At 59.2% G+C, this 56,195-nt stretch carries 52 protein-coding genes (1 of these 52 running past the window's edge); 29 read left to right on the forward strand and 23 right to left on the reverse strand.

Annotation, left to right across the window (positions count from 1 at the left end):
• Positions 1–132 precede the first annotated feature (132 nt).
• Positions 133–615, reverse strand: a complete 483-nt coding sequence (locus ABIB60_RS17290; protein WP_315999766.1) for a hypothetical protein — start codon at positions 613–615, stop codon at positions 133–135.
• 33 nt (positions 616–648) lie between these two features.
• Positions 649–1,341, reverse strand: coding sequence for an NUDIX hydrolase (locus tag ABIB60_RS17295; protein WP_315999767.1), 693 nt, complete (start codon positions 1,339–1,341; stop codon positions 649–651).
• Positions 1,342–1,596: 255 nt separating this feature from the next.
• On the opposite strand from ABIB60_RS17295, the gene ABIB60_RS17300 reads away from it, so the two are divergent.
• Positions 1,597–2,091 carry a metallophosphoesterase family protein gene (locus ABIB60_RS17300; protein WP_354581689.1) on the forward strand — a complete coding sequence of 165 codons (495 nt, stop codon included), beginning with the start codon at positions 1,597–1,599 and terminating at the stop codon, positions 2,089–2,091.
• A 149-nt stretch (positions 2,092–2,240) separates the two neighbouring features.
• Here ABIB60_RS17300 and ABIB60_RS17305 read toward each other — a convergent pair whose 3' ends face one another.
• Positions 2,241–2,411 (reverse strand): hypothetical protein, encoded by a 171-nt coding sequence (locus ABIB60_RS17305; RefSeq protein ID WP_354581691.1) that lies wholly within the window; start codon positions 2,409–2,411, stop codon positions 2,241–2,243.
• Positions 2,412–2,510: 99 nt separating this feature from the next.
• Between ABIB60_RS17305 and ABIB60_RS17310 the strand changes: the two genes are divergently transcribed.
• From ABIB60_RS17310 to ABIB60_RS17320, 3 genes are all read left to right on the forward strand, one after another.
• Positions 2,511–3,536 (forward strand): threonine aldolase family protein, encoded by a 1,026-nt coding sequence (locus ABIB60_RS17310; RefSeq protein WP_354581693.1) that lies wholly within the window; start codon positions 2,511–2,513, stop codon positions 3,534–3,536.
• A gap of 99 nt (positions 3,537–3,635) precedes the next feature.
• Positions 3,636–4,295, forward strand: coding sequence for a metallophosphoesterase (locus ABIB60_RS17315; protein ID WP_354581694.1), 660 nt, complete (start codon positions 3,636–3,638; stop codon positions 4,293–4,295).
• Positions 4,296–4,323: 28 nt separating this feature from the next.
• Positions 4,324–4,953 carry a DNA-3-methyladenine glycosylase family protein gene (locus ABIB60_RS17320; RefSeq protein WP_354581695.1) on the forward strand — a complete coding sequence of 210 codons (630 nt, stop codon included), beginning with the start codon at positions 4,324–4,326 and terminating at the stop codon, positions 4,951–4,953.
• Between the two features lie 37 nt (positions 4,954–4,990).
• Here the strand turns inward: ABIB60_RS17320 and ABIB60_RS17325 are convergent, their stop codons facing one another.
• Positions 4,991–5,197: a hypothetical protein gene (locus ABIB60_RS17325; RefSeq protein WP_354581697.1), complete on the reverse strand. Its 207-nt coding sequence runs from the start codon at positions 5,195–5,197 to the stop codon at positions 4,991–4,993.
• A 61-nt stretch (positions 5,198–5,258) separates the two neighbouring features.
• Complete coding sequence (locus tag ABIB60_RS17330; RefSeq protein ID WP_354581699.1) at positions 5,259–6,182, reverse strand: DUF58 domain-containing protein; 924 nt, start codon at positions 6,180–6,182, stop codon at positions 5,259–5,261.
• A gap of 338 nt (positions 6,183–6,520) precedes the next feature.
• Here ABIB60_RS17330 and ABIB60_RS17335 point away from each other — a divergent pair, with 338 nt between their 5' ends.
• The 3 genes from ABIB60_RS17335 (at position 6,521) to ABIB60_RS17345 (ending at position 8,692) form a co-directional block, all read left to right on the forward strand.
• A complete protein-coding gene (locus tag ABIB60_RS17335) occupies positions 6,521–6,865 on the forward strand; it encodes a DUF3276 family protein (protein ID WP_315999776.1) in 345 nt (114 codons plus the stop codon).
• Between the two features lie 383 nt (positions 6,866–7,248).
• Positions 7,249–8,346, forward strand: coding sequence for a redox-regulated ATPase YchF (ychF, locus tag ABIB60_RS17340; RefSeq protein WP_354581700.1), 1,098 nt, complete (start codon positions 7,249–7,251; stop codon positions 8,344–8,346).
• Positions 8,347–8,482: 136 nt separating this feature from the next.
• Positions 8,483–8,692, forward strand: a complete 210-nt coding sequence (locus ABIB60_RS17345) for an alkylphosphonate utilization protein (protein ID WP_354581701.1) — start codon at positions 8,483–8,485, stop codon at positions 8,690–8,692.
• 672 nt (positions 8,693–9,364) lie between these two features.
• Here the strand turns inward: ABIB60_RS17345 and ABIB60_RS17350 are convergent.
• Positions 9,365–10,810, reverse strand: a complete 1,446-nt coding sequence (locus ABIB60_RS17350; protein ID WP_354581702.1) for a M48 family metalloprotease — start codon at positions 10,808–10,810, stop codon at positions 9,365–9,367.
• A 109-nt stretch (positions 10,811–10,919) separates the two neighbouring features.
• Positions 10,920–12,227 carry a cation:proton antiporter gene (locus tag ABIB60_RS17355; RefSeq protein ID WP_354581704.1) on the reverse strand — a complete coding sequence of 436 codons (1,308 nt, stop codon included), beginning with the start codon at positions 12,225–12,227 and terminating at the stop codon, positions 10,920–10,922.
• A gap of 205 nt (positions 12,228–12,432) precedes the next feature.
• Between ABIB60_RS17355 and ABIB60_RS17360 the strand changes: the two genes are divergently transcribed.
• Complete coding sequence (locus ABIB60_RS17360; RefSeq protein ID WP_354581705.1) at positions 12,433–13,383, forward strand: hypothetical protein; 951 nt, start codon at positions 12,433–12,435, stop codon at positions 13,381–13,383.
• 69 nt (positions 13,384–13,452) lie between these two features.
• Here the strand turns inward: ABIB60_RS17360 and ABIB60_RS17365 are convergent, their stop codons facing one another.
• The gene (locus ABIB60_RS17365) at positions 13,453–14,802 is read right to left on the reverse strand and encodes a type IX secretion system plug protein (protein ID WP_354581707.1); all 1,350 of its coding nucleotides are present in this window, start codon (positions 14,800–14,802) and stop codon (positions 13,453–13,455) included.
• Positions 14,803–15,099: 297 nt separating this feature from the next.
• Between ABIB60_RS17365 and ABIB60_RS17370 the strand changes: the two genes are divergently transcribed.
• Positions 15,100–15,762 (forward strand): hypothetical protein, encoded by a 663-nt coding sequence (locus tag ABIB60_RS17370; protein ID WP_354581708.1) that lies wholly within the window; start codon positions 15,100–15,102, stop codon positions 15,760–15,762.
• A 207-nt stretch (positions 15,763–15,969) separates the two neighbouring features.
• Here ABIB60_RS17370 and abc-f read toward each other — a convergent pair whose 3' ends face one another.
• Positions 15,970–17,880 carry a ribosomal protection-like ABC-F family protein gene (abc-f, locus tag ABIB60_RS17375; RefSeq protein ID WP_354581710.1) on the reverse strand — a complete coding sequence of 637 codons (1,911 nt, stop codon included), beginning with the start codon at positions 17,878–17,880 and terminating at the stop codon, positions 15,970–15,972.
• Between the two features lie 79 nt (positions 17,881–17,959).
• Between abc-f and ABIB60_RS17380 the strand changes: the two genes are divergently transcribed.
• From ABIB60_RS17380 to ABIB60_RS17395, 4 genes are all read left to right on the forward strand, one after another.
• Entirely contained in the window at positions 17,960–18,370 is a 411-nt protein-coding gene (locus ABIB60_RS17380; protein ID WP_354581712.1) for a hypothetical protein, read from the forward strand.
• A 417-nt stretch (positions 18,371–18,787) separates the two neighbouring features.
• Complete coding sequence (locus tag ABIB60_RS17385; protein WP_354581713.1) at positions 18,788–21,265, forward strand: erythromycin esterase family protein; 2,478 nt, start codon at positions 18,788–18,790, stop codon at positions 21,263–21,265.
• 413 nt (positions 21,266–21,678) lie between these two features.
• Entirely contained in the window at positions 21,679–22,221 is a 543-nt protein-coding gene (locus ABIB60_RS17390; RefSeq protein ID WP_354581715.1) for a hypothetical protein, read from the forward strand.
• Positions 22,222–22,321: 100 nt separating this feature from the next.
• A complete protein-coding gene (locus ABIB60_RS17395) occupies positions 22,322–22,555 on the forward strand; it encodes a hypothetical protein (RefSeq protein ID WP_354581717.1) in 234 nt (77 codons plus the stop codon).
• Positions 22,556–22,698: 143 nt separating this feature from the next.
• Here ABIB60_RS17395 and ABIB60_RS17400 read toward each other — a convergent pair whose 3' ends face one another.
• Positions 22,699–24,336 (reverse strand): amidase, encoded by a 1,638-nt coding sequence (locus ABIB60_RS17400; protein ID WP_354581718.1) that lies wholly within the window; start codon positions 24,334–24,336, stop codon positions 22,699–22,701.
• Positions 24,337–24,565: 229 nt separating this feature from the next.
• Here ABIB60_RS17400 and ABIB60_RS17405 point away from each other — a divergent pair, with 229 nt between their 5' ends.
• Entirely contained in the window at positions 24,566–24,979 is a 414-nt protein-coding gene (locus ABIB60_RS17405) for a hypothetical protein (RefSeq protein ID WP_354581719.1), read from the forward strand.
• 83 nt (positions 24,980–25,062) lie between these two features.
• Positions 25,063–26,070, forward strand: coding sequence for a gluconolaconase (locus ABIB60_RS17410; protein WP_354581721.1), 1,008 nt, complete (start codon positions 25,063–25,065; stop codon positions 26,068–26,070).
• Positions 26,071–26,158: 88 nt separating this feature from the next.
• Here the strand turns inward: ABIB60_RS17410 and ABIB60_RS17415 are convergent, their stop codons facing one another.
• Positions 26,159–28,309, reverse strand: coding sequence for a hypothetical protein (locus tag ABIB60_RS17415; protein WP_354581723.1), 2,151 nt, complete (start codon positions 28,307–28,309; stop codon positions 26,159–26,161).
• A 406-nt stretch (positions 28,310–28,715) separates the two neighbouring features.
• On the opposite strand from ABIB60_RS17415, the gene ABIB60_RS17420 reads away from it, so the two are divergent.
• The 3 genes from ABIB60_RS17420 to ABIB60_RS17430 all read left to right on the forward strand — a co-directional run bounded on the left by ABIB60_RS17420 (position 28,716) and on the right by ABIB60_RS17430 (position 30,494).
• Positions 28,716–29,315 (forward strand): 2'-5' RNA ligase family protein, encoded by a 600-nt coding sequence (locus ABIB60_RS17420; protein ID WP_354581724.1) that lies wholly within the window; start codon positions 28,716–28,718, stop codon positions 29,313–29,315.
• 108 nt (positions 29,316–29,423) lie between these two features.
• A complete protein-coding gene (locus ABIB60_RS17425) occupies positions 29,424–29,885 on the forward strand; it encodes a hypothetical protein (protein ID WP_315999794.1) in 462 nt (153 codons plus the stop codon).
• Positions 29,886–30,026: 141 nt separating this feature from the next.
• Positions 30,027–30,494 carry a hypothetical protein gene (locus ABIB60_RS17430; protein WP_354581726.1) on the forward strand — a complete coding sequence of 156 codons (468 nt, stop codon included), beginning with the start codon at positions 30,027–30,029 and terminating at the stop codon, positions 30,492–30,494.
• Between the two features lie 79 nt (positions 30,495–30,573).
• On the opposite strand, the gene ABIB60_RS17435 is transcribed toward ABIB60_RS17430, so the two are convergent.
• The 3 genes from ABIB60_RS17435 to ABIB60_RS17445 all read right to left on the reverse strand — a co-directional run bounded on the left by ABIB60_RS17435 (position 30,574) and on the right by ABIB60_RS17445 (position 32,268).
• The gene (locus ABIB60_RS17435) at positions 30,574–31,335 is read right to left on the reverse strand and encodes an SDR family NAD(P)-dependent oxidoreductase (protein WP_354581727.1); all 762 of its coding nucleotides are present in this window, start codon (positions 31,333–31,335) and stop codon (positions 30,574–30,576) included.
• A gap of 70 nt (positions 31,336–31,405) precedes the next feature.
• Positions 31,406–31,822 carry a helix-turn-helix domain-containing protein gene (locus ABIB60_RS17440; protein ID WP_354581729.1) on the reverse strand — a complete coding sequence of 139 codons (417 nt, stop codon included), beginning with the start codon at positions 31,820–31,822 and terminating at the stop codon, positions 31,406–31,408.
• A gap of 17 nt (positions 31,823–31,839) precedes the next feature.
• The gene (locus ABIB60_RS17445) at positions 31,840–32,268 is read right to left on the reverse strand and encodes a hypothetical protein (RefSeq protein ID WP_354581730.1); all 429 of its coding nucleotides are present in this window, start codon (positions 32,266–32,268) and stop codon (positions 31,840–31,842) included.
• Positions 32,269–32,427: 159 nt separating this feature from the next.
• On the opposite strand from ABIB60_RS17445, the gene ABIB60_RS17450 reads away from it, so the two are divergent.
• From ABIB60_RS17450 to ABIB60_RS17460, 3 genes are all read left to right on the forward strand, one after another.
• On the forward strand, positions 32,428–33,330 hold the full coding sequence (locus ABIB60_RS17450) for a helix-turn-helix domain-containing protein (protein ID WP_354581732.1): 903 nt from the start codon (positions 32,428–32,430) through the stop codon (positions 33,328–33,330).
• 385 nt (positions 33,331–33,715) lie between these two features.
• Positions 33,716–34,564 carry an SDR family oxidoreductase gene (locus tag ABIB60_RS17455; protein ID WP_354581733.1) on the forward strand — a complete coding sequence of 283 codons (849 nt, stop codon included), beginning with the start codon at positions 33,716–33,718 and terminating at the stop codon, positions 34,562–34,564.
• Between the two features lie 198 nt (positions 34,565–34,762).
• Positions 34,763–35,821, forward strand: a complete 1,059-nt coding sequence (locus ABIB60_RS17460) for an N-acetylmuramoyl-L-alanine amidase family protein (protein ID WP_354581734.1) — start codon at positions 34,763–34,765, stop codon at positions 35,819–35,821.
• A gap of 127 nt (positions 35,822–35,948) precedes the next feature.
• Here ABIB60_RS17460 and ABIB60_RS17465 read toward each other — a convergent pair whose 3' ends face one another.
• Together ABIB60_RS17465 and ABIB60_RS17470 are read right to left on the reverse strand one after the other, a co-directional pair.
• Positions 35,949–37,259: a cryptochrome/photolyase family protein gene (locus tag ABIB60_RS17465; RefSeq protein WP_354581736.1), complete on the reverse strand. Its 1,311-nt coding sequence runs from the start codon at positions 37,257–37,259 to the stop codon at positions 35,949–35,951.
• Between the two features lie 242 nt (positions 37,260–37,501).
• Positions 37,502–37,831, reverse strand: a complete 330-nt coding sequence (locus ABIB60_RS17470; RefSeq protein ID WP_354581737.1) for a hypothetical protein — start codon at positions 37,829–37,831, stop codon at positions 37,502–37,504.
• A 122-nt stretch (positions 37,832–37,953) separates the two neighbouring features.
• On the opposite strand from ABIB60_RS17470, the gene ABIB60_RS17475 reads away from it, so the two are divergent.
• Complete coding sequence (locus ABIB60_RS17475; RefSeq protein ID WP_354581739.1) at positions 37,954–39,261, forward strand: cystathionine gamma-synthase family protein; 1,308 nt, start codon at positions 37,954–37,956, stop codon at positions 39,259–39,261.
• Between the two features lie 107 nt (positions 39,262–39,368).
• Positions 39,369–40,169 (forward strand): toxin-antitoxin system YwqK family antitoxin, encoded by an 801-nt coding sequence (locus ABIB60_RS17480; protein WP_354581740.1) that lies wholly within the window; start codon positions 39,369–39,371, stop codon positions 40,167–40,169.
• Positions 40,170–40,266: 97 nt separating this feature from the next.
• Here the strand turns inward: ABIB60_RS17480 and ABIB60_RS17485 are convergent, their stop codons facing one another.
• From ABIB60_RS17485 to ABIB60_RS17515, 7 genes are all read right to left on the reverse strand, one after another.
• Positions 40,267–41,238, reverse strand: a complete 972-nt coding sequence (locus ABIB60_RS17485) for a deoxyhypusine synthase family protein (RefSeq protein ID WP_315999807.1) — start codon at positions 41,236–41,238, stop codon at positions 40,267–40,269.
• Positions 41,239–41,387: 149 nt separating this feature from the next.
• A complete protein-coding gene (locus ABIB60_RS17490) occupies positions 41,388–41,885 on the reverse strand; it encodes an STM3941 family protein (protein WP_354581741.1) in 498 nt (165 codons plus the stop codon).
• A gap of 147 nt (positions 41,886–42,032) precedes the next feature.
• Positions 42,033–42,569 carry an ATP-dependent protease subunit HslV gene (gene hslV / locus ABIB60_RS17495; RefSeq protein ID WP_354581743.1) on the reverse strand — a complete coding sequence of 179 codons (537 nt, stop codon included), beginning with the start codon at positions 42,567–42,569 and terminating at the stop codon, positions 42,033–42,035.
• 268 nt (positions 42,570–42,837) lie between these two features.
• Positions 42,838–45,171 (reverse strand): S9 family peptidase, encoded by a 2,334-nt coding sequence (locus ABIB60_RS17500; protein ID WP_354581744.1) that lies wholly within the window; start codon positions 45,169–45,171, stop codon positions 42,838–42,840.
• 353 nt (positions 45,172–45,524) lie between these two features.
• Positions 45,525–48,077, reverse strand: coding sequence for a TonB-dependent receptor (locus ABIB60_RS17505; protein WP_354581746.1), 2,553 nt, complete (start codon positions 48,075–48,077; stop codon positions 45,525–45,527).
• A 203-nt stretch (positions 48,078–48,280) separates the two neighbouring features.
• A complete protein-coding gene (locus ABIB60_RS17510) occupies positions 48,281–50,053 on the reverse strand; it encodes a pyruvate dehydrogenase complex dihydrolipoamide acetyltransferase (RefSeq protein ID WP_354581747.1) in 1,773 nt (590 codons plus the stop codon).
• A gap of 107 nt (positions 50,054–50,160) precedes the next feature.
• On the reverse strand, positions 50,161–50,784 hold the full coding sequence (locus tag ABIB60_RS17515; protein WP_354581749.1) for a histidine phosphatase family protein: 624 nt from the start codon (positions 50,782–50,784) through the stop codon (positions 50,161–50,163).
• Between the two features lie 206 nt (positions 50,785–50,990).
• Between ABIB60_RS17515 and ABIB60_RS17520 the strand changes: the two genes are divergently transcribed.
• The 6 genes from ABIB60_RS17520 to ABIB60_RS17545 all read left to right on the forward strand — a co-directional run.
• Positions 50,991–51,422, forward strand: coding sequence for a hotdog fold thioesterase (locus ABIB60_RS17520; RefSeq protein ID WP_315999813.1), 432 nt, complete (start codon positions 50,991–50,993; stop codon positions 51,420–51,422).
• On the forward strand, positions 51,419–52,642 hold the full coding sequence (locus ABIB60_RS17525) for a chorismate-binding protein (protein ID WP_354581751.1): 1,224 nt from the start codon (positions 51,419–51,421) through the stop codon (positions 52,640–52,642). The genes ABIB60_RS17520 and ABIB60_RS17525 overlap by 4 nt, the downstream gene beginning before the upstream one ends.
• A gap of 42 nt (positions 52,643–52,684) precedes the next feature.
• On the forward strand, positions 52,685–53,086 hold the full coding sequence (locus tag ABIB60_RS17530; protein WP_354581752.1) for a VOC family protein: 402 nt from the start codon (positions 52,685–52,687) through the stop codon (positions 53,084–53,086).
• An 11-nt stretch (positions 53,087–53,097) separates the two neighbouring features.
• Positions 53,098–55,014: a 2-succinyl-5-enolpyruvyl-6-hydroxy-3-cyclohexene-1-carboxylic-acid synthase gene (gene menD / locus ABIB60_RS17535; RefSeq protein ID WP_354581754.1), complete on the forward strand. Its 1,917-nt coding sequence runs from the start codon at positions 53,098–53,100 to the stop codon at positions 55,012–55,014.
• A gap of 11 nt (positions 55,015–55,025) precedes the next feature.
• Positions 55,026–55,850: a 1,4-dihydroxy-2-naphthoyl-CoA synthase gene (menB, locus tag ABIB60_RS17540; protein ID WP_354581756.1), complete on the forward strand. Its 825-nt coding sequence runs from the start codon at positions 55,026–55,028 to the stop codon at positions 55,848–55,850.
• A gap of 301 nt (positions 55,851–56,151) precedes the next feature.
• Positions 56,152–56,195, forward strand: partial view of an alpha/beta fold hydrolase gene (locus ABIB60_RS17545; RefSeq protein ID WP_354581758.1) — the beginning only. The gene runs 754 nt beyond the window's last position; the window shows 44 of its 798 coding nt (coding positions 1–44); it begins with the start codon at positions 56,152–56,154; its stop codon lies off the right edge, out of view.

The raw sequence follows: 56,195 nt of genomic DNA on the forward strand, positions 1-56,195 counted from the left end.
TTTTGTGGCCCTCCCCCCGCCGGCCCCCCCTGTTGTTTTAGAAAAAACACCCCCCCCCCCCACCCCCCGGGGGGCGGCTGTTTTTTTTGGGGCGGCGCCCCCGCGTCTGCTTTGGTAAAGTCTCTGATATTATTATTTGCGGGCTACTACTCGCATCCCGATGATTTCCCGGTTGTTGCTGGGGTTGGCCACGGGCAGCACCATGTAGCCGGGTGCCGTAAGGCTTAGATTGGCGTTCCGGAGCAGTTCGTCCTCATCTGAGCCTACTACTACCAGGTCGCGCACTTTACGGGTGCGGGCATTGAAAGTGGCCACCACGGTTACCCCCTTGCGCTCAAACGTGTTAATCCAGTCCTCACCCCGAGTTGCCTTCATTTGCTCAGCGGTGGGTTCCAGACCTATTTTCTGCTCCTTCGTTTCCTGGGGCGGCCCCAGTGCCCGCCGTACCTGGTCAATGTTGCGGCCTACCAGCACGGGCACATCTACGGCAGCCGTGCGGGCGGCCTCCGAGCTACCCGTAGCCGGCATCCCAGACTCTGATACCGACTGTGAGCCGCTACACGCGGCCAGGCCCGCTGACAATATGAACACAGGAAGGTAGCGAAGCTGACGCATGGTAAGCAGGGAGAAGATGAGTGAAGGAAAAAGCTAGTCTTGGTTGGCGGGAGCCTGCCCCGCAGCCTCCCGTAGGTAGTGCCGTACCACCAGGGCAATGCTGGCGTACGACTCATCGAGCACCTTCAGCGCCTCCTGGGGCGACATCCAGCGAACCTCCTCAATGTATTCTTCGGCCTGGGGCTTCATAAGCGTGTCATCGAGGCAGCGCATGATGTACCAGTTCGTTTTTTTCAGGATTTTGTTGCCATTGTAGGCGTAAGAGTGCCAGGTGCTGGGCAGTTCCTCTCCCAACTCAATCTGAACGTTGCACTCCTCCTCTACTTCGCGCAGTGCACCTAGGGCGGGGTCTTCTTCCTTCTTGAGCTTGCCCTTGGGCAGGTCCCACTTGCCGAGGCGGAAGATCATCAGCACCTGCCCATCCTTCACGACCAGGCCACCGGCGGCCTTCACAATCTTGAATTGGTCTTTCAGGTGCAGAATCAGCCGCTTTTTCTTGCGGGCCAGCAGGGTCAGCGACTTCAGCTTTTTAAGCTTCTTCACCTCCATCAGCCGCAGCAGGCGGTCCACGAACACGTCGGTCACGTCACGCACCAGCACGTCCCCAATCAGATCCTTGGAGATGAATTCATCTTCCGGGTTCAGAATCAGGTCGTACTTGTGCTTGTATACTTTCTCGCTGTTTTTTTTGATAATCAGCGGAATATCGTTGATGAAGACGTTCATCGCGGGGTAATCTGGGGGAGCAAAAAGGTGATTCGGGCGGGTTGCTGCAAAACACAGCATATTTCCCCGGAATCGAAAGGGCCGGGGGCCGGGCAAGATACGGGTTGTAGCCGGTTGAGTTGTACGTTGCCCCCGATGAGTTAGCGGTGATGAATTTCCGGGGCTCAGGTATCCGTTCCTCGCGGGTTGGCAGCAGGCGGGTAATTGGTTCAGCCTGACGACTACCAGCTCGGGGCAGCCTGCTACTTTTGCCGTATGAAAAAAATCGGCCTGCTCTCCGACACGCATAGCTACCTCGACGACCGGATTCTGCACCACGTAAGCGGCTGCGACGAAATCTGGCACGCCGGCGACTTCGGAACGGCCGAGGTGATTGAGCAGTTGCAGGTTGTGGCTCCGCTGCGGGGCGTGTACGGCAACATCGACGGCCGTGACGTGCGCCTGACGCAACCACTGGTGCAGGAGTTTGAACTGGAGGGTCTGCGGGTGCTCATGACGCACATTGGGGGCTACCCTGGCCACTACAGCCCCGCTGGCCGGGCCCTGGTGCAGGAGCATCGGCCGGGCCTGTTCATTAGCGGCCACTCCCACATCCTGAAAGTAATGCCCGACCCGCGCCTGGGCCTGCTGCACCTCAACCCTGGCGCGGCCGGCCGCCACGGTTTTCACAAAGTGCGCACCCTGCTGCGCTTTCAGGTAGCCGCTGGCAAAGTGCAGAACCTGCAAGTTGTGGAACTCGGCCCGAAATAGTTACTCGTCCTTGGTGAGAAGGCAAGCCGCGGCAAAAGCAACCTGATTGATCAAGCAAAAAGAGCCTTCCCGGGGGCGGGAAGGCTCTTTCGAAAGTTCTGACTTACAACCCACCGACTCCGGGACGGGCAAGTCAGCAGGAAACGCGCTTAGGCAGCAGTTTCGGTTTTGGCTTCGCTCTTGGTGAAGCGCGACTTGAGTTCTTCGAGGTCCACGTTCTTCAGAACGGGGGTGAGGAGCAGTTGCTTGATGATGCGCTGCTTGTTGTTAGCGCGGGCAATGTTCTTGCGGTGCTTCCGCTTCAGACGGGTAGTGCTCATTTTTCCGGGTCGGTTAAAGTCTTTCTGTAAACGAGGGGCAAAAGTAACGACTAAATTTGACACCGGGAAACCTTTCCCACTTTTCCCTTGCCAACTCCTATGACCATCCCCCTGATCGACCTGCGCTCCGACACCGTAACGCGCCCCACTCCGGCCATGCTGGAAGCCATGTTTCAGGCCCGCGTGGGCGACGACGTGTACGAGGAAGACCCCACCGTGCAGGCGCTGGAGCAAGAAGCCGCCGACCGGTTTGGCCTGGAAGCCGGCCTGTTTTGCCCCAGCGGCACCATGACCAATCAAATTGCCATTAAGGCCCACACTGAGCCGCTGAGCGAAGTTATCTGCGAGCAGACCTCCCACATTTACCTCTGGGAAGTGGGTGGTATTGCGTTCCACTCGGGGGCTTCGGTGGCGTTACTACCCGGCAACCAGGGCCGCCTCACGGCCGCGCAGGTAGAAGCCGCCATCCGGCCCGTTAATATCCACTACCCTACCACCAGCCTCATTTCCCTGGAAAACACGCACAACCGGGGTGGGGGCAGCTGCTACGAGCTGGCTGAACTTGCGGCCATTGCCGAAGTAGCCCAGCGCCACCAGATTCCGCTACACCTGGATGGGGCCCGCGTGTTCAACGCCCTAGTGGCTACCGGCCAGGATGCCCGCGAGTACGGCCGCCTGTTTGATACTATTTCGGTGTGTTTGAGCAAGGGGCTGGGGGCACCGGTGGGCTCAGTGCTGTTAGGCAGTCGGGCATTCATTCAGAAAACCAAGCGCATCCGAAAAGTAATGGGCGGCGGAATGCGCCAGGCCGGCTACCTCGCTGCCGCTGGCCTGTATGCCCTGCACCATAACGTGGAGCGACTGGCCGACGACCACCGCCGCGCCCGGCAGTTGGAAGCCACGCTGGCGGCGCAGCCCTACGTGGCCGAAGTACTGCCCGTAGAAACCAACCTGGTTATTTTCCGTCTGCAGGCTACTACGCCAGCCGAGCAGTTTTTGGCTCACTTGGAGCAGCACGGTATCAAGGCGTCATCTTTTGGCCCCCAGATGATTCGTTTCGTAACCCACCTGGACGTGGATGATGCCATGCTTACCCGCGTTGAAGCGGCACTAACTGCCATATAAATCAGCCGTTCCCTCCTCATTCCTTGCTGCGCGTTATGACTGGCAAGCTTGCAAGGAATGGGGCGGGCGGTTTCTCAGTTGACACCCCATAAATTCTGTATGAACCTGTTTATCATTGGGGATGTGCACGGCTGCTACCATACCTTCCGGGAGCTGCTGCAAGAGTGGGAGCCGGCCACTGAGCTGCTAATTCAAGTGGGCGACCTGGTAGATCGGGGCCGTTTTGCCCCGGAATGCGTGCAACTGGCGCGGGACCTGGAACTGGCTCATCCGGGCCACACGGTATTTTTGCGGGGCAACCACGAGCTGGAAATGCTCAAGCACTTCGGTCCCAAAGGCCCTAACCCGCCGTGGCTGGAGTGGGGCGGCCGGGCCACCGTGCAGCAGTACAAAGGCCGGCCCGATACACGGCGGGAGCATGTGGCGTGGCTGCAGCAGCGGCCGTTGGTGTGGGAGAATGAGCACGTAACGGTCAGCCACGCCGGGTTTGCCGATACAGCCACCCCGCTTGACCCCGAGAACCCCCAGGGCGTACTATGGCGGCGCGGCCCGCTGCGTAACCTGGGCCGGCGCCAAGTGGTGGGTCACACGCCCACAGCCGATGGGCACACCACGTTTGATGCCGTATCCAACACACTTTACCTCGATACCGGCGCCTACATGGGCATGTACCTGACGGGCGTGCGCCTCTCTGCAACCGGCGAGCTGCTAGCCGAGTTTCCAGTGCCTACCTCGCGCCTGGATATTGCGCCATTGTAACCAGGTTCCGCTATTCTCCGCATCCCCTATGACACCTGCTCATGATTCAGCTGCGGCTTTGCAGCATCTCTCAACCGCCGACCCGGTGCTGGCCCGCCTGATTGCCCAGGGCCGGCCCATTCAGCCGGCTGCCCACGAGGATTTGTACCTGGCATTGCTGCGGGCCATTGTCAGCCAGCAGATTTCCACCAAGGCCGCGGCCGCCATCTGGCGCAAAGTGCAGGCCCTGTTTCCGCCCCATGGGTACCCCGAACCAGCAGCGCTGCTCCTGTTGACGGATGAGGACTTGCGCGCGGCAGGTATTTCCCGGCAGAAAGCTGGCTACCTGCGCGCCATTGCCGATTTTGCCCAGCGCGACCAACTGGACCACGCCCACCTCAGTCAGCTTTCCGACGACGAATTCACCCGCCACCTTACCCAGATTAAAGGCGTGGGCCGCTGGACGGCCCAGATGCTGCAAATGTTTGCCCTCGACCAGCCCGATGTATTTCCGGAGGGTGATTTAGGCATTCAGAACGCCATGCGCCGCCACTATGGCCTGGAGGAGACGGGGCGGGCTTTGCTCAGGCGCATGACCGAACTAGCCGAATCCTGGCGGCCTTACCGCACCCTGGCTAGCAAGTACCTTTGGCAATCCTTGGATAACTCCCCGGAGTAACCCAGGGCGCTATTACTCTCCGGATAGCTCCGGGGTGCTACTTATTGTTGCCGGCCCGTTCCTGCCGCCGTGCGTCCCGAATGCCAAGGCCGATGGCAATGAACGTGGAGAGCAGGGGCACGAAGAACCCGAACAACAGCCAGGGCCAGAACCGCCGCCCGTACATGTGGGCAATGTACACGGTAATAACCGCCGACAACGGGCAGATCAGCAGGATGGGAAACAGAACATCAGCCAACGACATAGGGCAACAGAATAAGCAAACCAGTACCCCGGAGACCGGGGCCAGCGCACGAAGGTAGCCCCTACCCGCGCACTTTACCTCGCTTGACCAGGTAGGCATACAGCACCCGGTCAAACGGCTCCCGGATATCTACCGGCACAAAGTCAATTTTGTACTGCCCGCAGCGGAGGGCCAGTTCCTGCTCGTACTGCCGCATGGTGGCCTGATATTGCTCCCGCACCTGGCTGGGCTGCAGCTTCACCGTCTGGCCGGTTTCCAAGTCCTCAAACAGGTAGGGCCGGTCCTGAAACTCAAAATTAGCCTCGGTAGCGCGGTCCATCACGTGCAGCAGTAGTACCTCGTGGTGTTGGTGGCGCAGGTGTTGCAGGGCGGCCAGGGCCTCGGTCTGTTCCTCGGGGCTGCGGCCCAGCATATCCGAGAATAGCACAACCAAGGAGCGTTTCGGAATTTGCTGGGCAATGGTATGAATAACACCGGCTACGTTGGTGCGAGCGGCCTGCGGGGGGGCAGGGCGCTCCAGCAGTTGTTGCAGGGTGAGGAGCAGCGTGTGGCGGTGGGTGCTGGTGGAGCGTACCGGCGTTTGCAACTCCACCTGCTCGGCAAACGTGACCAGGCCCACCGCGTCGCGCTGCTTTTGTAGCAGAGTGGTGAGGGCGGCCGCGCAGAGCACCGAAAACCGCAGCTTATCGTGGCTGGGCGCGGGGTAATACATGCTCGGGCTCACATCGAGCAGCAAGTGGCAGCGCAGATTGGTTTCCTCCTCGTAGCGCTTCACAAACAGCTTATCGGTGCGGGCAAACACCTTCCAGTCGAGGTGGCGCGTACTCTCTCCAGGATTGTAGAGGCGGTGCTCCGAGAATTCCACCGAAAACCCGTGGTAAGGCGACTGGTGCAGGCCTGTAATAAACCCTTCGACCAGCTGCCGGGCCAAAAACTCCAGGTTTTCGAAGGAACGAACGGCGGCCAAATCCAGGGGTTGCGGCATAAAACGAGTGGGCTGAAACAGTAGCACAAGATACAACGGAATTGCGGGCTCCACCCTGCGTCTTCTGGCCTCACGAAACCTGTACGAGCAAGCAGCGCACCATTTATTCGGGTTTTTATATCTATTTGTTCACCTATATAATCTTGCCGGAATACCATAGTTTCCTCTTGACGCAGGCCACAAACTTTTGGCTTGGAGGTAGCTGCAAACACGCTTTTGCGCTGTTCATCCCGGAATAGGAAATTACGGCCCTTAAAATTTTACTATCTACTGAAAACTACCTATTTTGCGCTGAACTTTAATCATCTTGGAATAACAAAACTTTACTAGAAGGAACTGTGGAAGACCGTCACGACCAGGAAGAAATTTACTCCCAGCGCATTAAAGCCGGCAAGCGCACGTACTTTTTCGACGTGAAAGCTACCCGCGGCCAGGACTACTATCTGACCATCACGGAAAGCAAGCGTCGGCTGCGCGACGACGATACCTTTTCGTATGAGAAGCACAAGATTTTCCTGTATAAGGAAGATTTTCTCAAGTTCGTGGATGCCCTGCAGGACGCCGTGGACTACGTACGCGAGGAGCTGCTGACGCCCGAGGAAGTAGCCGAGCTGGACCGCCCACGCCCAGCCTACGAGGAGCGGGAAGGCGGTTACACCCGCACCACCGAAGACAATTTCTAACCCCCTAAACTCCGGAAGTCTAGCGAAACACGTTGTACGTACCTTGGTTTTCAACTACTTCCCACCGCACGGCGCGCCCGGCTTCGGCCTCGGCGCGCCGTCGTGGTTTTAGGCTCGGGCACTACCACGGGTAAACCTGACTCAGCAGCAGCATGCCGGCTGCCAGGTATAGCCCTAGGCGCTGCAGCTTACGGGTTGGGGAATGGTGGTTGCACATGTCAGCTTAACAGCCGTCGGGGCGGGTTCGGTTCAGCCCTCCGGCTTCCACCTGCCCCAGTACCTGTGGGAGGCCGTGCTTTCCTTGAAAAAGCCCCGTACCTTTGCGCCACGAATTGGGCCTCCAGGGCTTGATTCACCACTTCACAACTTCACAACTCCACCATATGGGTCTCCGCTGCGGTATCGTCGGCCTGCCAAACGTCGGCAAATCCACGCTTTTCAACGCCCTTTCCAACGCCAAGGCCGAGTCGGCCAACTACCCGTTCTGCACCATTGAGCCAAACGTGGGCGTAATTACCGTGCCCGATGAGCGCCTCCAGATTCTGGAAGCCCTGGTGAACCCCAAGCGTGTGCTGCCCACCATCATTGAGTTCGTGGACATTGCCGGTCTGGTAAAGGGCGCATCCAAGGGCGAAGGGCTAGGTAACAAGTTCCTGGCCAACATCCGCGAAGTAGATGCCATCATCCACGTAATCCGCTGCTTCGACGACCCCAATATCGTGCACGTAGCCGGCGGCGTTGACCCCGTGTTTGACAAGGATGTAATTGACACTGAGCTGCAAATCAAAGATCTGGAGAGTGTTGATAAGAAGTTGGTGAAGTCGGAGCGCTCGGCCAAGGGCGGCGACGCCGTGGCCAAGAAGGAAGTAGCCGCGCTGCAGAAGTTCAAGGCGGCCCTGGAAGACGGGCAGAACGCCCGCGCCGTGCAGGCCACGCCCGAGGAGCTGGAAGCCGTAGCCGATTTGCAGCTGCTCACCATCAAACCCGTGATTTACGTGGCCAACGTGGACGAGGCCAGCGCCACCACCGGCAACGCCCACACCGCCGCGCTGCAGGCCCACGTAGCCCAGGAAGGTGCCGAGGTTGTACTAGTATCGGCCGCCATTGAGTCGCAGATTGCCGAGATGGAAGACCCCGAGGAAAAGGAGATGTTCCTGAGCGAGTACGGCCTCACCGAATCGGGCCTGAACCGCCTGATCCGCGCCTCCTACTCCCTGCTCAACCTAATTACCTACTTCACGGCCGGGGTGCAGGAAGTACGCGCCTGGACCATCCACAAGGGCGACAAAGCTCCCGCCGCCGCCGGCGTTATCCACTCCGACTTCGAGAAGGGTTTCATCCGGGCCGAGGTGATTAAGCTGGCTGACTACCAGGAGTACAAGACCGAGGTAAAAATCAAGGAAGCCGGCAAAATGGCCGTGGAAGGCAAGGAATACGTGGTGCAGGACGGCGACATTATGCACTTCCGCTTCAACGTATAATCACGGATTTAGACGAATTTTTCGGATTACACGGATTTTGTGGCTGACTGTCGCGCAAAGCCTTGGTTTCGCGTGTCGTTGCCCGGTCTTATCTGGCACCCTGTACGTCTAGCACACGCTACCTCTCCCCAACCTCATGGACGTAAAAGACAGCAACGGCAACCTGCTCGCGGAAGGCGACTCGGTGACCATCACCAAAGACCTCAAGGTGAAAGGCATGGCCCAGGCCTTGAAGCGTGGCACCGTGGTCAAGAACATTCGCCTCACCAACTCGCCCACCGAAATTGAAGGCCGGGCCGGTGGTAGTGTATTGGTCATCAAAACCGAGTTTGTGAAAAAGGCCTAGCACCGTTTCTTCAGCAGCTACCAGTAACTTAAGCGCCCCAGTCGAATGGTTCGGCCGGGGCGCTTTTCATACATTTTAGAATGGGATTTAACATAACTGTACTAGGAGGTAGTAACTCAGACTATGAGGTCAGTGAGGTCTTTATAAATCGGTCGTACTACAACTTCGTTGCTAGCTATGATTTGTTCGCAGAACAGTCTGTGATTATGAGTGTCGGTGACTATTTGGGACTAGATCTGCATCCTTTGGTAAACCCAACCTATTTAGATGAAGATGAGGAAAATGAAATAGTCATTACGCAAAACGTAGATGACCTTCTACTACTTGTCAGTGCCCTTTTGGAAAAGGTGCAGAGTGAGCCGAATATGCTTAATAAGGTCACGTACAAAGCAAAATCATTCCAGTACGTCCTGTGGGAGGAATACTTCAACTCAGGACGACTAGTTGAAGACCTTAAAGCTATTCTTGATAGCCTTATTTACCACAAAAGAAAGGGAAGGATAACTGTATGCTTTGGAGTGTATTAGGCTGTGTCTGAAAACTCCAAAACGGTCATGCTGAGCTGGTCGAAGCATCTCTACTGCTTCGTTGAACGGCTCAGCAGGACGTTCAGCAAGTTGAAAAACGTTTTTTCAGACACAACCTAACTGACTTTTATACCGGTAGATATACCTACTTTCCCACAACCTTAAACAGCATCCCAGCCGTCATTTTATCAGTGGTTTTCATGCCGTTGAGGATGGCCATTTCTTCGTAGCGCTTGCTGGCTACGCCGTTGGCGGCGAGGGCCGAGGCCAGCGTCTGGCCGGCTTTAGCAGTTTTGATGCGGATACGCTCGGGCTGGCGGTTAATTTTACTGGCATCGGTGAGGCGGCGGAAGCCCTGGGCGGTGCGCTGGAAGGTGCTGCCGTAGGTGCCGAGGGTGCCGGGGCCGCAGAGGCCTACCAGCGCGTACACCGTCTGGCCATCCTGAATCAGGTAAGTCAGCGTGCTGGCCGTAATACCCTGCTGCCCCGATTGGTCCTGCCCTACCTGGTCGCCTTGGATAACTACGGCCGGGAAACCATTAACGGTAGTTTTTTGAGCCTGAGCGTTCTGAAGCTTGAGCTGCTGGGCCAGGGCCTGGGCAGTTTCATCGAGGCCTTTGTTACCGGCGGGGAGCAGAATCTGCACGGCCTTGCCACTGGGTTCGGCCATCTGGAACTGGCTGGGTGAGTTCTGTGACTTCCAGCCCTGCGGAATCGGAAACTGAAACTTCAGATCGGGGTGGTAGAATACGCTGTTTTCCACGTAGCCCTCGCGGGGGTTGTCGCCGTAGGGCAGGCCCTCAATCATGCGCAGGTACTGGTCGCGGTTCACGGCTAGCTGGCGACCGGCCTGTTGCTCGGCCTGGGCGGCCAGCTTTTTCACATTGGTGTACCGGTCGGCAGAGTTGGGGTGCGAGGACAGGAACGTAGGCACGGTGGCCGCGCCACTACTTTGCTCGGTGCGCTGCAGAGTAAGAAAGAAGTCGGCCATCGAAGCTGGATCGTAGCCGATTTTGCTGGAGTATTTCACTCCCAGCTTGTCCGATTCGTTTTCATCGTCGCGGCCATATTTGAGCAGGCCCAGCCCTACTACCTGAGAGGCCGGCTGCGCAATGGAGGCCACCCGCTTCGACAGAATGGAACCCAGAATGAGGGCTCCGTTGGCAATGGTGGAGCGGGTTTGCTGCTTTTGGCCGTGGCGGGCCGTGATGTGCCCGATTTCGTGGCCAAGTACCCCACTAAACTGCGCCTCGTTGTTGAAATGCGCCATAATGCCCCGCGTAAAGTACACGTGGCCATCGGGGGTGGCAAAGGCATTGATAATGGGCGAATCGACGATGGTAAAGCCTTTTACATCGGCAGGGCGGTCGGAAATACGGCCCATCTGCATGCCTTTCTGGTCGATGTAGCTTTGCAGTTTGGCGTTATCCAGCAGACCGAACTGCGCCACCACTTGCGGATCGGGCTGGGCCCCTTGTACGGGCAGCACCGGCCGGGCGACCGGGGTTGTGGCCGGCTGGGCAGGGCTGAGCGGCAACAGAAGGGCCAGCGTGGTGCCAGCTCCCAGAATAGACGTGTGAATGAAGTGCATGGGCAGGAGAGTTTAGGAGAATACAGGAGGCGGAGATATGCCTGCAACGCACCAGAACCGTATGAAGGTTACAGCGGCTTCCGCCAACAACGCCAAATCTGTGCCGCTTTCAGGAAACTGATTCGTCGGGCCGGCCCTCCTGCCTCTGCTGTTCTTTTTCCTGCTCTTCCAACTCCACCGCCGTAGGCCGACCGTGCCGCCGATCCAGCCAGTCCATAACGGGGGTAGCCAAGGCCCCGTGCACCACAATGGAGGTAAGCACCGTGAAGCCGGTAATGGCCCAGAGTTGGCGGCCATCAGCAAAGTATGCTTCGTGCATGGCGAAGGCCAGGTAGAAGAACGAGCCAATGCCCCGAATGCCAAAAAAGGAAATAACAATGCGCTCGGGCCAGGTAACGCGGCTCCGGCCCAGCGTAAGAATACCGCCCAACGGCCGCAAAATCAGCAGCAGAAACAAGCCCAAGGCCGCCCCCGCCCAGGTGAGCGGCTCCAGTAGCCCCCGCACAATAGCCCCGCCAAATAAAATCAGGATAACTACAATCAGCAGGCGCTCCAGCTGGTCGGTAAACTCGTGCATTTCGGTGTGGTACTCGTGGCTCCGCTCGTGGGTGCGCAGGGTAACGGCGGCCACAAATACGGCCAGAAACCCGTAGCCGTGCAGTAATTCCGTAACTCCGTAGGCCGTGAGCGTGACGGCCAGGGCCACAAACCCATAGGCTTCAGGATTGATTTTAACGCGGCGGGGCAGGTCAAAAATCAGGAAAGACAGCCCCTTACCGGCCAGCCACCCGGCCAGCACACCCATGCCCGTGCGGTAGAGCAGATCCATCCAGGCCCAATGCCACAACTCCTGCCCCAGGTGCAAAGAGGTAGCCGCCAGCAGCACCAGTGCCAGATGCACGAACGGAAAGGCCAGTCCGTCGTTCAGGCCAGCCTCACCGGTGAGGGCGAAGCGGACATTGTCTTCGCGGCCTTCGCCGGGTTTGCCCACCTGCACGTCGCCGGCCAGCACGGGGTCGGTGGGGGCCAGCGTGGCGGCCAGCAGTACCGCGGAGGAGGCCGCCATACCGCCTAGCCTCCAGGCCACCACCGCAAAAATGGCAATGGTAATTACCATGAGCACCAGCACCAGCTGCAAGGGCGCGCGCCAGCGCCAGAGGGAAAACTTGCGGTCAATCTTGAGCCCGGTACCCGTCAGAGCCACCGTCACGCAGATTTCGGTGAGGTGCATGGTAAACGTGGAGTGCTCGTTGGGGTCAGGGTTGGGCAGGCCCAGCGGCAGCCCAAACACTAGCATACCCAGCCCCACAAACAAAATGGGGTAGGACAGCGGGAATTTCCTGAGCAAAGATGGCAGCCAAGCTACGGCCAGAATAGCCACGCCCAGCACTACCAGAATCAGGTTATAGTGCGACATGCAGGGTGCATTGGATAGTGCGGAGCGTATACGTACGCATATCCGGTGCCCCTGGATATTAACGCTAGCCGCGCTGTTAACGAACCCGCCGACCCTTTATACAAATTGCACTATGGTTATGCATATTGATTTTTTATTATAAATATTTTAATAATAAATATAATTTAGTAACTAGGTATATCATCAATCTCCACTGTATTCCGCTATGAAAAAACTCCTTCTCCCCATGCTGAGCGTGCTGATGGCGGGCCTCACCCCCACGGCCGCAGCCGCGCAAAACAACCTTACCACCGTGCAACAGGTGGGTGACGGCAACCACGCTACCGACCAGCAAACGGGCAGCCGCAATATTATTACCGTAAACCAGGCGGGATACCTCAATACTGCTACGGCCACACAGGTAGGCATACAAAACAGTATTTCGCAAAACCAAGACGACCGGATTGGGCGGGCCACAGCCACGCAGCTGGGCGTTCAGAACTCGATTGAACAAGTGCAAGCTTTTTCTGGAAACTTCTCCGGCAACCGGGCTTCGGCAACGCAAACTGGTGTTCTCAATACTATCCGGCAACAGCAGCGGGGAGGCGGCCAGGTAACGGCCACGCAGGTAGGCAACAGCAACGAGGTTCTTCAACAGCAAGTCAGCCGGGTATCCCAAGCAACCATTCTGCAGGTGGGCAACAACAATAAAGCCGAGCAGCAGCAGCAAGGCCCGGGCAGTACGGCTACCCTAACCTCCATAGGGAGCCGAAATACTTCCTATCAGGCGCAGAACGACATCAACCAACAGGCAGCTGGCACGCAAATCGGCAATGATAACCGCTTGCGTCAGCAACAGAGTTTCAGCGACAATGCCGCCGTGGCTACCCAAACCGGCAACCGCAACACCATCGAGCAGCAGCAGAGTGGCTCTTTAGGAGAAGCCACCATTGAGCAAAGTGGCAACGATAACAAGGCGTACCAGACCCAAAGTGGGGCAGCAACCTACGAGAATAACGCCTACATCGACCAGGACAACAACCAAGGCCTAGCTATTCAACAGCAAACCGGCATCCTGAACAAAGCCGCTACCTACCAAGGAGGCTCCAATGAATCGAGTACCGTGGTGCAAAACGGGCGCGAAAACCTTACCATTGTGCACCAGAATCATCCGTAGTACTCTCCTTTCAGCAGCAGTAGCCACAAACACGCCGCTTGTAGGCGGCGTGTTTGTGGCTACTGCTTGTTACGGTTGCCGCTGATTTACACTCAGCTGCTGGTAACCCACCAGCAAATCGGTGCGGGTGCCGGGTGGGCGGTAGTACACCAGCAGGTCATACTGGTTTTCGGTTTCCTGGTGGCTGCCTTCCCAGTACACGCTGTTGGGCCCCTGGGCAGTTTGGGTGGCGAAGATGTAGTTGTAGTACCCTTGCTTAAGCAGGGCGTGGCCGAGGTATACTTGGTTGGCGGCGTCGTAGGTAAGCTTAAACTCGTCCTTGAGCTGCCAGTCGGTGAGGGCGCCCAACACGTACACGGGGCCGGGCGCGGGCTGCTCGGCCCGAAGCTGGAAGGTCACGTCCAGGTACTCGCCGTAGGTGTCGCCGGTGCCGTACTCCCGGCTCTCAATCACCCGCTGCCCGTTGATGTCGTCGTACTGAGAATAGCGCTGGCCATTGCGGGTGGTTTCGGGCTGCAGCAGCGCGGCGCGGGGCGAAGCCTCAGCATCCAGCTTTGCTACGCCTATACCCAGGGAGCGGAACGTGCGCAAATCAAAGAAGCGGAACTCGCTCAGGGCCGGGAAGGCGTTTTCGAAGTTGAAGTACTGGTAATCCAGCTGCCGGTCGGCGTCGCGCACGAAGGTGGGCCGCAGATTGTAGTGGGCATTGTCCCAGCGGAAGTTCTGGCGCAGCACCACCTTTATTTCCTGGGCCGGATTCACCACGTTCATATTGTAGCGAATGCCAAAATCCACTTGCTGCAGCGTGTAGCGCTCCTGCCCCGCCACCGGTATGCCCTGCTTCATGGCAATCTGCACGCCGCCTTCCTCGTACACCAGCACCCGCCGGCTGAGCAGCGGGGTGCCGCCTGGTCCCTGCACCAGCCACAGGTAGTTGCCCGAAATCTTTACCCGCGGCATTTGCAGCTGGTAATGAAAGTAGGGCACTTTGGTGTTGATGGAAGCCCGGTAGGTGGTAATATTTTGCTCGTTGATTTCCGACAGAAACTGCATGTCCGTAAGCACCGAGGGCTGCCAGTTCAGGTCGCAGTGCACTAGTTTGGCCGTGAGGCGCTGCCCCTGCCCGCCCAGCACGTCAAACTCCAGCACCGGCTGCTGGCCCTGGCTCAGTGCAACCACGGGCGGGCTGAATACCTCATTGGCCTGGCCGGTGGGCACATAGCACTGCACCGTCTGCACGTTGGGGTCATAAATGGCATCCTCGTAGCGCAGGGTTTTGTCGGCGTAGTACTCGGTGGGGCGCTGGCCGGGCGTAGCGGGGCGGCGGGCGGCGTTGGGGTCGGTGATGGGTGTACCAAGAGGCACGCAGGCCGGCGCGGCGGATACGGCTAGCAGCAGAGTAACGGTGGAGAGGCGCATATTGCGAAGGTACGGGCAGCCGCTTATCTTCCCCACCACCAGGGTCATTTCATTGAAGCAGGCAGTAGTTCGTCAGGCAGGCTGCGGAAAGTGGATACCAATGATGGCGTCGGTCAACGTCTGTTCAGCCTCAGTAGCATCAGGGCAGCCGGAATTCAGCACATATGTCGCCCAACGCAACCAGCCGGCCTCCGCACAGTCCAAAGTTTTGACTTTCAATTACAGTGCTTCCAACCTGCATTTACCAGAGGAAAAGCAGCCACTGCCGTTTCCGGCAACAGAGATAGTATGTACAAGATGAAAAAATCCACCATAACACTTCTTATAACGGCAGCAGGGCTTTTTTCCTGTGAACAGAATAGCAAACCGACGTCAGGGGCTGGCGGTATAGAAAACTCTGCTTCAATTAAAAACGCCGAAAGCACGAACATACTGAAAAGGTATATTCATACTGAATACGAGTATGTTGATTCAACGAGCACAAGAATTATTATACAAAACAGCCTTCCAAAAGGCGGACTAAATTATATTGATCCTACTGGAAAAATATATATCTATGCGGTGTTCTGGACCCGCATAGTTAATGAAGCAGATAGGCCTTTTGACTTGGCCATTGATTTTCCCTCAGACTCATTTGAGTTTCCACCTTCATCGGAAAACTATATTAAATTACTTCTTCCCGCCGATACCCTGACACTTGCCAAAGCGCCCTCGTTTGACTACGGCTTAGCCGTAAAGCCTTTTTTAGATACTGGCATTCATAAATCCTCTTCGTTGAGAAGAACTATCAATCCCAAAGAAGCAAGTAGCTTTTATGTTGTCACACTCGCTACCCACGGAGTAAACGGCACCTTGCGCACCGGACTACGAATAAAAGGCCAACAGCTGTTTTACAAAATTAACGACAAGGAAATTACCTGCGGCAATATTAATTTACATCAATTTATTCCATATAACTAAATACACGTACAGTGCATCACAATATTTTCATACCATACAAAATAAGACACAAAGTATAGTAGCTCACTCTTATTCGGCTTTAGTGGTAATACCGGATTTTACCTACATTCTCCCCGCAACGCACCCCTCACGAACATCGCGCATAACAAAAAAGGCCCGCCGGAAGCAACTTCCGGCGGGCCTTTGCAGCTCAGGAAACCAAGCAGTTTACATCTCGGCCAGCATTTCCCACCGGTCATTCAGCTGGGCCAGCTCCTTCTTCACCTGCTCGAACTTGAGGGTGGCATCTTTGAGTTGGGCGGCGTTCTGGTAGATCTGGGGGTCGGCTAGCTGGGCTTCGTACTGGGCCAGCTCCTTTTCCCGCTCGTCAATTTTCTTCTCTACCTCGGCCAGTTCCTTCAGGGCTTTTTTCTGGTCGGGCGAAGGCGTTTTGGCGGGGGAAGCGTCCACTTTCTTTTCCTCCTTGGGCAACGGCTTAGGGGCCGAGGGGGAAGGCAGGCCGGCCTTCTTGGCGGCCTTTTCCCGGTCTTCCTGCCACTGCTCGTATTCGGCGTAGGTACCGGGGTATTCCTTCAGCTGGTAGTCCTCAATGTACCAGATTTTGTTGGCCACATTCTCCACGAAGAACCGGTCGTGGCTAATCACGATGTAGGTACCCTGGTACTGGTCGAGGGCCTGAATCAGGATGTTCACCGACTGCATGTCCAGGTGGTTGGTCGGTTCGTCGAGCAGCAGGAAGTTGGCCTCCGAAATCAGGGTTTTGGCCAAGGCTACGCGGCTTTTCTCGCCCCCGCTCAGCACCTTAATTTTCTTGTACACCTCGTCGCCGGTGAACAGGAAGGAGCCCAGCACAGAGCGCAGCTCCATTTCGGTGCGCTTGGAGCCGGCCTCTACCATCTCCTGCAGAATCTCGTTTTCGATGCGCAGGCTTTCCAGCTGATGCTGGGCGTAGAACGACATGATGACGTTGTGGCCCAGCTGGTGGTTACCATTGGTGGGGGCCTCCTGCCCCGCTACTAGGCGCATCAGCGTAGATTTGCCCTTGCCGTTGGCCCCGATGAGGGCAATTTTGTCGCCCCGCTCAATGTGCACGTGCGTGTCGCGGAAGATGGTTTTCTCGCCGTACTTCTTGCCCACGTGCTCCATACGCAGGATGTGGCGGCCGGGCGTGACGGTGAAGTTAAACTTGATGTTTACGCGGGCATCGTCGGCGGCTACATCTTCAATGCGCTCCAGCTTATCCAGGGCTTTCACGCGGCTCTGGGCCTGCTTGGCTTTGCTGGCCTTGGCCTTAAACCGCTCAATAAACCGCTCGGCCTGCCGAATCTGGGCCTGCTGGTTTTCAAACGCGCCCTTCTGAATGGCGTTGCGCTCCTCTTTTTCCTCGAGGTAATAGCTGTAGTTACCGGCGTAAGGTACCAGCTTACCGCCCGTAACCTCCACGGTGGTGTTGGTGGTGCGGTCCAGGAATTCCCGGTCGTGGCTCACGATGATAACGGCGCCTTCGTAGCCGGCCAGGTAGTTCTCAATCCACTTGATACTCGGCAAGTCCAGGTGGTTGGTCGGTTCGTCGAGGAGCAGCAAAGAAGGTTGCTGGAGCAGGATTTTGGCCAGCATCACGCGCATGCGCCAACCACCCGAAAACAGCTTCAGGGGGCGCTGCAGCTCTTCGGTGGTGAAGCCCAGACCTTCCAGAATTTCCTCGGTGCGGGCCTGCATGGTGTAGCCGCCCAGCGCCTCGAAGCGTTCCTGCAAATCGGCCAGTTTCTCCACCAAATCGTCGGTGTAGTTGTTTTCAAATTCCAGCAGCACCTCGTCAATCTTCTTCTGAATATCCAGGGCCTCGCCAAAGGCCTGCATGGCCACTACCAGAATGGACTCGTGGGAATCGTAGCTCAGCAAGTCCTGGTTCAGGAAGCCCAGGCTCACATCCTTGCTCATGGAGATGGAGCCGCCGTCGGGCTTGTATTCGCCCACCAGAATGCGCAGCAGCGTGGATTTACCCCGGCCGTTCAGCCCGATCAGGCCAATCTTATCCTTGGGTTTGATGTGCAGGCTGGCCTTATCGTAGAGGGTACGGGAGCCGAAATGAAAATCGAGGTCGGTAATGGAAATCATCCTACTTTGCGGGGCTTGAAGCCGCAAAGGTACGGGTTTGGGACGATGCAATTCTGCCTACTCAACAACAAGATATTCCGTGCGCTATCAGCAACTCAACCACAACTGGAACGCTGACCCGAATGCGCCGGAGCCCCGCCTGACCGTCACGGGCCAAACAGTGCAGCTTGAATTTTACCTGAATGCTTTCCAGTTCGAGCACTTTCAGGAGGGCGACAAGGCGTGTCTGACGTTTTGGAATTGCCACAAATACTCCTTCAACGGGCTGAATGATGAAGGCTATTATCGAGGACAGCACCGCTACAACTACCAGCAATTGCCCTGGGGAGAGTTTTATGAGTTACTCACCGACTGGCAAGTTGATTTCTCTGAGGAATCTATGATTATTGGCCCTGTTTCTGATGTTGCCCAGCTTCACCACTATGTATTTTTCCTGAGAGATAATACATTCGAATGCGTGGCGGAGAGCTGGGACTTCCGACGAATGTAGGCCGCCTATACACCTCCAACTCCCCACACTCCATTTATAGCTCCGGCAGCGTAGCTACTGGAACCAAGCCGGGCGTATAGAACTCGCCACGGAGCAGGTAGCGAACCGGACCACCGCGGCCACGCCAGGCGACCAGCTGACCGGTTTGCCGCTGGTGATGCAGTAGCTTGCCGATAAAGACTCCGTTAACACTAAATCAAGCGATAATTTGGGCTTGTCGCCCTTCAGGCTTAGTGTAGGTATGCGCAATACGTTGCCGTAAATCAGGAAAACGCGCTTGGTAGTTTATTAGGGGTAGCGTAAGAATAAGAACAGAAACCCGTTAAGACAATTGGACGGGTTGCTTATCAGTACGCTCCGTCAGGGAGCAATGAATTAGCTGCTTTCGATAGATTTCTTCTCCCCTTCCGTTGCCATATGCTGCGCTTTGCTTGTTTCTTCTGGTGTCTACTGCTGACTACTTATTGCAGTTGGGCGCAAGCACCCACCGCCCTACCTCTGCGCTGCCTGCCGGTACCCAGCCCCGGAGCCTATGCTCCCTTGCGACAGGCTCTGGCCGGCGTGCAGGTGGTCATGCTCGGCGAGCAGACGCACCAAGACGGGGCCACCTTTGAGGCAAAAATCAAGTTGGTGCGCTACCTGCATGATTCGCTGGGTTTTAACACGCTGGCGTTTGAAGGCGACATGTACGCACTCGATAAGGCCCGGCGCGAAATGGCCGCCGGCCGGCCGGTGCGGCCGGTGCTGCTGCGCTCGGTATACGAGGGTATCTGGAGCGGAACGGCCGATTTTGACACCCTGGCCGCCTACCTCGACACCCACCGGCGTCTTCAGCTGGCGGGGATTGACTGCCAGCTGAGCGGTGAGTATACGCAAGAAGAGCTGTTGCCTGAACTGCGGCGGTTTGTCACCCAGGATACCCGCCGCCGCTGGACGGCCGCGGACTTTTACCCCGGTCAGGAATTGGTGGCCGAACTCTCAAAGGGTGGCGGGGGGCCGCTCCGCCACCCGGCCGATACGGTGCGGTTGGCCCGCTGGCTGGCCCAGTGCCAGGCCTCGGTAGCCTATGTGGCCGCCCGGCAGCCGGCGCAGGCCAGCCGGGCGCGGTTCTGGCAGCAGTGGCTACGGAGCAGCGGGGCCTATTGGCGGGGCGAACTGCGCGCCGCCCAGGGCCACCCCGAACCGGTGCAGAACCTGCGTGACCGTCTCCTGGCCGACAACCTGGTGCACCTAAGCCGCCAGCCTGAACACGCGAAAATCATTGTGTGGGCTGCCTCCTACCACTTGGCCAATCACATTTCCCGCATTGACCTGGACGACACCTTAACGGCCAAACACCTGCGCCGTGAAGCGCTGGCTGACGCGGAGCAGGAGCCACCCATGACCGCGCGGCACTTGCTGGGCGGGGCCGTGCCCATGGGCGAGCTGGTAAAGCGCCAACTCGGGGCCAAGGTCTACGCCCTCGGCTTCGTGGCGGGCGGCGGTACCTACGGGCGGCTGGAGGAGCCCAAAAGTCTGCGGCCGGTGCCCGAGCCCTTAACCGGCAGCCTGGAGCAAGCTTTCCGGCAGCAAGGCTGCGCTACCGGCTTTGTTGACTTGCGCCACGCGCCCATAGGCACCACGTTCTACGCCTCCCCGCTGGGGTACGTACCATTACGGGCCCCTTGGGCCGAGGTGTTCGATGGATTTTACTACACGCAGGTGATGCGGCCTACTTCCAGCATGGCCCCTGTAGCGGTAGCGGCGCCCGCGGCTACCGGCCGCAAATTGCTGGGCCAGGTGCGTGATGCGAAAACCGGTGAGGCAATTCCCTTTGCTAGTGTAGGGCTATCCGGCACCAGCCTGGGCACCGTGAGCAACGCCGATGGCTCGTTTGCCCTGTTCGTGCCAGCCGGGCAGCGGGCCGATTCGGTTCGGGTATCGTGCCTGGGCTACGCCTCGGTGAGCGTGCCAGCGCGCGGCACGGCGGTACTGGCGGTACGGCTCACGCCCCAGCCGCATCTGCTGGCGGCCGTGTTGGTCACTGCCCCGCCCCGCCCCGAAGTAATCGTGCAGCGCGCGCGGGAGCGGATCAGCACCAACTATCCGCAGCAGGCCAACAGCATGCAGCTCTATACCCGCAGTCGCACCTGGCAGAACGACTCGCTGCGTTCCACCCACGAGGCCGCCCTAGATTTTTATGATCAGGAAGGCTACCGGCGCGGCAGCTGGGAACACGCCGAAAAGCAGCGCTTTCTGCAGCTGCGCGAGCAGCGTCAAACCGGCCAGCCAATTCAGGAGCTCCCCGACTTCTGGCTGCTCTGGAGCCAAGATCCGGTTTTGACCGAGCGTAATCCCCTCGAACCTGGCCCCGCCCGTCAGTACCGCCTCACCCTGGTTGGCCAAACGGAATACGATGGGCATCCCGTGTATGAAGTGGGCTTCGTATGCGAGCGGCCCAGTGCCTACACGACGCCCTACGCCTATCCGGCGCCCGATTCCTACCAGGGCACCCTCTACATCACCACCGATACCTACGCCGTAGTGAAGTACGAGGCCTTTACCGTGCGGACCCCTTACGCCATCAATAAGGCAAAAGACCTGCGCCGGTTGGGCCTGACGTCGCCGACTTCCAGGCAGCGCACGCACCACGACGTGTATCAGTACGAACAGGTAGGCGGCACCTACTACCTGCGCTATGCCCGGCACGACCGTGACCAGGTATACGCTGACCCGGCCACCGGTGCCCGCCAGCAGACCCGGCGCGACTGTCTGGAGTTGCTGGCTACCAGCTTCACCCAAGACAAGCCGGTTGTGCTGCACACGACCGGACTTCGCGTCGACCCCACCGTACCGTATCGCCCTGAGTTCTGGAATTCGTACCAAGTGCTGGTACCGGCCACGGTGGAGAAGTAGCCAGGCTCTACTCTCAGTTGATTCGTGTTATAACGCCCGTTTTGTGAGATACCCCGATTCGCACCCGAATCCGCTGACACTACCTGAACGGGAATTTTTGTTCCTATTCCTGCACTTGCCCTACTGATAGCTACACTCTTCTCAAATCTGCTATAAGGAATTGATTCTGGATATTAAAACAGATTACATATAGCCCAATGACTATAAGACCAGAAGTTAATTTTGGCTATACGGCCAGGTATTCCAAAGAATAGCCGCCTACACGCCCGCAAACACCTCCGCTCATTCAATCTGCAGCTCCGGCAGGGTGGCTACTAGAGCCAAGCCGGGCGTGTAGAACTCGCCGCGCAGCTGGTAGCGGCCGATTCAGCCTGTATCTTGCGGCCTGAACTTCTCTCCTTTACTCCTGCCGCATGAACCGCCGCCTGCTCCCCGTTGCCTTGCTTTTGACTGTTGCCGCCTGCCGCTCTACCGAGCAAGAGGGTGCCGTGGCCGAATCCCGGGACGTGGTACCGACGGAGTTGGAGGGCGAGCAGTCGACCACCGAGAAAGTGGGTAACACGGGCCGGGGCCACGCGTACGTGCGGCGCGTGTACGAGCAGAAAGGCCGCTATTACGCCGTGGTAGACTTTGTACAATTCTTGAAAGGCCCCGATGCCGTGGCCGCCGCCCAGCGCCGGGGCGACGCCATAGCGGAGGTACAAAACGGCGACACGGTGTACTCCGTGCCCAATGATTATTACATCGTAAATGAGAATACGAAGGAGCGGACTCTGCCCCTGCGGGCCGGGGCCACCTTCCGGTTCTGGCAGAATGGCGGCAATGGGCTAGCGCAACGGCCCCAGTCGGCGGAGCAGGTAGCGGCCGTCCCGCCCGCCGCGCTCAAGTACGCACCATTTGTGGTGGTTACCCAGCAGGGTGAAATTGTGAGCCTCACGGAGCAGTACGTACCGTAGGGCGTGCTGCCACGGGCTGATTTTGCCGCCAAAGCTAGCTGCCGGGCGCCGATGGGCCGTATAGGGAAGCATCTGTTGTACGAATTTACTTTTCCTAGCTATGGCAACCACCCCTCCCTCCGTAACTCCCGACGAAACCAACGACCGTTCTGCTGAGGCAGCCCAAGGCACCCAAGCCGGCAGTGCCGTAGGCCAAACCGCCGGCCGCCCCACCTACGGCAGCGGCGGCTATGAACTGAACCTGGACGCCGAAGACGGCGCCGAAGGCGGCTCCGGCAGCGCTTCATCATCCAACGAGAGAACCAGCCGCACCGCCGCTAACGACGAAGAATAGCAAGCAACGCCCCTAAGCCCAGTATTACCCTACGGCTGCGGCCAGCAAAACGGGCCACCCGGCATCCAGGAGAAACTAATCAGCTCCAAGGTGCCGGGTGGTCCGTTTTGCTGGCCGCAATGAGCTTTTCAGGCCCAGGGCATTTAGCCTACGAACGGGGCCTTAAACTCCGGGGCCTGGCGCTTTTTTGAGGCCTGCTCGTAGGCGTACGCCAGCGTCAGCAACGTTCCTTCCTGGTAGGCGCTGCCCACAAAGGAAAGGCCTACTGGCAGGCCGTGTGCCTGGCCCATGGGCACCGTAATGTGGGGGTAGCCCGCCATAGCCGCTGGGGAGGAAAAACCAGGACCTCCGCCCCCGTCACCATTGATTAGGTCGATGCAGCGGGCGGGGGCGTTGGTTACGGCCACAATGCCATCAAGCGTATTGCTACGCAATGCGGCATCCAGGGCGGCGCGGGCCCCTTGCTGCGACTTGCGTAGGGCGGCCTGATATTTGGGGCTGCTGAGGCCATCTAGCTTGTCGGAGCTTTCCAGAATTTCCTGCTGGAAGAAGGGCATGGCCTTGGCCTTGTTCTCGGTGTTGAAGCGGATAACATCGGTAAGGGTTTTGACGCCCGCGCCGGCCTTAGCCAAGTAGTTGTTCACCCCATCCTTGAACTCGTAGAGCAGCACGTTATACTCATCCTCCCCCAGCGGGTCCGTCTGCTTTTCTACTTCCACCTCCACAATGGTAGCGCCCTGGGCCCGGAGCACTGCCAGGGCCTGCTGGAGCAGCGCAACGGCATCTGAGGAGCCTTTGAGGTGGTTTTTTTCCACGCCCAGCCGTTTGCCCTTCAAGCCATTGGCATCCAGAAACGTCGTATAATCGGGCTGGATTTTGCCGGCGCTTTCTTTGGTCACGGCATCCCGGGCATCCTCGCCAGCCAGCGCGCCCAGCAGAATAGCCGCGTCGCGGACGGTGCGGGTCATGGGGCCAGCCGTATCCTGGGTGGCCGATATGGGAATGATGCCGGAGCGGCTCCACAGGCCCACCGTCGGCTTCAGGCCCACCAAGCCGCAGCACGAGGCCGGCGACACAATGGAGCCGTCGGTTTCGGTGCCAATAGCCAGGGCGCAGAGGTTGGCCGCCGCCGCCGCCCCCGAGCCGGAGCTGGAACCACTGGGAGTACGGTCGAGGATGTACGGATTTTTGGTTTGGCCGCCCCGGCTGCTCCAGCCGCTGGTGCTGCGCGTGGAGCGGAAGTTGGCCCACTCGCTCAGGTTGGTTTTACCGAGTATGATGGCCCCGGCGGCCCGCAGCTTCTGCACAATAAAGGCGTCTTGCTGGGCCTTGTGGCCGGCCAGGGCCAGGGAGCCAGCGGTGGTGGGCTGCTGGTCGGCGGTATCAATGTTATCCTTGATGAGCACCGGAATGCCGTGCAGAGGGCCGCGCAGCTTGCCACTCTTGCGCTCCTCATCCAGCTGATCGGCTAGCTTGAGGGCGTCGGGGTTGGTGAGGAGCACGGCATTCAGCTTGGGGCCGGCTTTGTCGATTGTTTCGATGCGCTTTAGGTACAGTTCCGTGATGCGCCGGGCCGTGAGCTGCCCGTTTTTCATTTTCTCCTGAAGGTCCGCCACGGTCGTCTCGGCCAGTTCAAAGTCCGTATCGAAACCAGAGGCATCGGGGCTGGTACCCGCCGGGGGGGTGGTTTTGTCGGGGCCGGAGGAGCAAGCGGCCAGCGAAACGGTGGAGAGGGCAAGGCCGGCAAGGGAGCTGTTGCGCAGGAAAATTCGGCGGTTCATGAAGTGGCGGTTTATGCCCTCAAGATACTGCGGAAATAAATCTAACAAGGCTTGTTCATCGTATTTACCCCCGCAAAGTATTGCCGCTTATGTTGCTACTCTAGTACTTTACGTTCTTAGATATTTACCCGCTGAGCCAGGCAACGCATGTTAACGACTACGCGTCTTTTTCCTGCTTTCTGCTCTATTCTGCCTGCTTTATTACCTTTCTCCCACCCTATTCGCTGGTATGCAACTTGAACTTATTCTGGATCAGCCGGGCCTGACTATCAGCTACGACCATGATAACGAATGGCTGTACGTGAACTGGCAAGGCGCCCATGATCCGGTTTCGTCGCGGCAGTGCTGCCTGGCTATGCTCGACGTGATGCGCCAGCGGCCGACAGCCAAGATTTTGAACGACAATTCCAATATCACCTCCACTACCGTCAAACTCACCGAATGGAGCCTGAACTGGCTGCAGGATATGTACGAGGCGGGGCTGCGCTACCTGGCCTGGATTTATGCGCCGGTATTTCCCGGCCGAAACTCTACGGAGGCTATTGTGCAGTACCTGGAGCGCCCCACCGTAGCCTCGTTTGATGATGTAGCCACGGCGTTTAACTGGCTGCGCCGACAAAGCAGCACGGTACCCCGCCACTAGCAGCTCAACACTACCGAATTATGTACCAACCTTATTAGGCAGCGGCCTCGTACCTGAAGCATACTACCTTATCCCCCTGGTGTATGTTTCAACTTCACTCCCGCGCTTTTTCCGGCCGTTTAGCCGCCGTATTCGGCGCTGCCCTGCTGCTTACCGCTTGCTCCGATGATGATGCGGAGGATTCCTCGCCAGCGCTGCCCGGCACGGTGGCCTTCACCCAGGCTGGCCTCTACCCCGAGGGCGTGCAGTACGACGCTACCGGCAACCGTTTTCTGGTTAGCTCCCAAACCCGGGGGGCAGTGGGCCAGGTGAAAGACGATGGTACGTACACCCAGTTTGCCGATGACGCCGTGCTGGTTTCTACTATTGGCATGCGCGTGGATGAAAGCCGGAACCGCCTGCTGGTGGCCGTATCGGACCCCGGCTACAATACCGCCCGCACTTCGGCGGCCACCCAGCGCAAATTGGCCGGACTGGCTATTTTCAACCTTACCTCCGGCCAGCGCACCGCCTACGTAAACCTGGGCGGCCTGCGACCCACCCAAAACCACTTCGCCAACGATATTGCCGTGGATGATCAGGGCAATGCCTACATCACCGACAGCTTCGCACCCATCATTTACAAGGTAGATGCGCAGGGTACGGCCACGGTGTTTCTGGAAGATGCGCAGCTAGGGGCCCCGGCCGGGGCGTTTGGGCTCAACGGCATTGCGTATCACCCCGGCGGCTTTCTGTTGGTCGCCAAATCCAACGAAGGGGCGCTGTTTAAAGTACCGCTGGCTGCTCCGGCATCCCTCACCCGAGTAACCCTGCCCCAGGCCCTTACCGGAGCCGACGGGCTGCTACTTCAGGATAATACCACGCTGCAAGTGGTAACCAACGCCCAGGCCAAGGTATACCGCCTGGGCTCCACCGATAACTGGGCTACAGCCACCATTTCGGGCACCTTCAGCACCCCACCCCAGTACCCCACCACCCTGGCCCGCCGCCAGGGAGCCGACAGCTACGTGCTGTACTCCAACCTCAACGCCTTGCAGGCCAACCAAAATCCGCCTGTTTCGGTGTTTACTATTGCACGGGTAACGTTTTAGCAGGGCACTGAGTAGCAACCAAGCGCCGGGCACTTTGCTTACAGCAGCAGGGTGCCCGGCGCTTGGCTGTTAGAGCCGCTGGTATTACCTACTGGCCTTCACTGAGCTTCTTGGATAAGCCTTTGGGCACTCCGGCGCTATTCAGCAGACCACTTACCAAGCCCTGCCGCCACAGCGAAAACACTGAGAACCGCCGCTGCCTATCGGATAGGATGGCGCCCGGCTTCAGCTCCGCGCCCGGCCGGCGGGGGTTATTGTCGCGAATGAACACTCCGTTGATGACGGAGGTTTGCAGCCGGTGCAGTACGCCGGGGCGGTTTTGGCGGTTAAGGCGCTGCAACTTGAGGTCGGTGTAACGGCCCCACATGGTACCCCGCGCCGCCTGCTGGTCCAGCGTCATCCGGAAGTCGATTTGGTGTACTTGCCCGCTCCGAAACACCAGGCCCAGGGTGGGTACCGTCATGGAGTTGAGCATGGCCAGGGGCGTGCTGTAGAAGGTACCTTGTAACGTGTGGCGGCCAGCAGGGTCCAGCAGATTGGCCTGTAAAGTAAGTTGGGCTCTGCCCTGGCCCTGGAGCCAGCCACTGGCCACTCCCGTGAGCGGGCGGACAGCACTCATGCGGGCGGGGTCGTTGCTGAGGTTGCGCAGCGTGCTGGCAAACCGGGTAATCTGCAGAATACCGGGGGCTGCGTGGCGGGGCGCCCGGTAGAGCATGGTCAGGCTGGCCTGCCTTAGGCGTAGCTGATTTACCGCAAACCGGAACGGCAAGCGCCCTAACGCCTCGGGGGTTACGCGGGAAATTCGGGGGTTACCGGGAAAGCGCCCATCGGAGCGGGTGGTAACGCGGGCACCCCGTACGCCCAACACAGCGGCCCGCAGCTCCCCCTGGTTCACGGCCGCCGGGAAACTGAAGCCGCTCAGCCACACAGCCGGGAACCGGGCGCTTATGTGCGCCGCCTGGTGGCCCTTGCGGCGAGCCAATGCCTCCACCGACAACGTGGGCAATACCGACACAGCACTTAGGCGCAGGGAGCCAGCGCGGGTATCAGCCTGCATGTTCTGCCAGGACAGGTGGTAGTAGGGCGCATCGAGCGTGGCCGTAGCCTTGCCAGTTTGCAGATGCCAGCGGCGGGCGTAGTACATATCGGTGGGCGGCCCCTGCCGGGGTAGTATCTGGAAGCCGGACCCAACCAGCTCCACCCCCGCCACCGCCGGAGCCAGCTCAGTACCCGCTACCCGCACGCGCCCGTTTGTGACTACCAAGGCCCCCAGCCGGCAACTGCGCAGGTAAGCTGCCAGCACCGTGTGCAGACTAGGCGGCTTCTGGGCGGGCAGGGTCAGGGCCAGTCGGGGGCTTTTCACCAGCAGCGAATCGGCCCGAAAGTCTTGCCGGGCTAAGCGGGGTCCATCCAGGCCAATCAGCTGCAGGCGCGGCACCACCAGGCTAACCCGCATAGCCTGGCTGCGCTGATGGTTGATGGGCTGGGTTGGGTGCAGCAGCAGGGAGTCCAGGAGCAGGTGGCCAAGTACCGAAGAAAGCTGCAGCCGCCTTACCCGCACCGTGTGGCCCGGCACCTGCACCGCCAGGCCCCGCGTTTGGCCGGTTACTGCCGCCGCGTACCCTATGCGGCCCGAATCAGCGGCGGCAGCGGCGCTGAGGCGTACATCTGCCATTATCAAGCTGGTTTCACCGGCTTGCAGGGTGGGACGGCCGGCCGGGCCCAAGCTGCCATGCAGGTGCCGTACCGCCAGCCGCCCCACCCGGAGGCCGGCTACCGGCAGCTGCTCGTACAGGGGTTGAGAACTGCGGGCGGCGGGAAGCTGCTGTAGCCGCACGGCAACTGAGTCGAGCACGATGCTCTCCACCGGTACTTCAGCCCGGCGCAGCAGAGCACCCCAGCTTACGCCCCTCACCTCTACCCGGCCCAGGGCCAACTCCAGGCGCGGCAGCCGGCCCGAGTCGGGGGTGGCGGCTACGGTACGCAGGTGTAGGGCATGAGCTTCGGCCCCGAGCGGCCACAAACGGGTGCGCAGCTTGCCAATATGCAGCCGGTACCGGCCCTGGCTGGCCGTATACACCCGCTGCTCGGCCTGGCGCTGCAGCCAGGGGTCGAGCCAAAAGCTGAGCAGTCCCCACAGGCTGAACGCCACAAAAGCCAGCAGGCCCACCAGCCACCGCCCCCAATGGTGAAGCCGGACAGGTGCAGTAGGTACGGATGAGGCAACAAAAGTAGGCACGGCGAAACTTACGCAAGAGCCACCCGCCGGGGTTACCCGGATTCGGCCCACCCCCGTATTCAGCCTACCTCAATGCTACCGGATTGTAGACGGAACATCTACCTTCGCCCCCGCCCTACTTGCCCGCTACCCCTGCTTTGCATACTCTTTCAGGAAGCCACTTAGCCCTTCGCCCCCGCCCTACTTGCCCGCTACCCCGCTATGCATGCTTTTTTCCTGGCGGCCTATTATTGAGGTTGCAGCCACCAGTATGCAGCACCAAACACCGCAATGGGCCCAGTACCTCGTGGCACTGCTGCTATTACCTGCGAAAATGCGTGAAGCCGTGTGCCTGAAACTCAACATTGCTCAACATCTGGTTGCGGTTTTTCGTGGACAGGTACCAGCTGCTACCAACCAATAAGCCATGCTGCCCGTTTACCGTCCGATGCTGGCTATAACTTCCCTTCTGAACACCCAGAACGCCGACCGGATCAATCGGCTGATTAAGAGTCTGGAAACCGAGTTTGGCCTGGATGATGTGCAGGCAACTCCCGACCCCCACATTACCTATCAGCTGGCGGGGGTGCGCAAGCTCTCGGCCCTGAAACAGGTACTGCGCGATGTAGCCCGGCACACCCAACCCTTCGTGGCGCACACCACCGGCCTGGGCGTATTTCCGGGGCCCAACCCGGTCATTTACATTCCGGTGTTGCGCTCCGATGCCCTCAACCACCTGCACAAACGCATTTTGCGGGCCACGGCGCCACTGTGCCTGCGCACCGATAAGTTCAGCGGGCCCGACTGCTGGCTACCGCATATCTCCCTGGCCCTGCACGATACCACCCCCGAGCTGCTGGGCCCCGTAATGCAGTACCTCAACCAGCAAACGTTTAATCTGAAGCTGGCCGTTACCAATCTGGCTATTCTGCGGCAGGAAGAGGAGCGGTTTATTCCGGAGAAGATTTTCACTTTTGAGGGCCACAAGCACGAGACTATTCCCTCCCTGTTTGAAACTGCTGGCTAAGTGCTGGTTAGCGCCGGTTCACTCTTGCCGTGGGGGTACGGTGCAGCACAATCAGCCGCCAACTAATACCTTTACCCTCTCCGTTTCACCTTCTGACCGTTTCTGTTCATGTACCAAACCGTACTGTTGCTGCACTCCTGGACGCGCTGGCTCGTTCTCATCTTTGGCCTGATTGCCATTTTCCGGGCCTTTGCGGGCTGGCAGGGCCGCAAGCCCTACGTGGGTGCCGATAACGGCATGGGCGCCTCCTTTGTAGGCTCCATGCACCTGCAGCTGCTACTGGGTATTATCCTGTATTTCATCAGCCCCGTGGGCATCAAGGCCTTTGAAACGGCCGGCAGCGCCGTTATGAAGGACGCCGGCAGCCGTTTCTTTGCCGTGGAGCACTTGGTAGGCATGCTGCTGGCCGTAATTGCGGCACAAGTAGGCCGGACGCTGTCTAAAAAAGCCTCCGACCCTGTTCTGAAGCACAAGAAGGCCTTTACCTGGTTTTTAATTGCACTCATCCTGGTGCTCATTATGATTCCCTGGGGTATTTGGAATCCAGCCCGCCCGCTTTTTCACGTGTAATATTTGCTGGTAGTTGTTCCTGACTACCTAGTCAACCAAAAAAGGAGTGAGCCGAACGGTTCACTCCTTTTTGTTTTTCCGGGATGCGCTTGTCAACAAATAGTTATATTGCTTCCATACCCCCACCCCAACCAGCCCACCATGAAACACTTCTTACCCCTTGCTTTGCTGCTGGCCGGCTGCGAGCAGGCCGCAGTGCCCGCCCGCACGCCGGCCGCGCAGGTTGCTACTGCCAACCGGTATGCGCAGGAGACTTCCACTGACTCCTACATGCGGGGGTACTCTAAAATGGACCAGTGCCTCTGGGGCAACGGGACCTGCGCGGTGGGCGCTTCCGCCGACATGACCGCCCGTTCCGAGGGGCCTTCCCTGCGTACTCCCCGCGTGCGGCTCACCCTGCGCCAGCAGCGCCTCGATGTGCAATTCCTCACGCCCTTCGACCCGAGCGTGCGCGCCGTTACCATCCGCCCAACCGAGGAGTTTTTCATTGATCAGCCCGAAACGGACGCCCTGGGAGCCAGCGCCATCAAGATTCTGCACGGTGCGTATGCCATCGACCGGAACATGGGCCAGTATGGAGGCCTGCATTTCAGGGTGCAGGTGTACTAAGCTCAAGGTATGCCCGGCAACCACAACGGCCGCTTCTCCGGGTAGGGAAGCGGCCGTTGTGGCTTTTGAGGTATGCCAATCAGATGCTCTGCCCGCCCGATACCTCTATGCGTTGGGCATTGATCCAGCCGGCCTCCTCGGTACAGAGGAAGGCCACCACCGGGCCGATATCAGTGGGCAAGCCCACGCGGCCCAGGGCCGTCAGGCTGGCAATGTGCGTATTCACTTCCTTGTTGTCGCGGGTGCGGCCACCGCCGAAGTCGGTTTCGATGGCACCGGGCGCCACCACGTTCACGCGAATACGGCGGCTGGCCAGTTCCTTGGCCTGGTACTTCGTTAGGGTTTCAACGGCGGTTTTGGCACTGGCGTAAATGGACGGCCCTGGCAGAACAATCCGCGTCAGCCCCGACGAAATATTGACGATGCCGCCCCCGTCGTTGAGCAGGGGCAGCGCCTTTTGGGTCAGGAAGAACGGCCCTTTCAGGTGGATGTTCAGAATGTCGTCGAACTGTTGCTCGGTGGTTTCAGCAAACGGCGCATACAGCCCCGTACCGGCGTTGTTGATGAGGTAATCGAACCGGTCGGTGCCAAAGGTGTCGCGGAGCGTGGCTTGCACCTGCCCAAAGAACCCATCAAACGACGCGCTATCGGAGGCATCAAGCTGCAGGGCGGCGGCTTTACGGCCCTGGGCTTGAATTTCGGCCACCACAGCTTCCGCCTCTTCTTTTTTGCTGTGGTAGGTCAGCAGCACGTCGAGGCCTTTCTGGGCCAGATTCTGGGCCATATTTTTGCCGAGGCCGCGGCTGCCGCCCGTTACCAGGGCTATTTTGCTAGTGCTCATATCAATCAGGGTTAAATGATACGGCAAAGGTGGCGCTTAGCATCCCCTCCGCTCTGGTGAGTAGTTCAGATTAACTGGTAACAGTTTCCGAAGTTTCGGCCCGCTGCTGCTCCCACAGCAGCTCCCGGTACTGCCGGGGCGTGACGCCCACGAAGCGCTTGAAGAACTTGGTGAAGTTGGAGGGGTCATAGGTGAGGCGGGCTGCCACCTCCGCCACCGACTGCTGCCGGTTGCTCAGCAGCTCCTTGGACACGGCCACCAGTTTGCGCTCATATATGGCGCAGGGGGCCTCACCGGTGGTAAGCTTGAGCGTGTTGCTGAGGTGGGTGGGATGAATGCAGAGCTGCCCGGCAAAATCCCGAATTTCCAACGCCTCCGTAGCCTGGCCGGCCGCTAGGTCATCCACGTGGGCATGCACGAGGCGGGTGAAGTCGGCCGTTATTTCGTGCTGGCGGGCCAGTATTTTCTTGGGTAGCGGAGTAGGCATGGGACCGGGAAAAGAAATTATCCGTCGACGCGGACTGCATACGGCTGGAAGTTCTGGTATAGTACCGTAACCATGTGGTTTAGGTCGTGGGCCGTTTCAAATGACAATTCCCATTTCACTGGCTTGTTGTCAATAAGCTGCGGTATATCTAACCCAACTGGCCATAATTCCGCCGAAAAATCCTGAATGGCAAAACCAGGTTGCCAGTTACGAAACTCTGCCTCAATCAAGGGCTGCATTACACCGACAAGCCATGAATAATTGGTTTCTATATCCTTATAAAAGTTTCGCTGAGCAACTGTTGGTCCGTCTGCGGGTGCATCTACCGCAATATCAAGCATGTGCCCGGTCGGCTGAAACCGGCTTCTGCATTCAAAATATCCGCCGCCTTTCCGGTCAGTGGAAATCCAGCGCATTTTCCCAAATTTCTCGTCCTGCTTGTACACTGGCTGGCAGAAGAGCCGATGCCATAGGTTTCTGAAATGGGACATTATATGAAAGATAGAATAGACAAGTAATACCTGTTTGGCATAGACGCGCTTTTCCAGTATTTAGCCATGAAACATATACTGGGCCGAATGGTTTGATTTTCGTAACTGCACGCCATGGCCAAGCTCACTACCCTCGAAGAATTTTACCGGCAGAAGATTCATTGGCTGCCCGACAACCTGCAGCAGGATATCGGCCACTTCAATGTGTTTCGGCTCGATGATTTTGTGGGACCCAATGCTTGCCACCTTCCCTATAGCCGCAAGGATTTCTACAAAATTACGCTGGTGCGGGGCCGCAGTAACTACCACTTCGCCGACAAAACGGTGGAAATCCGCGGTAATGCCTTGCTGTTTGCCAACCCACTGGTTCCCTACGATTGGGAGCCGCTGGACGACGACCAATCGGGTTATTTCTGCATCTTCACGGAGGCCTTTCTCCAACGCTATTTGGCTGCTGGAGCCCTGGAGCTGCCCATGTTCAGGCCGGGTGGGCAGCCATTATATTCTCTCTCCGATGCCCAGCTGGCCAGCACTACCCAGTTGTTTGAGAAGATGACTGCTGAGTTGGATTCGGACTATGCCTTCAAGTACGATTTGCTGCGCAACTATGTGTTTGAGCTGGTGCACAGTGCCCTGAAGCTGCAGCCGGCCACCACGCTCTACCAGGAAAGCAACGCTGCCACGCGCATTGCCTCCCTGTTCACGGAGCTACTGGAGCGCCAGTTCCCCATCGAAACGCCGGGCCAGCAGGTGCGTCTGCGTAACGCCCATGCTTTTGCCGGGCAGCTGGCAGTACACGTTAACCACCTCAACCGCGCCCTGAAGGAAGTAACTGGTAAAACCACTACCCAGCTCATTGCCGACCGGTTGGTGCAGGAAGCCCACGCCCTGCTCAAGCACACGGCCTGGAACGTGGCGGAAATCAGCTACTGCCTGGGCTTTGAGGAACCGGCCCACTTCACCAACTTCTTCCGTAAGCGGGCGGGCACCACGCCCACCGCCGTACGCGCTGTTTGATTTTCGCAAGTATCGGTTTGAAATGGGCAAGCCGGCGGCCTTGCTCCCGCTCTAGTTTTGCAGTGTACTAACCACGCAACCTATGAGCATCTACCCACGCTGGCTTGCGCCGCACCGTCCGCGGCCCTGCCCGGCCTCCATCAACCAACTTTTCCTCTTGAAAACCGCTGCCTGGCAACCTTGCCGCTTAGCGCAGTAACGGCGGCCGAAAGGGGCGGTTGAAGGGGCTTGCGTAATACGATTTCGTTGCCGGCTGCAATAAAACAGACGCTTGCGCGTCTGCCCATGTAGCTACCTCACCTTCTAACCGCTTTTCCTATGCTGTATCAATTCGCAAGCCTCGCCCTGAGCGATTCGCTGTCTTATCACGAAAACAACCAATTACATGACTACCAACAACATTTGGTTTGTGACCGGGGCCTCGAAGGGCCTGGGCCTGACCTTAGTGAAGCAGCTGCTGGCCCTCGGCTACACGGTGGCGGCCACCTCCCGCAACCTGACCGAGCTGCAACAAGCCGTGCCGCCTGATAGCGGCCGTTTCCTGCCCCTGCACATGGACCTCGGCAACGAGGACAGCGTGCGGCAGGCCATTGCCACCACCATCAGTACCCTGGGCGGATTGCACGTAGTGGTGAATAATGCTGGCTTCGGTCAGGTTGGCGCGCTGGAAGAACTATCTGATGCAGAAGCGCGCCGCAATTTTGACGTGAATGTGTTTGGGCTGCTGCATGTGCTGCGGCATGCCACGCCCCACTTGCGCCAGCAGGGCGCGGGGCGGGTGTTCAATATTTCCTCGGTGGGCGGCTTCACGGGCAACTTTCCGGGCTGGAGCATCTATTGCGCCACCAAGTTTGCCGTGGCCGGCCTCACAGAATCGTACGCGGCGGAAGTGCAGGAGTTTGGGGTCCAGGCCAGCGTGGTATACCCCGGTTATTTCCGCACCGATTTTCTGACGAGTGGCTCTCTGGGCACGCCCCAGCAGCCCCTGGCAGCCTACCAAGCCGTGCGCGACTCCCAAACGGCCCACGAGCAGCAGATCAACGGTAACCAGCCCGGCGACCCGGAAAAAGCCGCCGCCGCCCTCATTCAACTCAGCGAAACCGAGCACCAGCCCCTGCACTTCTTTCTGGGAGCAGATGCTTACCAGATGGCCGGGCAGAAAATGGCGCTGGTACAGCAGCAACTGCAGCAATGGCAGCCTCTGGCCACTGCCACGGGTTTCGGGGAGGCGTAGTAACATCGAAGTTTCAGGATATAAAAAGGTCCGCGGCATAGCTGCGGGCCTTTTTTGTTCGTAATCCGAAGATTTACTGCCTTTTTTGCATTCTGATACCACCTTCTGCGTGAGCCAACCTACCGGCCTACAGCTGTTGAGCACTGGGCCTACTGGCTCAAACCCGGGTTTCGCTTACTCATTTTACGCCTCCTGTCATTGCGCACCGCTGCCTTTCTTGTTCTGCTCTTTCTGATTTCCGGTGGCGCTTTCGGCCAGACCAAAGCCCGCAAAGCAGTAGCCCGGCGCGGCGACGGAGTGCAGGTGCTACTTCAGCGCTACGGCCTCAATACCCGCCAGCAGCAGCAACGATTCAAGCAACTCAACAAGGGCCGCCTGACGCCGGCCGGGGGCTTGGTGGTGGGCCGCAGCTACTTGCTGCCGGCCGCCGCTCCCACGCTGAAAGCCACCGCGCCCAAGCAGAAAACGGCTGCCAATCTTCGCGCTACCAACCCTACTTCCCGCGGCAAAAGCACCCAGCCCCTGCTCACGGCTAACCTATTCGGGCCCAACTACAGCCCGGTGCCAGTGCGCGACCGGGCCCTGCGCGGGGCAGTATATTACCTCTCGCCGGGCCACGGCGGCCCCGACCCCGGCGCCATCGGCAAGTACGGCTCCTTCAAGCTGGCCGAGGATGAGTACGCCTACGATGTGACCGTGCGCTTGGCTCGGGTGCTCATGGAGCATGGGGCCACGGTGTACGTAATGGTGCAGGACCCCAACGACGGTATCCGGGACCAGAACGTGCTACCCATTGATTACGATGAGGTTACTTACCCGCGCCAGACCATTCCGCTGAGTCAGCTGGGCCGCCTGCGCCAGCGCATTTCGCAGGTAAACAAGCTGTATGCTCACCATAAAGGGGCCTACCAGCGGCTACTGAGCCTACACGTGGATAGCCGCAGCGAAGGCCAGAACATCGACGTATTCTTCTACCACCACGCCAACAGCCAGGCTGGGCTGCGGCTGGCTAAGAACATTCACAAGGTGTTTACCAACCGTTACAAGCGCGCCCAGCCTAATCGGCCTTATTCCGGCAACGTATCGGAGCGGGGCAGCTTGTACGAGGTACGCACCAGCCACGCCCCGGCTGTGTTTATGGAGCTAGGTAACATTCGCAACGCCAAAGACCAGCGCCGCTTCGTGGTGCCCGACAACCGTCAGGCTCTGGCCAACTGGATTTACGAGGGCCTGCTGGCCGACTATACCGGCCGGTAAGGCAACAACGCGTTTTTGAAAATACACAAACCTAATAGAGCGTCATTCTGAGTGAAGTCGAGGAATGACGCTCTATTAGGTTTGGTAGGTTGATACACGAACTGAGCTTTACCTAACAGCACGCGGCTTACTTCCTGCCTTTGCGAATGGCTTCGATGGCCCGGTCCCGTCCTTCTTTTAAATCCACCAGCGGCTTGGGGTATTTATCGGTGCCGTACTCGGGCACCCACTCTTTGATGTAGGCCAGGTCGGGGTCGTACTGCTTTTGCTGGGTTTCAGGGTTGTAGACCCGGAACCAGGGCGCGGCTACGGCCCCGGTGCCGGCCATCCACTGCCAGTTGCCCACGTTGTTGCTCATGTCGTAGTCGAGCAGCTTCTCGGAGAAATAATGTTCCCCCAGCGTCCAGTCGATAAACAGGTGCTTTACCAAGTAACCGGCTGCCACAATGCGCGCCCGATTGTGGATGTAGCCGGTTTCGTTGAGCTGGCGCATACCCGCGTCTACAAAGGGCTGGCCGGTGCGGCCCTCGCACCAGGCTTTGTACTCCTTGGGCGCGTCGCGGTAGGGCAAATGGCGCATTTTAGGGTCGTAGGCCTCGGTGGCGGTGTTGGGAAAGTGCCAGAGCAGCATCATGAAGAAGTCGCGCCAAATCATTTCGTTCAGCAGCTTCTCGTTGAGCTTCTCGGCCTGCTGCATAAGGCTGCGGATGCTAACCGTACCAAACCGTAGGTGCACCGACATGCGGGTAGTGCCCCGCTCCAGGGCGGGCGTGTCGCGGGTTTTATCGTAGTCCTTTACCACGGCGGGCGGGGGCAGCTTGGCGGGCACCGTGTACTGCTCGTGGCGCTTGAAACCCATCTTCTGCAGCGTGGGCCGGGTTTTGTCGGCGGCCAGGGGCTGGGCCAGGTTTTCCTTTTTCAGGAGCCGGGCCGAAGGGTGGGGCTTGAAGTCCTCGGGCTTCATCTGGGCCTGCCAGGCTTTGGAGTAGGCCCCGAATACCTTGTGCGGTTTACCATTCTTGGTCAGCACCTCGTCCTTGGCGAAAATCACCTGATCCTTGAAGCTGCGCAGCTCCGCGCCGTGTTTCTGCAGCAGCTCGGCCACGGCGGCGTCGCGCTCCGTGGCGTAGGGCTCGTAGTCCTCGTTGGTGTATACGGCGGCCACATCGTAGTCCTTCAGCAGCTGCCGAAACACGTCCAACACCTTGCCGTAGCGGGCCACCAGACCGCCGCCGGCCGCGTGGGCTTCATCAGCCAGCCGCTCCACCTGGTCGAAGATGAAGGTAAGGCGGGCGTCTTCGGGCTCCAGCTTGTCGAGGATGGTTTTATCATAGATGAACAGGGGCAGTACGGGTTCCTCGGCCTGCAGAGCCGCCGCCAGGCCCGCGTTGTCCTCGAAACGCAGGTCGCGGCGGTGCCAGAAAAGACTGATTTTCATAAATACGCTAGCAGTGAAACGGCCAAGTGGCGGGCCGCTGGGTACTGCTAACGGCTGAGCCTACGGTTGAGTTAGCCCGCGCGCCCTATTGTCATCCTGAGCGCAGCGAAGGACCTTATGACGCAGAAACGATATCCGTACACCGGCTCGTGCTGACGTGATAAAGTCCTTCGCGCTGCTCAGGATGACAAGGAATTATCCACTCTTCCCAAATAACTGACAACTGGCAACTGACAACTGAATTATGGGTTCATCAGCAGGTACAGCAGGTTATGATACAAGATGCCCTGCTCGCCGTCGTGGATACCGTCGAGGCCGGCGTCTTCCAGGAGGGCTTCCACTTCCTCGTAGTCCTGCAGAAAGTCGATTTCCACCTCATCCTCGTCGGGTTGCTGGGTGTGGGTAAGGTAGCGGCGCTTGGGCTCCAGGGTGATGTAGAGCTTGCGCCAGCGCGTCTGGGCGATTAGCAGGGCGTCGTAGGCGGCTATTTCGTCCTCATCGAGGTGCACGTACACGGTGGTTTTCTCACTCTCGGGGGTGTGGTGCAGGAAGCTGGCGAGGTCGATGGGCATGGCGGCGGGTTGAGGGTGGAACGGGGCGAAGGTACGGCACGGCGGGGGCCGGGCGCGGGGTTCAGGAGAAAAGTTACCTTCGTAGCACCCATTTTTCCCACCCACCCCACTCCCACCCTGTTATGCTGAATCAGCAAGACCACGCCCACATTGGCGGGCAGCCCCTGCGCCCCGAAAGCCTCATGATGAGCTACGGCTACACCCCGGCCTGGAGCGAAGGCGCCATCAAGCCCCCCATTTTCCAGACGTCCACCTTCGTGTTCAAGAACGCTGAGGAAGGCAAAGCTTTCTTCGAGCTGGCCTACGGTCTGCGCCAGCAGGGCCCCGACGAGGAAATGGGCCTGATTTACTCCCGCCTCAACAACCCTAGTCTCGAAATCCTGGAAAACCGCCTCTGCCTCTGGGACGGGGCCGAGGAAGCCGCTTCCTTCGCCTCGGGCATGGCCGCTATCAGCACCACCCTGCTGGCCCTGCTGCAGCCCGGCGACGTGGTGCTGCACTCCGAGCCCGTGTACGGCGGCTCCGATTTCTTCCTGAAAAACGTGCTGCGCAAGTTTGGTATTGAAGCCGTAGGCTTCCGCCCCACCGCCACGCCCCAGGAAATGGAGGCTCTGGCTGCCAGCTTGGCGCCCGGCCGCCTGGCTATGGTGTTCGTGGAAACGCCCGCCAACCCCACCAACCACCTCGTGGACCTAGAAGCCTGCGCCGCCCTGGCCCGCCGCCACAGCACCCCCGAGAAGCCCGTGCGCCTGGTGGTGGATAACACCTTCCTGGGCCCGGTATTCCAGCACCCGCTCCGGCACGGTGCCGATGTGGTGCTGTACTCGGCCACCAAGTTTCTGGGCGGCCACTCCGACCTTATTGCCGGCGCGGCCCTCAGCAACCGCGCCCTGATGAAGGAAATCAAGGCCATGCGCACCTTTATGGGCACCATGTGCGACCCCAACACCGGCTGGATGCTCATGCGCAGTCTCGAAACCCTGAAGCTGCGCATGGAGCGCGCCGCCACCTCGGCCCAGCTCATTGCCGACTGGCTGCGGCAACACCCGCTGGTGGCCCGCACCTACTACCTCACCCACCTGGAGCACTACCCCGTGCAGCAGGATATCTACCAACGCCACTGCCTGTCGCCGGGCTCCATGATTTCGTTTGACATCCGCGGCGGCGAGGCTGAGGCTTTCCGCTTTCTCAACGCGCTGCGCCTCATCAAGCTGGCTGTGAGCCTGGGCGGCACAGAAAGCCTGGCCGAGCACCCCGCCACCATGACGCACTCCGACATTACCCCCGCCGAGCAGTACGAAATGGGCATCTCCCCCCAAATGATTCGCCTCAGCATTGGCGTAGAAGACCCGCAGGATTTGATGCTGGATATCAGCCAGGCATTTGAAGCCGTGGGCGTGGGGCAGGAGGTTGAGACGGAAATGGCGTAGTTCTCTACGTCATGGACTTAGTATGCCTTGGTTGGGTTAACAGTATATTATCAACCCAATCAAGGCATTTACTTTTCTGCTAGTATCGTGAGTACAACTTATCTACAATGACATATTCCAGTGCCTTTTCTCCGCTGACCCCGGCCGTTGTGCTGTTCTTTCTATTGTCACTAGCCAATGCATGCTACGGGCAGCAAGAGAATCTAAAAACAACTTACCCGGGCTTAAAAACATTGGTGTATTCCCCTGGCATAAGCGGGTTTAGAAGCATTGGCGAATGCACGCCATGCATTTTGGCACGATACGATAAGGACGGCCATCTATATACCAAAGCCGTTCAATACACTGATTGCGGCGTTGGTTTCTACAACGAATATTACCCGAGTGGCAAGCTGAAAATTACGGGGCAGCATCAGGAAAACGACACCGGCAAGTGGGACGACATCTATGACCGCGGGCTTTGTTGGACTAAGACCGGCGAGTGGATTTTCTATTCTGAAACGGGCAAGGTCATTACCAAGGAATATTGGAATAATGGCATCTTCTTAAAGCAAGTGCCCGAACGCTCCCTCAACGAAGCATGGAAAATCAACTTTATTCTAAACGGTAATATTCTTGAAAAAGACGCCCGTATCAGCATGAACGACATCAATAGTTTAACCGTCGTGCCTGTTTTCAAAAACAAGTCGAATAACAAACCTGCTTATCGCAGCTCACTAACAATATCAGCAACGGGCAAAGTGCAAATACGCGTCGATTTTTCAGAAAATGGAAAATTGGAAACGGATATCTATGCCTTGCTCAAGACAAAAGGATATAATGACTCGAGCAAGACCAGTCTTTATATTCTAACTACCAATCAAATGGACAGCAAACAAAGCTGGGGGCATTTTTTCAAGTTCAAATAACCCGCACTTAACCCAGTAGAACTAGTGCCTGTAAAAACTAAAAGAGCCCGCCGCTGAACATCAGCGGCGGGCTCTTTTATGTATTGCTAAGCGGCAATTACTGCCCCAGCACCATAGCAAACACCAGCGGGGCTACGATGGTAGCGTCCGACTCGATGATGAACTTGGGCGTGTCCTGGCCCAGCTTGCCCCAGGTGATTTTCTCGTTAGGCACGGCGCCGGAGTACGAACCGTACGAGGTGGTGGAGTCCGAAATCTGGCAAAAGTAGCCCCACAGCGGCACCGAGGTGCGGCCCAGGTCCTGGTGCAGCATGGGCACCACGCAGATGGGGAAGTCGCCGGCAATGCCGCCGCCAATCTGGAAGAAGCCTACTTTGCTTTCCTCGGTAGCCTGCTGGGTGTACCAGTCGGCCAGGTAAATCATGTACTCGATGCCGGTGCGCACGGTGTGCACGTTCTTGATGTCGCCCGAAATCACGTGGCCGGCGAAGATGTTCCCCAGCGTGCTGTCTTCCCAACCGGGGCAGATGATGGGCAGGTTTTTCTCGGCGGCAGCCAGCATCCAGCTGTCCTTGGGGTCAATCTGGTAGTACTGCTCCAGCTCGCCCGACTTCAGGATCTGGTAGAAGAACTCGTGGGGGAAGTACTGCTCGCCGGCTTTGTCGGCCTTCTCCCAGAACTTCAGCACCGAGTGTTCGAGGCGGCGCATGGCTTCTTCCTCGGGGATGCAGGTGTCGGTTACGCGGTTCATGTGGCGCTCCAACAGGGCCTGCTCGTCGGCGGGTGTCAGGTCGCGGTAGTTGGGTACCCGCTCGTAGAAATCGTGGGCCACCAGGTTGAAGATATCCTCTTCCAGGTTGGCACCGGTGCAGCTAATGATTTGCACCTTGTCCTGCCGAATCAGCTCAGCCAGCTGGATGCCCATTTCGGCGGTGCTCATGGCCCCGGCCAGGGTAATCATCATCTTCCCGCCTTCGGCCAGGTGCTTGTTGTAGCCTTCGGCGGCATCAATCAGGGCTGCGGCGTTGAAGTGGCGGTAGTGGTGCTTGAGGAAGTTGGTTACGTTCATCAGATCGTAGGTTCAGTAAATGGGTGTCGGTGTTCTATCAAAAAAAGGCCCGGAATCGTTCAATACGAAAAGCGTATATCGAAGATTCTGCATAGTGTGCTATTGGGGCTGGGTTGCTCACAATAGCACAGTTTAGGCAGGTAGTTGAGCTAGGATTGGTGCATCTGCGCGGCGGCGCTCTGCTTCAGGATGTACTCCAGCAGCTGCTCGGGGTTCAAGTCCACGCCGCTCAGGTTCACGGATAGCATGGTGAAGCCCAGCGCGGCGTTGGCACTAGCCAGCTTGCGCTTCAGCGGCGGCAGGCGCTGCAGATACTCATCCTCGTTGTGGAGCACCAAGCAGATGAAGTTCTCTTGGTTGATGGAGCGCACGTAGGCATCGTCAATGTCGGCCCAAGGAATGAGGCCGACGCCCAGGGTGCGGTCCAGAATGCCTTCCTCGGTGATTTGCAGGCGGGGGCGGCTGTCCAGCAGCTGCCGGATTCCGACCAGCACACCGGTACCGAAAAAGGCAATGGAAACGAGCCCTAGCCCCCACTTGCCTTCGGTTATAATCATGAAAACGCCCATGGCCACAAACGCCAATCCGCCCAACGTGAGCAGGGCGTAGCGCCAGCGCGAGTTATGGTAGATGAGGTTTTCGGCCATGGTGGTGGAATGAGCGTTAATACCTATTCATGAGTCTTTCAGAGGTAAAAGAACGTCATGCTGAGCTTGTCGAAGCATCTCTACCGCATTGCTAACTTCTTTGATTAGACAGAGGTAGAGATGCTTCGACAAGCTCAGCATGACGGGCTAACCGGGCTCCTCAATCATGAGGTTGTGGTTGGTGTAGATGCAGATGTCGGCGGCTATGTGCAGGGCTTCCTCCACCATCTGGCGGGCCGTGAGGTGGGGAGCGTGCTTTTTGAGGGCCAGCGCCGCAGCCTGGGCGTACATGGCCCCGGAGCCGATGGCCGCCACGTCGGAGTCGGGCTCCAGCACGTCGCCGGTGCCGGCAATGATGAGCAGTTCGTCTTTATCGGCTACTACCATCATGGCTTCCAGCTTGCGCAGGTACTGGTCTTTGCGCCACTCCTTGGCCAGCTCAATGGCCGCGCGGCGTAGCTGCCCGCCGTAGCCGCCCAGCTTTTCCTCAAACTTATCGAGCAGCATAAAGGCATCGGCGGTGGAGCCGGCAAACCCGGTTACCACTTTGCCCTCGTGGAGCTTGCGCACCTTGCGCACGTTGCTCTTGGCCACGTGCTTATCCATAGTGGCCTGGCCATCGGCGCCGAGGGCAATCTGGCCGTTGTGGCGCACGCCCAGCACGGTAGTGGAACGGATTCTCATGGCGAAATCAGAAACTAGACGGGTGGTTTTTCAACAGGAAGGCGCAAAGCTACGGGAATCCGGCCGCAACGCCCAGCCGGAGTCGGCCGATTCCGGAATGGTGATGTGGTTGTGCTGGTCCGGCGGCTGCAAGCCGTCGGCCGGTTGCCGGTTGGTGTATCCGCACGGTGGCCGTTGGAACGTCAGCTAACGACAACCGGCCCGACGGCTTGCAGCCGCCGGACCGGCGCACGATTATAGCGTCTTCCAACGCTGCAACTGGCTTTTCTTACTGCACGGAAGTGCGCGGGTCGGGTACGGGCTTCATTTCGTAGTTCTGCGGGGCCTCGGCCCCGGCCAGGTGCTGCACGAAGTAGTCCCAGCGGCGGCGCATCATGTAGGGCGAAGCAGCTCCGAAGCCGTGGCGGGCTTGCGGGAATACCACCAGGTCGTAGCTTTTGTTGGCTTTGGTGAGGGCATCTACTACCAGCCACGTGTTATAGGGCGGCACGTTGTCGTCCATCAGGCCGTGGGCCAGCATGAGCTTGCCCTGCAGGTTTTTGGCGTAGGGGGCGTTGGCCTGGTTGTCGTAGTTGGTGGTGCCGTCGGCGTTGGTTTTGAGCAGGCCAATGTAGCGCTCCGCCCAGTCGTCCTCGTAGTTGCGGTTCTCGTGGTTACCGGATTCCGAGATGCCCACCTTGAAGAACTCCGGGTAGCGGAACATGGCTGCGGCCGTAGCGTAGCCCCCACCCGAGTGGCCCCAGATGCCTACCCGATTCACATCCATGTACGGGTGCTGCTGGGCCAGCTGCTTGATGCCGGAAATCTGGTCCGACAGTGTGTTTTCGGCCATGTTGCCGTAGCAGGCGTCGTGGTAGCTTTTGGAGCGCAGCGGGTTGCAGCTACCCTCAATCACCACTACCACAAAGCCCAGCTCGGCCAGGGCCTGGTTGTCGTTGCGGGCGGCGCTGAAGGCCCAGCTGCCCACGCCCCCACCCTGCGGGCCGGGGTAGATGTAGTCGATAACCGGGTACTTCTTGCTGGCGTCCAGGTTGGTGGGCGTGAACATCAGTCCGTACAGGTCCGTCTGCCCATCGGCGGCTTTTACGGTGATGGGCGTGGGAGCCTTCCAGCCGGTGGCGGTGAGGCGGGAAATATCGGTTTTCTCCAGCGTGGATACCAGCTTGCCGTCGGCGGCGCGCAATACCGTTTGGCCGGGCTTGTCGGGCTGGGAGTAGGTATCGATAAAGTACTGGCCCGAGGGCGAGAGGGTCACCTGGTGGTTGCCGGGTTCGGGGGTGAGCAGCTTGAGGTTTTTACCATCCAGCCCGATGCGGTACAGGTGGGTAAAGTAGGGGTTGCCCGGCTCCCGACCATCGGCCAGGAAGTACAGCTCCCGCTTCTGCTCATCCACGCGCAGCAGCTTCGTTACTACCCAGTTACCCTTGGTAATCTGGCGCTTCACCTTGCCGGTGCCGGCATCATAGAGGTACAAATGGCCCCAGTTGTCGCGCTCCGAGTACCAGATGATTTCCTTGCTCTTGGGCAGGTAGCGCCAGTTGATTGCGCCCTGGCCCGACTCGTACTGCGTGGGCACGGTTTCGGTGAATACCTCGCGCACGGTGCCCGTGGTGGCGTCGGCAATGCGGAATTTCTCCTCCTTATGGTCGCGGGAAGTCGAGACGAAAGCTAGCTCCCGGGTATCGGGGCTCCAGTCCACGTCGTCGAAGGTACCGCTGCTGGAAATATCGTCGGAGAGGGTGCCGCGGTGCGCATCAGGAGCCATCTGGAAGCGCACCACTTTTGGGGTGTTTACTTCGATAACCACCCGCTCAATCATGGCAATGTCCTTGTCGCCGGGAAGCGGGTATTTCCAGCTTTCCAGCTTCGGATGGCCGATATTGGTGCTCACCAGGTACATGCTGCCCACGTTGCGCTGGTCTTGGCGGAAGGTGGCAATCTTGCGGGAGTCAGGGGACCAGCGCAGCACCGGGGCGTCGCTGTGACTCCAGCCGGCGTTGTCGGTGGCGTAGCCGTAGTCCTTGGTGCCGTCGGTGGTGAGCTGGGTGAGCTGGTTGGTGTTGGTGTCGCGCACCCACAGGTTGTCGTCCTTGATGAAAGCGGCCAGCTTGCCATCGGGCGAAGTCACCTCGTTGCCGGCGTTGGCGTAGGGTTTTGCCGGGGCCGTATCGGGCGTCAGCTGTCCGCTGAGTACGTCGTACTTCCAAGCCTTACCGGCGGCAGCAAAGGCAATGTTCTTCTCGTCGGGCGAGTACGTGAGGCTGCGGATGGGCAGGCGGTCGGCCTCGTAGGTTTTGCCGCTGGCCGAGGATAGCGCGGCGGCCAGCTTGGCCTGGTCGAAAGCAGTAGTGCGGGTTTTACGGGCGGGGTCCACCAGTACATACTCACTGCCTTTGGGCGTGAGCACCCGGTACCAGAACCGGTCGTTGCCGAGCCAGTTGGGCTGACCAGCGCTGCCGTCTACCAGAGCCGAGGTGTTGTAACCGAGAAAACGCTCGGCCCGGGCGTAATCCTGGGCCGTGAGAACGGGCCGCTGCTGGGCCGAGGCTGCGGCCGGAGCCAACACTGCCGCCGCCGAGAGGGCCAGTAGATACTTGTGCATAGTGTTTACAGAAGGGTGGAAAAGCCGCCGGTTTCCGGCGGGAGCGGAAGGTAGCACACATTCGGCGTACCGCCTATGGGTCGGGTTTATGCGCGCAAGGCTGCATCCAGGTCAGCCCCTACAAACATTCAGCCCGTCAAGCTTCGACTTTGGTCGGCATGACGGGCTGAATCTGGTTGGGTCTGAAAACTCCAAAACAGTCCTGCTGAGCTTGTCGAAGCATCTCTGCCGCTTCGTTGTCGTGGTAATCCAACGAAGCGGTAGAGATGCTTCGACAAGCTCAGCAGGACGCTCAACGAGTTGAAAACGACTTTTCAGACCCAACTCAATCTAGAAAAGCATTCTGCTACCTGTTAGAACCGGGCTTGCAGCTTGGCAAAGTAAAACCGACCGTTCGAGCCCATCTGCACCGGGTCCCAGGCGCCGCCGGTTTCCGTGTTGTTGGGGTTGAAGAAGGTGGGGTAACGGTTGAACAGGTTGGTGCTGCCCACCGAGAACTGCAGGTGGTCGGTGAGGGCGTAGCTCAGCGTCAGGTCGGTGGTAACGCGGGCCGCGTAGTTCATATCGTTACCATCGAAATCCACCAGCCGCACCTTATCAAAGCGCACAAACCGCAGCAACGTGCTGAAACGGCCCAGCTCATAATCGAAAGTCAGGTTGATTTTGGAGGGCGGGGCCGAGGCTTTTACGAAGGCCTGCTCCCGGGGCCCGAAGAAGTCATCCTCCCGCCCCGCCAGTCGCCCGGAGGTCCGTACCCGGTCAATTTTAAGCTGGTTGATGTTAGCCGCCACCGACGAGTTCAGCTGCCCCTGCCCCAGCGTGGCCGTGTGGTTCAGCACCACATCCAGCCCCAGTGAGCGAGTATCCACGGCGTTGGCAAAAAACTGAGCCTGGTCTACGTTCAGCGCCTGCAAATCAGGACCAATTACCGGATCATCGGCCGAGAATTGGCTGGTCAGCACCACCCGGTCTTTCACCTTGATGTAGTAGCCGTCCACGGTCAGGCTCAGCGAGGAGCCGATGCGACTGGTGAGGCCCAGGTTGGCGCTGTTGGAGGTTTCCTGCTTGAGGGCGGGCACGCCCAGCTTCTGGGTTACGGCGCTGTTGTTGCGGGCCAGCAGCACCTCCACCGGGTCGCCGCCGATGAAGTTGGTGAAGGTAGAGTTGAAGTTGATCTGGGCCAGCGAGGGCGCCCGGAAGCCGGTGCTATACGTGCCGCGCAGCGTGAGGAACTCGGTGAGGTTGTAGCGGGTGGAGGCCTTGTAGTTGAGCGTGCTGCCGAAGTCGGTGTAGTGCTCGTAGCGCAGCGCAGCGGCCACCAGCCACTGCGGGGTCACGCTCAATTCCGCATCCACGTAGGCGCCCACGTTGTCCCGGTCGGCCTTGATGGCGTCGCTCGGCTGGTAGCCCGGGAAGCCCTGCGAGCCGCCCGATTTGCTGGGGTCGTAGTTGCGGTAGGAGGCTTCCTCGCCGGCAAACAGCGAGTACCACTCCCGCCGGAACTCGGCCCCGGCGGCAATGTTGAGGCCGTTGAGCACAGTCTTGTAATTGCGCGTGAGGCCCAGGCTCACCACATCCTGCTGCAGCTGGAAGCCCCCGGCGTTAAACGACGTGGGCGAGGCCGCGCCCAGTGAGGCATTCAGCGAGTTCTTCACCCCGTACTCAAAGCGGTTGGAGCCGAAGTTGTTGCTCAGGTCCAGGTCCCACTCGCCCAGCTTGGTGCGCAGGCCAACTACCGCCGAGGCGTCCCAAATGTCGCTGGTGATGATGGGGTCGAAGCCGTTGGGGTAGATGGCGGGCACGTTCCGGTCGTCGTCGGCGAAGCGCGTCCAGGCGTAGGCGTCGCCCTTCCGCTTGTTGGCTCCGCCAAACACGTAGATGTGGCTGCGCTCCGAAAGGGCAAACTTGGAGTTGAGGTAGGCTGAGAGGTTCTGCACTTTCGGGTCGCCGTACTCGCGGCGGGCCAGTCCGTCGGGGGCGGGCACGTTGGCGCGCTGGGTGTGCTGGCGCTGGTTGAAGTCGAGGGTGGCATTCACGAAGCTGCCCCGCTCGCCCAGGCCCAGGCCGTAGTTCACGTTGGCGTTGAGGTTGCCCCCGTCAAATTTCTGGTCGTCGCGGCGGTAGCTGGCATCGTAGGCCCCGTAGTTGGCGCTGGCGGTCAGCTCGTTCACGGAACTTTTGAGTACGATGTTAATTACGCCGGCAATGGCATCGGAGCCGTACTGGGCCGCCGCGCCGTCGCGCAGAATCTCAATCCGCTCGATGCTGGCAGCCGGTATCACGTTCAGGTCGGTGCCGGTGTTGCCGCGCCCCCGGGAGCCAAACAGGTTCACCAGGGCCGACTGATGCTGGCGCTTGCCGTTCACCAGTACCAGGGTCTGGTCGGGGCCGAGGCCGCGCAGGGAGGCCGGGTCCACGTGGTCGGCGCCGTCGGAGCCGGTCTGGCGGTTGGAGTTGAAGGAGGGCGCCACAAACTGCAGCAGCTGGTTCACATCGAGCTGGCCGGTTTTGGTGGTCACCTCCCGCAGGTCAATGATATCCACCGGCGAAGGCGAATCGGTGACGGAGCGGTTCTGGCTGCGCGAGCCCACCACCTGCACGTCACCGAGACTGGTGGAGGAGTCGGCCAAACGCACGCTCACCTCGCCGCCAGTGGCGGCCACTTCCTGGGAGCCGTAGCCAATGGAGCTGATTTGCAGGCGGGGGCTGGCCGTGCGGGTTTTCAGGGTAAAGCGGCCCGCGTTGTCGGTGGCGGTACCGTTGTTGGTGCCTTTTTCCACCACGGTGGCCCCAATAACGGGTTTGCCGGCGCTATCCAGCACTTGCCCGGTCAAGGTCTGGCCCTGCCCAAAGGCGGCGGTTACACTTACGACGCCGAGCGTCAGAGCCAATAGAGGCTGCTTCATAGTATCTGCTGATTGGTGAACGGAACACGAACCACAGAGTCGCCGGCGCAAGCTCCGCTGCCGGTAAGTATAGATGATTTGCAATGATTTAGCACGACCAATTCCTCTCACTGTCTACTGTTGTGCTTTGCTTCGGGGCCGTTCCAATAAAAAAAGCCAGCCCCGATGAAGGGCTGGCTTCTCTATTTACCGTGTTATATGGCTCAGATGAGCATGCGCATGGGGTCTTCCAGCAGGGCTTTCAGCGTCTGGAGGAAGGCGGCACCGGTGGCACCGTCCACTACGCGGTGGTCACAGCTCAGGGTTACCTTCATCACGTTACCAATGGCCAGCTGACCGTCCTTCACCACGGCCGTTTGCTTGATGCCGCCCACGGCCAGGATGCAGGCATCCGGGGGGTTGATGATGGCCGTGAATTCTTCGATGCCAAACATGCCCAGGTTGGAGATGGTGAAGGTGCTGCCCTCCCACTCGGCGGGCTGCAGCTTCTTGCTCTTGGCTTTGCCAGCCAGCTCCTTTACCTCGGTGGCAATGCTGCTGAGGCCTTTACCATCAGCATTACGCACCACGGGCACCAGCAGACCTTCGTCCACGGCTACGGCCACGCCAATGTTCACCACCTTGTTCTGGCGGATTTTGTCGCCGAGCCAGGAGGAATTAACGGCGGGGTGCTGCTTCAGGGCCACGGCGGCAGCCTTGATAACCATATCGTTGAAGCTGAGCTTCACCGGCGACAGAGCGTTGAGCTGGGTGCGCACTTCCATGGCCCGGTCCATCAGGATTTCCATGGTCAGGTAGAAGTGCGGGGCCGTGAACAGGCTTTCGGAGAGGCGACGGGCAATTACCTTGCGCATCTGCGACACCGGCGTATCGGTATAAGTACCGTCGGCGGGCTGAGCCGCGGGAGCGGCGGCCGGAGCGGCTTTTGGCTGCTCCGGTAGGGCTGCCTGAATGTACTCCGACTGCACAGTGGCCGGTTGGGCCGGCTGCGAAGCCTGCGCAGCCGGGGCTGGCGCAGGCTTCGCAGCCGGGGCAGCCTCCAAGTCGCGGGACACGATGCGGCCGTTTTCGCCGGAGCCTTTAATGGTGCTCAGGTCGATGCCTTTATCCTTAGCAATATTTTTGGCCAGCGGCGAGGCGAAAATGCGGCCGCCGTTTTGGGCGGGAGCAGCCTCGGGAGTAGCTTCGGCAGGTGCGGGGGCCGAGGTAGTAGCAGCGGCCGGAGCAGCTTCAGCGGCGGCCGGGGCCGGGGCTGCGCTACCGCCCGATTGACCGCCGAGCAGGGCCTGTACGTCGGCGCCTTCTTCCCCAATGATGGCCAGAATGCCATCCACGGGAATAGCTTCACCTTCTTTCGGGCCTACGTAGAGCAGGGTGCCATCCTCGTAATTATCCAGCTCCATGGTGGCCTTATCGGTTTCCACTTCCGCCAGGATATCGCCGGATTTCACCTTGTCGCCTACTTTCTTGAGCCAGGCGGCAATGGTGCCTTCCGTCATCGTGTCGCTCATTTTCGGCATCCGGATGATGGTGGCTTTCTTGCCATTGCCAGCCGGAGCGGCAGGTGCCGCAGCCGCAGGTGCTGCCGGGGCCGGCGCTGGGGCAGCGGCCGGCGCGGGTGCTGGGGCAGCCGGAGCCGTGGCGGGTGCCGCTTCGGCTTTGGGCGCCTCAGCCGGAGCTGCCGCGGGGGCCGGAGCGGGTGCTGCGCCACCGCTGAGCAGGGCCGAAATATCCTCGCCTTCCTTGCCCACAATGGCCAGCAGGCCATCAACGGGTACTGCGTCGCCTTCTTTCGGGCCGATATGAAGAAGCGTGCCGTCCTCGTAGTTCTCGAGCTCCATCGTGGCTTTGTCGGTTTCTACCTCCGCCAGAATGTCCCCGGATTTTACTTTGTCGCCTACTTTTTTGAGCCACGCAGCAATGACCCCTTCGGTCATTGTGTCGCTCATCTTGGGCATTTTTATGAGTTCGGCCATCGGTATCGTCGTTGGATTGAGTGGGTCAAAATTAGCCCGAAAAATCGGGGCTGCAAACGAAACCTGTAGTTGGTAAAATCAGCCGCCCGCAGCGAATTTTCGCCTATTTATACCACTTCCTGCAAGTGCCGCACATCTAGGAAGCTGCGCACCGTGAACAGAGAGCCGGTATAGTCGAGTTGGTAAAGGCAAAGGTTGTGGTGCTCGAAGCTGTCCATCTGGCTGAGCGGGTAGCCCAGCAGTTGACAGAGCAGCACCCGCATGGCCCGGCCGTGCATGCACACCAGCACGGTTTCTTCGTGGGGCCGGCTGGTTAGCAGGTCCACAACCGGGCGCTGGCGGGCGGCCACTTCTTCGGGGCTTTCTCCGCCCTGCAGGCGGGAAGTGGTGCGGCCGGCGCGCCAGTCCTGCAGTACGGTATGGTATTCCTCGTCCTCTTCGGGCGTGATGCGGGTGCCTTCGCGGGTGCCCCAGCTAATCTCGTTGAGGCCGGCGTGCTGCTCATGCGGCAGGCCCAGCTCCAGGAAGCCCCGCACCGACTGGTGGGTACGCTGCAGCGTGGAGGTGTACACTTTATCGAAGGGTACGTGGCGGTAGGCCGCAAAAAAGCGGGCCGCCTGCCGCTGGCCGGCCTCGTTCAGCGAAGAATCGACGCCGCTGCCCTGCACAATGCCGCGCACGTTGAAATCCGTCTGTCCGTGGCGAATGAGGTAGATTTTTTTGACGCTCATTTCCCGCTGCTTTTGCTGTTGTGTTCGTTAAAGTACGGCCTTTTCCCCTATCCGGATGCTCCGGTTATGCCTCCCGCTACCAACAACCTGCGGCCGGCACCGTACCTTTTCGCCTCAATTTGGTTGTATACCTGTTGCATTTCTGACCTTTTATCAGGCCACCGACTGCTCCCTACCGGCCGGTGTCCCCGTACTCTTCGCCCGCTATGACGCTGGAGCAACTTAACAACTGGGTAAGTAAGCGCCCTACCCTGGCCGACGCCCTCGGCATTGAACTCACCGCCCTCACCGACGAGTACCTGGAAGGCCGCATGCCCGTGGATGGGCGCACCCACCAGCCCATGGGCTTGCTGCACGGCGGGGCCTCGGTAGCCCTGGCCGAAACACTGGGCAGCGTGGGCGCCGCCACCAAAATAGACCCTACCAAACAAGCCTGCGTGGGTCTGGAAATCAATGCCAACCACCTGAAAGGGGTGCGTGACGGCCACGTGATTGGCCGGGCCACGGCTTTGCACGTGGGCCGCAGCACGCAGGTGTGGGAAATCCGGATTACGCACGAGGAAACCGGGGCGCTGGTGTGCATCAGCCGCATTACCATGGCCGTTATTGACCTGCCGCAAGCCAAACCCCAGGCATGATTTCTTTGCAGCGGATTTCCTGGCAACCAGAGCTACCCGTACCCGACCGGCTGCGGCGGCTGGTGGCCCTGGCCCTAACCAGCGGCCGGCCGGTAGCTTTGTGGCGCCTGCCCAACACCCAGCACGCCCGGCTATGCTTGTGTTTGAAGGTTGATTCGGCCTACGCGGGTTTACCGCCGGCTCTGGAGCCTACCGCCCCGGCCGGTTTTGCTTTTTTTCCTTTCCGGGACTCCGACCACAACCCGCCGCTGTTCCTGCCCGCCGACCTGTTTTTTGACCTGGCCAAGCCCGAGGAAATTCAGGTAAGCCCCACTGCCGCATCCCGGTTGCCGGAGCTGCGCCAGCGGTTTGCCGCCCTTTCCGATACGGCCGAACTGCCGTGGCACGTAAGCCGGCAGCCGGTACCCGCCACCGCCTCACGCCCGGAGTATGAGGCGCTGGTAGCCGCCGGTGTGGCAGCCATTGAGGACGGCACGGTGCGCAAGGTGGTATCCAGCCGTGCCGTGCGGCAGCCATTACCGACCGGGTTTGATGCCTTGGCCGCGTTTGAGGATCTGCAAACCCGCTACCCGAATGCGTTTATCTCGCTGGTGAGTGCGCCGGGCGTGGGCACCTGGCTGGGGGCTACGCCCGAAGTGCTGGCGGAGGTAGATGAAACTCACGTGTTCCGGACGATGGCGCTGGCCGGCACCCAGCCGCTGCTGCCCGGCATGAAGCCCGCCACCGCCCGCTGGGCCGGCAAAGACCTGGAGGAACACGCCATGGTAGCCCGCTACATTGTGAACTGCTTCAAGCAGCTGCGCCTGCGGGAGTACGATGAGCAGGGCCCGCGCACCGTAACGGCCGGGCAGCTGCTGCACTTACGCACCGATTTTGCCGTGCAGCTCAACGAAGTACCCTTCCCTACCCTGGGCACCGATATGCTGCGGCTGTTGCACCCCACGCCCGCCGTGGCCGGCGTACCCAAGCAGCCGGCCCTGGATTTTTTGCGCCAGCACGAGGGCTACGACCGGGCCTACTACGCTGGTTTTCTGGGCCCCGTGAACCTACCCGACGCCGGTGTAGCTCGCCTGTACGTAAACCTGCGTTGCCTGCAGCTGCGGCCCCAGGAAGCCATCCTCTACGCCGGCACCGGCCTCACCATCGACTCAGAACCAGCCCGGGAGTGGCAGGAAACCGAGCTGAAGCTGCGTACCATTGGGGCTATTTTGGGGACGTAGTGTCCCTCCGCATCCGTACCATCTTGTCTATTCTTTTTACCGATGACCTTAGAACACGTTGCTATCTGGACCACACGGCTGGAGGAATTGCGCGGCTTCTACGAGCAGTTTTTTCAGGGGCATTCGAATGCCCGGTACCAAAACGCCGGCACTGGCTTTCAGAGCTACTTTCTGACGTTTGCCTCCGGTGCCCGCCTGGAACTTATGCAGCGGCCCGGTATTCCGGCCAACCAGAACACGCCGGCGGAGCAGTATCTGGGGCTGATTCATCTGGCTTTTGGCGTGGCAACCATGGCTGAAGTGGATGCCAAAGCCCAGGAGCTGCGGGCAGCCGGCTTCCCCATCCTCAGCGGCCCCCGCATCACCGGCGACGGATATTATGAGTTTGAAACCCTGGACCCCGACCACAACCGGCTGGAGGTAACCACGCCCTACGTGGCTTAATCTGCTATTCAATGTCCTCTTTACAAGCCGTTCATAATATCCCCGAAATCTGCGCCCAGCTGGGTATTACCGATGTGGTATTGTCGCCGGGTAGTCGGTGCGCGCCCTTGACTATTGCCTTTGCCCGTCACCCGGCCATTACGGTGCGCACGGTGCCCGATGAGCGGGCGGCGGCGTTTATTGGGCTGGGGCTGGCTCAAGCGCAGCGGCGGGCCGTGGCCTTGGTGTGCACTTCTGGCACCGCCGGCCTCAACTATGCCCCGGCCGTGGCGGAGGCCTACTTTCAGCAGATTCCGCTGGTGGTTTTCACCGCTGACCGCCCCCCGGAATGGATAGATCAGCTCGACGGGCAAACCATTCGTCAAACTGATTTATACGGGGCCCACGCCAAAGGCTCGTTCACTTTTCCCACCGAAACTGCCCACGCCGATGCGCAGTGGCACGCCACCCGCATTGTATCGGAAGCCATTGGCCTGGCAGAGCAATTTCCGGCTGGCCCGGTGCAAATCAATGTGCCGCTGCGGGAACCATTTTACCCCAAACAAGGCGAAGAGCTGCGGTATGAGCCCGTGCGCGTAACCCGGGAGCTGCCGGGCCGCCCGGTGCTGCCCACTGCCCAGTTGCAGGAATTACGCGCCGCCATTCGGAGCGCCAGCCGCGTGCTGGTGGTGGCGGGACAGCACCACCATGATGCCGATTTGCTACTGGCCGTGCGTCAGTTTGCGGCCACTTATCAGGTGCCGGTGGTGGGTGATTTGATTGCCAACCTGCACCTGCCCGCCGCCGCCGGCTACGACCAGCGCAACAGTCCGCTGGGCCGGCAGGACGTGTTTATGGCCGTGCCGGAAGCAGGTTTGAAAGAGGCGCTGAAACCGGAGCTGCTTATCACCTTCGGACAGTCGTTGATTTCCAAGGCGCTCAAACTCTACCTGCGCAACGCCAAACCAGCCGAGCACTGGCACATCCAACCCGCTGGAGCCGTAGCAGATACCTTCCAGTCTCTGACCAAAATTGTGCGGATGGAGCCGGCTGATTTCTTTGCGGAGTTGAGCAAGACAGCTAATGGTACAATAGATAGTATGGGACTCTCCGAAGCTCTTAATATAGGTTCGATTCCTAACGCAACCACACCTACTTATGCTACCGTGCAGGATGCCACCCGCGTAGCGCCCCGCCCGCAGCCGCTTGGGGAGCCGGTGCGCCTGACGTGGGCAGCTACTGACGCAGATGCCACGACTAAAGCCGCCTACCTCCGCCCCTGGCAGGCTGCCGAGAACTGGGCCACTGGCTTTTTACGGGAGTTTATGCAGCAGCCAAATCAGCCCTTTAACGAGTTTACGGCCATTCACCGCGCCCTGCAGCAGCTTCCTGACGGTGCGGCCCTACATCTGGCCAATAGCATGGCCGTGCGCTACGCCAACATTCTGGGCCTGCCCGCGGGCCGCTCGGTAGAGGTATTTGCCAACCGGGGGACCAGCGGTATCGACGGTTGCACCAGCACAGCGGTGGGCGCGGCCCTGGCCCGCCCCGACCGGCCCGTAGTGCTGCTCACCGGCGACGTAGCTTTCTTCTATGACCGCAACGCATTTTGGCACAATTACCCCACGCCCAACCTGTGCGTACTACTGCTGAACAACCACGCGGGCGGTATTTTCCGGCTTATTGACGGGCCCCGTCAGCAGCCGGAATTGGAGGAGTTTTTCGAAACCCGCCAGCCCCTGCGGGCCGAGAATACCGCCCGGGATTTTGGCCTGCGCTACCTGCCGGTTTCTACCTTTGCCGAACTAGAGTCGGCGCTACCGGCTTTCTTTGCAGCGGAATCCGGCGCGGCCCTGCTCGAAATAACCACCGACAGTCCCACCAACGCCGAGTTCTTTGAGCATTACCGCGCGGCGGTACGTTCATCATTTTCTACTTCACCAAGGTAACTGCCCCTCTCATGGCCGAACAACTTACCTGGACTCCCATCAAGGAGTTCCGCGAAATTCTCTTTACGCAGGCTGGCGGTATCGCCAAAATCAGCATCAACCGCCCGCAGGTGCACAACGCCTTCACGCCCCTCACGGTGCAGGAGATGATTGAGGCCATGGATATCTGCCGCAACCGCACCGATATTGGGGTGATTATCCTGACCGGCGAGGGTGGCAAGGCCTTCTGCTCGGGCGGCGACCAGAGCGTGCGGGGCCACGGCGGCTACGTGGGCGAGGACACCGTGCCCCGCCTGAACGTGCTGGACCTGCAAAAGATGATCCGCTCCATTCCCAAGCCCGTGGTAGCCATGGTGGCCGGCTGGGCCATTGGGGGCGGCCACGTGCTGCACGTAGTCTGCGACCTGAGCATTGCCGCCGATAACGCCCGTTTCGGGCAGACCGGCCCCAACGTGGGCTCGTTTGATGGTGGGTTTGGCGCTTCTTACCTGGCCCGCGTGGTAGGTCAGAAGAAAGCCCGGGAAATCTGGTTTCTCTGCGACCAGTACGACGCCCAGGAGGCCCTCGACATGGGTCTGGTAAACAAGGTAGTCCCCCTGGACAAGTTAGAGGAAACTACGGTGGCCTGGTGCCACAAAATCCTGGAGAAAAGCCCCCTGGCTCTGCGCATGCTCAAATCCAGCTTCAACGCCGAGCTGGACGGCCAAGCCGGTATTCAGGAGTTGGCCGGCAACGCTACCCTACTTTACTATCTCTCCGAGGAAGCCAAAGAAGGTAAAAACGCCTTCATTGAGAAGCGCAAGCCCGATTTCTCGAAGTATCCCAAGTTTCCGTAACCTCCCCGGACAGCCGCAAAAAGGCCCGTGCTACCTGCACGGGCCTTTTTTGTGTCTGTCCTATTTTGAGAATATACTATGTATAGATCAGCTCATGTATTGTACTATCATGTTGTCTTACAGCCCTGTAAATACCATACGCTGACTAGGTAATCATTTCCCGTATTGAAGAAGAGAACTATATCGGGAAACGCTTGCCTGAACACGGCAATTTTCAGAGGTTATGGCGTATGGATGGGCTAGAGCTTCTCGCTTAGCAGACCCTTACGAAGCTTAGTACCCTTGATTTGCCGTTTTTGCTATGGATATCCTACGACGCCATTGTGTTTCCACGTACGGGAATGG

This window comes from Hymenobacter sp. UYP22 (genome assembly GCF_040547285.1).
Taxonomy (GTDB): Bacteria; Bacteroidota; Bacteroidia; order Cytophagales; family Hymenobacteraceae; genus Hymenobacter.

What these genes read in the sequence shown, in the direction of transcription:
- ABIB60_RS17290 (WP_315999766.1), bottom strand. Translation starts at nt 615, where the DNA reads ATGCGTCAGCTTCGCTACCTTCCTGTGTTCATATTGTCAGCGGGCCTG.
- ABIB60_RS17295 (WP_315999767.1), bottom strand. Translation starts at nt 1,341, where the DNA reads ATGAACGTCTTCATCAACGATATTCCGCTGATTATCAAAAAAAACAGC.
- ABIB60_RS17300 (WP_354581689.1), top strand. Translation starts at nt 1,597, where the DNA reads ATGAAAAAAATCGGCCTGCTCTCCGACACGCATAGCTACCTCGACGAC.
- ABIB60_RS17305 (WP_354581691.1), bottom strand. Translation starts at nt 2,411, where the DNA reads ATGAGCACTACCCGTCTGAAGCGGAAGCACCGCAAGAACATTGCCCGC.
- ABIB60_RS17310 (WP_354581693.1), top strand. Translation starts at nt 2,511, where the DNA reads ATGACCATCCCCCTGATCGACCTGCGCTCCGACACCGTAACGCGCCCC.
- ABIB60_RS17315 (WP_354581694.1), top strand. Translation starts at nt 3,636, where the DNA reads ATGAACCTGTTTATCATTGGGGATGTGCACGGCTGCTACCATACCTTC.
- ABIB60_RS17320 (WP_354581695.1), top strand. Translation starts at nt 4,324, where the DNA reads ATGACACCTGCTCATGATTCAGCTGCGGCTTTGCAGCATCTCTCAACC.
- ABIB60_RS17325 (WP_354581697.1), bottom strand. Translation starts at nt 5,197, where the DNA reads ATGTCGTTGGCTGATGTTCTGTTTCCCATCCTGCTGATCTGCCCGTTG.
- ABIB60_RS17330 (WP_354581699.1), bottom strand. Translation starts at nt 6,182, where the DNA reads ATGCCGCAACCCCTGGATTTGGCCGCCGTTCGTTCCTTCGAAAACCTG.
- ychF (WP_354581700.1), top strand. Translation starts at nt 7,249, where the DNA reads ATGGGTCTCCGCTGCGGTATCGTCGGCCTGCCAAACGTCGGCAAATCC.
- ABIB60_RS17345 (WP_354581701.1), top strand. Translation starts at nt 8,483, where the DNA reads ATGGACGTAAAAGACAGCAACGGCAACCTGCTCGCGGAAGGCGACTCG.
- ABIB60_RS17350 (WP_354581702.1), bottom strand. Translation starts at nt 10,810, where the DNA reads ATGCACTTCATTCACACGTCTATTCTGGGAGCTGGCACCACGCTGGCC.
- ABIB60_RS17355 (WP_354581704.1), bottom strand. Translation starts at nt 12,227, where the DNA reads ATGTCGCACTATAACCTGATTCTGGTAGTGCTGGGCGTGGCTATTCTG.
- ABIB60_RS17360 (WP_354581705.1), top strand. Translation starts at nt 12,433, where the DNA reads ATGAAAAAACTCCTTCTCCCCATGCTGAGCGTGCTGATGGCGGGCCTC.
- ABIB60_RS17365 (WP_354581707.1), bottom strand. Translation starts at nt 14,802, where the DNA reads ATGCGCCTCTCCACCGTTACTCTGCTGCTAGCCGTATCCGCCGCGCCG.
- ABIB60_RS17370 (WP_354581708.1), top strand. Translation starts at nt 15,100, where the DNA reads ATGAAAAAATCCACCATAACACTTCTTATAACGGCAGCAGGGCTTTTT.
- abc-f (WP_354581710.1), bottom strand. Translation starts at nt 17,880, where the DNA reads ATGATTTCCATTACCGACCTCGATTTTCATTTCGGCTCCCGTACCCTC.
- ABIB60_RS17385 (WP_354581713.1), top strand. Translation starts at nt 18,788, where the DNA reads ATGCTGCGCTTTGCTTGTTTCTTCTGGTGTCTACTGCTGACTACTTAT.
- ABIB60_RS17390 (WP_354581715.1), top strand. Translation starts at nt 21,679, where the DNA reads ATGAACCGCCGCCTGCTCCCCGTTGCCTTGCTTTTGACTGTTGCCGCC.
- ABIB60_RS17395 (WP_354581717.1), top strand. Translation starts at nt 22,322, where the DNA reads ATGGCAACCACCCCTCCCTCCGTAACTCCCGACGAAACCAACGACCGT.
- ABIB60_RS17400 (WP_354581718.1), bottom strand. Translation starts at nt 24,336, where the DNA reads ATGAACCGCCGAATTTTCCTGCGCAACAGCTCCCTTGCCGGCCTTGCC.
- ABIB60_RS17405 (WP_354581719.1), top strand. Translation starts at nt 24,566, where the DNA reads ATGCAACTTGAACTTATTCTGGATCAGCCGGGCCTGACTATCAGCTAC.
- ABIB60_RS17410 (WP_354581721.1), top strand. Translation starts at nt 25,063, where the DNA reads ATGTTTCAACTTCACTCCCGCGCTTTTTCCGGCCGTTTAGCCGCCGTA.
- ABIB60_RS17420 (WP_354581724.1), top strand. Translation starts at nt 28,716, where the DNA reads ATGCTGCCCGTTTACCGTCCGATGCTGGCTATAACTTCCCTTCTGAAC.
- ABIB60_RS17425 (WP_315999794.1), top strand. Translation starts at nt 29,424, where the DNA reads ATGTACCAAACCGTACTGTTGCTGCACTCCTGGACGCGCTGGCTCGTT.
- ABIB60_RS17430 (WP_354581726.1), top strand. Translation starts at nt 30,027, where the DNA reads ATGAAACACTTCTTACCCCTTGCTTTGCTGCTGGCCGGCTGCGAGCAG.
- ABIB60_RS17435 (WP_354581727.1), bottom strand. Translation starts at nt 31,335, where the DNA reads ATGAGCACTAGCAAAATAGCCCTGGTAACGGGCGGCAGCCGCGGCCTC.
- ABIB60_RS17440 (WP_354581729.1), bottom strand. Translation starts at nt 31,822, where the DNA reads ATGCCTACTCCGCTACCCAAGAAAATACTGGCCCGCCAGCACGAAATA.
- ABIB60_RS17450 (WP_354581732.1), top strand. Translation starts at nt 32,428, where the DNA reads ATGGCCAAGCTCACTACCCTCGAAGAATTTTACCGGCAGAAGATTCAT.
- ABIB60_RS17455 (WP_354581733.1), top strand. Translation starts at nt 33,716, where the DNA reads ATGACTACCAACAACATTTGGTTTGTGACCGGGGCCTCGAAGGGCCTG.
- ABIB60_RS17465 (WP_354581736.1), bottom strand. Translation starts at nt 37,259, where the DNA reads ATGAAAATCAGTCTTTTCTGGCACCGCCGCGACCTGCGTTTCGAGGAC.
- ABIB60_RS17470 (WP_354581737.1), bottom strand. Translation starts at nt 37,831, where the DNA reads ATGCCCATCGACCTCGCCAGCTTCCTGCACCACACCCCCGAGAGTGAG.
- ABIB60_RS17475 (WP_354581739.1), top strand. Translation starts at nt 37,954, where the DNA reads ATGCTGAATCAGCAAGACCACGCCCACATTGGCGGGCAGCCCCTGCGC.
- ABIB60_RS17480 (WP_354581740.1), top strand. Translation starts at nt 39,369, where the DNA reads ATGACATATTCCAGTGCCTTTTCTCCGCTGACCCCGGCCGTTGTGCTG.
- ABIB60_RS17485 (WP_315999807.1), bottom strand. Translation starts at nt 41,238, where the DNA reads ATGAACGTAACCAACTTCCTCAAGCACCACTACCGCCACTTCAACGCC.
- ABIB60_RS17490 (WP_354581741.1), bottom strand. Translation starts at nt 41,885, where the DNA reads ATGGCCGAAAACCTCATCTACCATAACTCGCGCTGGCGCTACGCCCTG.
- hslV (WP_354581743.1), bottom strand. Translation starts at nt 42,569, where the DNA reads ATGAGAATCCGTTCCACTACCGTGCTGGGCGTGCGCCACAACGGCCAG.
- ABIB60_RS17500 (WP_354581744.1), bottom strand. Translation starts at nt 45,171, where the DNA reads ATGCACAAGTATCTACTGGCCCTCTCGGCGGCGGCAGTGTTGGCTCCG.
- ABIB60_RS17505 (WP_354581746.1), bottom strand. Translation starts at nt 48,077, where the DNA reads ATGAAGCAGCCTCTATTGGCTCTGACGCTCGGCGTCGTAAGTGTAACC.
- ABIB60_RS17510 (WP_354581747.1), bottom strand. Translation starts at nt 50,053, where the DNA reads ATGGCCGAACTCATAAAAATGCCCAAGATGAGCGACACAATGACCGAA.
- ABIB60_RS17515 (WP_354581749.1), bottom strand. Translation starts at nt 50,784, where the DNA reads ATGAGCGTCAAAAAAATCTACCTCATTCGCCACGGACAGACGGATTTC.
- ABIB60_RS17520 (WP_315999813.1), top strand. Translation starts at nt 50,991, where the DNA reads ATGACGCTGGAGCAACTTAACAACTGGGTAAGTAAGCGCCCTACCCTG.
- ABIB60_RS17525 (WP_354581751.1), top strand. Translation starts at nt 51,419, where the DNA reads ATGATTTCTTTGCAGCGGATTTCCTGGCAACCAGAGCTACCCGTACCC.
- ABIB60_RS17530 (WP_354581752.1), top strand. Translation starts at nt 52,685, where the DNA reads ATGACCTTAGAACACGTTGCTATCTGGACCACACGGCTGGAGGAATTG.
- menD (WP_354581754.1), top strand. Translation starts at nt 53,098, where the DNA reads ATGTCCTCTTTACAAGCCGTTCATAATATCCCCGAAATCTGCGCCCAG.
- menB (WP_354581756.1), top strand. Translation starts at nt 55,026, where the DNA reads ATGGCCGAACAACTTACCTGGACTCCCATCAAGGAGTTCCGCGAAATT.